Source organism: Brevundimonas nasdae (assembly GCF_016654005.1).
Classification (GTDB): Bacteria; Pseudomonadota; Alphaproteobacteria; order Caulobacterales; family Caulobacteraceae; genus Brevundimonas; species Brevundimonas nasdae.
The window spans coordinates 56,791-111,936 of record NZ_JAEPWN010000002.1 but is presented as its reverse complement, the minus strand read 5'-3'; the positions used below and the strand labels follow the sequence as shown (position 1 = coordinate 111,936).

The 55,146-nt window shown below is 65.0% G+C and carries 59 protein-coding genes and 4 tRNA genes (2 of these 63 cut by a window edge); 51 read left to right on the top strand and 12 right to left on the bottom strand.

The window, feature by feature from the left end:
- From JKF87_RS03835 to JKF87_RS03795, 9 genes are all read left to right on the top strand, one after another.
- A protein-coding gene (locus JKF87_RS03835; protein WP_201097465.1) for a hypothetical protein crosses the window boundary here: on the top strand, nt 1–70 show its end. The gene continues 521 nt to the left of window position 1, outside the view; 70 of the gene's 591 nt are visible here — the last part of the coding sequence; its start codon lies beyond the left edge, outside the window; the stop codon is at nt 68–70.
- Nucleotides 71–175: 105 nt separating this feature from the next.
- Nucleotides 176–1,453: a phosphopyruvate hydratase gene (gene eno, locus JKF87_RS03830; protein ID WP_201097463.1), complete on the top strand. Its 1,278-nt coding sequence runs from the start codon at nt 176–178 to the stop codon at nt 1,451–1,453.
- A gap of 138 nt (nt 1,454–1,591) precedes the next feature.
- Complete coding sequence (locus JKF87_RS03825; RefSeq protein WP_201098172.1) at nt 1,592–1,891, top strand: FtsB family cell division protein; 300 nt, start codon at nt 1,592–1,594, stop codon at nt 1,889–1,891.
- Nucleotides 1,892–2,025: 134 nt separating this feature from the next.
- A complete protein-coding gene (gene pdhA, locus JKF87_RS03820; RefSeq protein WP_201097461.1) occupies nt 2,026–3,054 on the top strand; it encodes a pyruvate dehydrogenase (acetyl-transferring) E1 component subunit alpha in 1,029 nt (342 codons plus the stop codon).
- Nucleotides 3,055–3,057: 3 nt separating this feature from the next.
- Nucleotides 3,058–4,416: a pyruvate dehydrogenase complex E1 component subunit beta gene (locus tag JKF87_RS03815; RefSeq protein WP_201097459.1), complete on the top strand. Its 1,359-nt coding sequence runs from the start codon at nt 3,058–3,060 to the stop codon at nt 4,414–4,416.
- Nucleotides 4,413–5,705 (top strand): pyruvate dehydrogenase complex dihydrolipoamide acetyltransferase, encoded by a 1,293-nt coding sequence (locus JKF87_RS03810; protein WP_201097457.1) that lies wholly within the window; start codon nt 4,413–4,415, stop codon nt 5,703–5,705. Before JKF87_RS03815 ends, JKF87_RS03810 begins: the two co-directional genes overlap by 4 nt.
- A gap of 15 nt (nt 5,706–5,720) precedes the next feature.
- The gene (locus JKF87_RS03805) at nt 5,721–6,200 is read left to right on the top strand and encodes a glutathione peroxidase (RefSeq protein ID WP_201097455.1); all 480 of its coding nucleotides are present in this window, start codon (nt 5,721–5,723) and stop codon (nt 6,198–6,200) included.
- 2 nt (nt 6,201–6,202) lie between these two features.
- Nucleotides 6,203–7,621, top strand: coding sequence for a dihydrolipoyl dehydrogenase (gene lpdA, locus JKF87_RS03800; RefSeq protein ID WP_201097453.1), 1,419 nt, complete (start codon nt 6,203–6,205; stop codon nt 7,619–7,621).
- 83 nt (nt 7,622–7,704) lie between these two features.
- The gene (locus JKF87_RS03795; protein ID WP_201097451.1) at nt 7,705–8,859 is read left to right on the top strand and encodes a low temperature requirement protein A; all 1,155 of its coding nucleotides are present in this window, start codon (nt 7,705–7,707) and stop codon (nt 8,857–8,859) included.
- A 21-nt stretch (nt 8,860–8,880) separates the two neighbouring features.
- On the opposite strand, the gene JKF87_RS03790 is transcribed toward JKF87_RS03795, so the two are convergent.
- Nucleotides 8,881–9,492, bottom strand: a complete 612-nt coding sequence (locus tag JKF87_RS03790; RefSeq protein ID WP_201097449.1) for a peptidylprolyl isomerase — start codon at nt 9,490–9,492, stop codon at nt 8,881–8,883.
- A gap of 36 nt (nt 9,493–9,528) precedes the next feature.
- Entirely contained in the window at nt 9,529–10,530 is a 1,002-nt protein-coding gene (hemB, locus tag JKF87_RS03785; RefSeq protein ID WP_201097447.1) for a porphobilinogen synthase, read from the bottom strand.
- Nucleotides 10,531–10,678: 148 nt separating this feature from the next.
- Here hemB and JKF87_RS03780 point away from each other — a divergent pair, with 148 nt between their 5' ends.
- The 3 genes from JKF87_RS03780 (at nt 10,679) to JKF87_RS03770 (ending at nt 13,044) form a co-directional block, all read left to right on the top strand.
- Nucleotides 10,679–11,479 carry a class I SAM-dependent methyltransferase gene (locus JKF87_RS03780; protein ID WP_201097445.1) on the top strand — a complete coding sequence of 267 codons (801 nt, stop codon included), beginning with the start codon at nt 10,679–10,681 and terminating at the stop codon, nt 11,477–11,479.
- A 131-nt stretch (nt 11,480–11,610) separates the two neighbouring features.
- Entirely contained in the window at nt 11,611–12,837 is a 1,227-nt protein-coding gene (gene hemA / locus JKF87_RS03775; protein ID WP_201097443.1) for a 5-aminolevulinate synthase, read from the top strand.
- A gap of 9 nt (nt 12,838–12,846) precedes the next feature.
- The gene (locus tag JKF87_RS03770) at nt 12,847–13,044 is read left to right on the top strand and encodes a DUF6898 family protein (protein ID WP_201098221.1); all 198 of its coding nucleotides are present in this window, start codon (nt 12,847–12,849) and stop codon (nt 13,042–13,044) included.
- 54 nt (nt 13,045–13,098) lie between these two features.
- On the opposite strand, the gene JKF87_RS03765 is transcribed toward JKF87_RS03770, so the two are convergent.
- Both JKF87_RS03765 and JKF87_RS03760 read right to left on the bottom strand, forming a co-directional pair.
- Nucleotides 13,099–14,154, bottom strand: coding sequence for a linear amide C-N hydrolase (locus JKF87_RS03765; RefSeq protein WP_236261106.1), 1,056 nt, complete (start codon nt 14,152–14,154; stop codon nt 13,099–13,101).
- Nucleotides 14,155–14,175: 21 nt separating this feature from the next.
- Complete coding sequence (locus tag JKF87_RS03760; protein ID WP_201097440.1) at nt 14,176–14,964, bottom strand: hypothetical protein; 789 nt, start codon at nt 14,962–14,964, stop codon at nt 14,176–14,178.
- 146 nt (nt 14,965–15,110) lie between these two features.
- Here JKF87_RS03760 and JKF87_RS03755 point away from each other — a divergent pair, with 146 nt between their 5' ends.
- From JKF87_RS03755 to JKF87_RS03705, 11 genes are all read left to right on the top strand, one after another.
- Nucleotides 15,111–15,518 carry a hypothetical protein gene (locus tag JKF87_RS03755; protein ID WP_201097438.1) on the top strand — a complete coding sequence of 136 codons (408 nt, stop codon included), beginning with the start codon at nt 15,111–15,113 and terminating at the stop codon, nt 15,516–15,518.
- A gap of 77 nt (nt 15,519–15,595) precedes the next feature.
- Complete coding sequence (gene glyA / locus JKF87_RS03750) at nt 15,596–16,879, top strand: serine hydroxymethyltransferase (RefSeq protein ID WP_201097436.1); 1,284 nt, start codon at nt 15,596–15,598, stop codon at nt 16,877–16,879.
- Nucleotides 16,880–16,887: 8 nt separating this feature from the next.
- A complete protein-coding gene (gene nrdR / locus JKF87_RS03745) occupies nt 16,888–17,358 on the top strand; it encodes a transcriptional regulator NrdR (RefSeq protein ID WP_201097434.1) in 471 nt (156 codons plus the stop codon).
- Complete coding sequence (gene ribD, locus JKF87_RS03740) at nt 17,358–17,984, top strand: bifunctional diaminohydroxyphosphoribosylaminopyrimidine deaminase/5-amino-6-(5-phosphoribosylamino)uracil reductase RibD (RefSeq protein ID WP_201097432.1); 627 nt, start codon at nt 17,358–17,360, stop codon at nt 17,982–17,984. Before nrdR ends, ribD begins: the two co-directional genes overlap by 1 nt.
- A gap of 76 nt (nt 17,985–18,060) precedes the next feature.
- On the top strand, nt 18,061–18,651 hold the full coding sequence (locus tag JKF87_RS03735) for a riboflavin synthase (protein ID WP_201097431.1): 591 nt from the start codon (nt 18,061–18,063) through the stop codon (nt 18,649–18,651).
- Nucleotides 18,651–19,784 (top strand): 3,4-dihydroxy-2-butanone-4-phosphate synthase, encoded by a 1,134-nt coding sequence (gene ribB, locus JKF87_RS03730; protein WP_201097428.1) that lies wholly within the window; start codon nt 18,651–18,653, stop codon nt 19,782–19,784. The genes JKF87_RS03735 and ribB overlap by 1 nt, the downstream gene beginning before the upstream one ends.
- On the top strand, nt 19,781–20,242 hold the full coding sequence (gene ribH / locus JKF87_RS03725; protein WP_201097425.1) for a 6,7-dimethyl-8-ribityllumazine synthase: 462 nt from the start codon (nt 19,781–19,783) through the stop codon (nt 20,240–20,242). The genes ribB and ribH overlap by 4 nt, the downstream gene beginning before the upstream one ends.
- Nucleotides 20,239–20,763 (top strand): transcription antitermination factor NusB, encoded by a 525-nt coding sequence (nusB, locus tag JKF87_RS03720; protein ID WP_201097423.1) that lies wholly within the window; start codon nt 20,239–20,241, stop codon nt 20,761–20,763. The genes ribH and nusB overlap by 4 nt, the downstream gene beginning before the upstream one ends.
- Nucleotides 20,763–21,752, top strand: coding sequence for a thiamine-phosphate kinase (gene thiL, locus JKF87_RS03715; RefSeq protein WP_201097419.1), 990 nt, complete (start codon nt 20,763–20,765; stop codon nt 21,750–21,752). Before nusB ends, thiL begins: the two co-directional genes overlap by 1 nt.
- Before the next feature lie 42 nt (nt 21,753–21,794).
- Nucleotides 21,795–22,226, top strand: coding sequence for a hypothetical protein (locus JKF87_RS03710; RefSeq protein WP_201097417.1), 432 nt, complete (start codon nt 21,795–21,797; stop codon nt 22,224–22,226).
- A 185-nt stretch (nt 22,227–22,411) separates the two neighbouring features.
- On the top strand, nt 22,412–24,559 hold the full coding sequence (locus tag JKF87_RS03705; protein WP_201097414.1) for a sodium-translocating pyrophosphatase: 2,148 nt from the start codon (nt 22,412–22,414) through the stop codon (nt 24,557–24,559).
- Between the two features lie 73 nt (nt 24,560–24,632).
- On the opposite strand, the gene JKF87_RS03700 is transcribed toward JKF87_RS03705, so the two are convergent.
- Nucleotides 24,633–25,112 carry an outer membrane protein assembly factor BamE gene (locus JKF87_RS03700; protein WP_201097412.1) on the bottom strand — a complete coding sequence of 160 codons (480 nt, stop codon included), beginning with the start codon at nt 25,110–25,112 and terminating at the stop codon, nt 24,633–24,635.
- Between the two features lie 91 nt (nt 25,113–25,203).
- Between JKF87_RS03700 and JKF87_RS03695 the strand changes: the two genes are divergently transcribed.
- The 7 genes from JKF87_RS03695 to JKF87_RS03665 all read left to right on the top strand — a co-directional run bounded on the left by JKF87_RS03695 (nt 25,204) and on the right by JKF87_RS03665 (nt 29,315).
- Nucleotides 25,204–25,728, top strand: coding sequence for a ubiquinol-cytochrome C chaperone family protein (locus tag JKF87_RS03695; RefSeq protein WP_201097410.1), 525 nt, complete (start codon nt 25,204–25,206; stop codon nt 25,726–25,728).
- A 3-nt stretch (nt 25,729–25,731) separates the two neighbouring features.
- On the top strand, nt 25,732–26,250 hold the full coding sequence (locus JKF87_RS03690; protein WP_201097408.1) for a YceD family protein: 519 nt from the start codon (nt 25,732–25,734) through the stop codon (nt 26,248–26,250).
- A 106-nt stretch (nt 26,251–26,356) separates the two neighbouring features.
- A complete protein-coding gene (plsX, locus tag JKF87_RS03685; RefSeq protein WP_201097406.1) occupies nt 26,357–27,433 on the top strand; it encodes a phosphate acyltransferase PlsX in 1,077 nt (358 codons plus the stop codon).
- Complete coding sequence (locus tag JKF87_RS03680) at nt 27,430–28,407, top strand: beta-ketoacyl-ACP synthase III (RefSeq protein ID WP_201097404.1); 978 nt, start codon at nt 27,430–27,432, stop codon at nt 28,405–28,407. Before plsX ends, JKF87_RS03680 begins: the two co-directional genes overlap by 4 nt.
- A 73-nt stretch (nt 28,408–28,480) precedes the next feature.
- Complete coding sequence (locus tag JKF87_RS03675) at nt 28,481–28,789, top strand: integration host factor subunit alpha (protein WP_201097402.1); 309 nt, start codon at nt 28,481–28,483, stop codon at nt 28,787–28,789.
- 2 nt (nt 28,790–28,791) lie between these two features.
- Entirely contained in the window at nt 28,792–29,178 is a 387-nt protein-coding gene (locus tag JKF87_RS03670) for a MerR family transcriptional regulator (RefSeq protein ID WP_201097399.1), read from the top strand.
- 60 nt (nt 29,179–29,238) lie between these two features.
- Nucleotides 29,239–29,315: transfer RNA gene (locus JKF87_RS03665), tRNA-Pro, on the top strand.
- A 71-nt stretch (nt 29,316–29,386) separates the two neighbouring features.
- Here the strand turns inward: JKF87_RS03665 and JKF87_RS03660 are convergent.
- The gene (locus tag JKF87_RS03660) at nt 29,387–29,581 is read right to left on the bottom strand and encodes a DUF2842 domain-containing protein (protein ID WP_201097396.1); all 195 of its coding nucleotides are present in this window, start codon (nt 29,579–29,581) and stop codon (nt 29,387–29,389) included.
- The gene (locus JKF87_RS03655) at nt 29,581–29,832 is read right to left on the bottom strand and encodes a transglycosylase (protein WP_201097394.1); all 252 of its coding nucleotides are present in this window, start codon (nt 29,830–29,832) and stop codon (nt 29,581–29,583) included. The genes JKF87_RS03660 and JKF87_RS03655 overlap by 1 nt, the downstream gene beginning before the upstream one ends.
- 146 nt (nt 29,833–29,978) lie before the next feature.
- Here JKF87_RS03655 and JKF87_RS03650 point away from each other — a divergent pair, with 146 nt between their 5' ends.
- The 6 genes from JKF87_RS03650 (at nt 29,979) to msrB (ending at nt 34,248) form a co-directional block, all read left to right on the top strand.
- Nucleotides 29,979–31,070, top strand: a complete 1,092-nt coding sequence (locus JKF87_RS03650; protein WP_201097393.1) for a COX15/CtaA family protein — start codon at nt 29,979–29,981, stop codon at nt 31,068–31,070.
- Nucleotides 31,071–31,269: 199 nt separating this feature from the next.
- Nucleotides 31,270–31,743 carry a 50S ribosomal protein L13 gene (gene rplM, locus JKF87_RS03645; protein ID WP_201098169.1) on the top strand — a complete coding sequence of 158 codons (474 nt, stop codon included), beginning with the start codon at nt 31,270–31,272 and terminating at the stop codon, nt 31,741–31,743.
- 2 nt (nt 31,744–31,745) lie between these two features.
- The gene (gene rpsI, locus JKF87_RS03640; protein WP_201097390.1) at nt 31,746–32,237 is read left to right on the top strand and encodes a 30S ribosomal protein S9; all 492 of its coding nucleotides are present in this window, start codon (nt 31,746–31,748) and stop codon (nt 32,235–32,237) included.
- A 319-nt stretch (nt 32,238–32,556) separates the two neighbouring features.
- Nucleotides 32,557–32,751: a hypothetical protein gene (locus tag JKF87_RS03635; protein ID WP_201097389.1), complete on the top strand. Its 195-nt coding sequence runs from the start codon at nt 32,557–32,559 to the stop codon at nt 32,749–32,751.
- Between the two features lie 4 nt (nt 32,752–32,755).
- The gene (gene argC / locus JKF87_RS03630; RefSeq protein WP_201097388.1) at nt 32,756–33,691 is read left to right on the top strand and encodes an N-acetyl-gamma-glutamyl-phosphate reductase; all 936 of its coding nucleotides are present in this window, start codon (nt 32,756–32,758) and stop codon (nt 33,689–33,691) included.
- Between the two features lie 53 nt (nt 33,692–33,744).
- Nucleotides 33,745–34,248 (top strand): peptide-methionine (R)-S-oxide reductase MsrB, encoded by a 504-nt coding sequence (gene msrB / locus JKF87_RS03625; protein ID WP_201097387.1) that lies wholly within the window; start codon nt 33,745–33,747, stop codon nt 34,246–34,248.
- Here the strand turns inward: msrB and JKF87_RS03620 are convergent.
- Together JKF87_RS03620 and phaC are read right to left on the bottom strand one after the other, a co-directional pair.
- Nucleotides 34,245–34,625, bottom strand: coding sequence for a hypothetical protein (locus JKF87_RS03620; protein ID WP_201097385.1), 381 nt, complete (start codon nt 34,623–34,625; stop codon nt 34,245–34,247). The two genes, msrB and JKF87_RS03620, sit on opposite strands and share 4 nt — an antisense overlap.
- A complete protein-coding gene (phaC, locus tag JKF87_RS03615) occupies nt 34,622–36,562 on the bottom strand; it encodes a class I poly(R)-hydroxyalkanoic acid synthase (RefSeq protein ID WP_201097383.1) in 1,941 nt (646 codons plus the stop codon). The genes JKF87_RS03620 and phaC overlap by 4 nt, the downstream gene beginning before the upstream one ends.
- Nucleotides 36,563–36,645: 83 nt before the next feature.
- On the opposite strand from phaC, the gene JKF87_RS03610 reads away from it, so the two are divergent.
- The 10 genes from JKF87_RS03610 (at nt 36,646) to JKF87_RS03565 (ending at nt 46,551) form a co-directional block, all read left to right on the top strand.
- Entirely contained in the window at nt 36,646–37,107 is a 462-nt protein-coding gene (locus JKF87_RS03610; RefSeq protein ID WP_236261105.1) for a hypothetical protein, read from the top strand.
- 38 nt (nt 37,108–37,145) lie between these two features.
- A complete protein-coding gene (gene recJ, locus JKF87_RS03605; RefSeq protein WP_201097381.1) occupies nt 37,146–38,963 on the top strand; it encodes a single-stranded-DNA-specific exonuclease RecJ in 1,818 nt (605 codons plus the stop codon).
- 89 nt (nt 38,964–39,052) lie between these two features.
- Nucleotides 39,053–39,127, top strand: a tRNA-Glu gene (locus JKF87_RS03600).
- Nucleotides 39,128–39,330: 203 nt separating this feature from the next.
- Nucleotides 39,331–39,852, top strand: a complete 522-nt coding sequence (locus tag JKF87_RS03595) for a cold-shock protein (RefSeq protein WP_201098165.1) — start codon at nt 39,331–39,333, stop codon at nt 39,850–39,852.
- Nucleotides 39,853–39,875: 23 nt separating this feature from the next.
- Complete coding sequence (locus JKF87_RS03590) at nt 39,876–40,355, top strand: DUF192 domain-containing protein (protein WP_201097379.1); 480 nt, start codon at nt 39,876–39,878, stop codon at nt 40,353–40,355.
- A 45-nt stretch (nt 40,356–40,400) separates the two neighbouring features.
- Nucleotides 40,401–40,477: transfer RNA gene (locus JKF87_RS03585), tRNA-Pro, on the top strand.
- Between the two features lie 75 nt (nt 40,478–40,552).
- The gene (locus tag JKF87_RS03580; protein WP_201097377.1) at nt 40,553–40,858 is read left to right on the top strand and encodes an ETC complex I subunit; all 306 of its coding nucleotides are present in this window, start codon (nt 40,553–40,555) and stop codon (nt 40,856–40,858) included.
- 21 nt (nt 40,859–40,879) lie between these two features.
- Nucleotides 40,880–40,956 (top strand) — tRNA-Arg (locus JKF87_RS03575).
- A 572-nt stretch (nt 40,957–41,528) separates the two neighbouring features.
- Nucleotides 41,529–44,834: an autotransporter domain-containing protein gene (locus tag JKF87_RS03570; RefSeq protein WP_236261104.1), complete on the top strand. Its 3,306-nt coding sequence runs from the start codon at nt 41,529–41,531 to the stop codon at nt 44,832–44,834.
- A gap of 97 nt (nt 44,835–44,931) precedes the next feature.
- On the top strand, nt 44,932–46,551 hold the full coding sequence (locus JKF87_RS03565) for an acyl-CoA dehydrogenase family protein (RefSeq protein WP_201097375.1): 1,620 nt from the start codon (nt 44,932–44,934) through the stop codon (nt 46,549–46,551).
- Here the strand turns inward: JKF87_RS03565 and metC are convergent, their stop codons facing one another.
- Nucleotides 46,552–47,715, bottom strand: a complete 1,164-nt coding sequence (metC, locus tag JKF87_RS03560) for a cystathionine beta-lyase (RefSeq protein ID WP_201097372.1) — start codon at nt 47,713–47,715, stop codon at nt 46,552–46,554. It lies immediately after the preceding gene.
- A gap of 82 nt (nt 47,716–47,797) precedes the next feature.
- On the opposite strand from metC, the gene JKF87_RS03555 reads away from it, so the two are divergent.
- Both JKF87_RS03555 and JKF87_RS03550 read left to right on the top strand, forming a co-directional pair.
- Complete coding sequence (locus JKF87_RS03555) at nt 47,798–48,889, top strand: amino acid ABC transporter substrate-binding protein (RefSeq protein WP_236261103.1); 1,092 nt, start codon at nt 47,798–47,800, stop codon at nt 48,887–48,889.
- Between the two features lie 35 nt (nt 48,890–48,924).
- On the top strand, nt 48,925–50,253 hold the full coding sequence (locus tag JKF87_RS03550) for a dicarboxylate/amino acid:cation symporter (protein WP_236261102.1): 1,329 nt from the start codon (nt 48,925–48,927) through the stop codon (nt 50,251–50,253).
- Nucleotides 50,254–50,255: 2 nt separating this feature from the next.
- Here the strand turns inward: JKF87_RS03550 and sseA are convergent, their stop codons facing one another.
- Together sseA and JKF87_RS03540 are read right to left on the bottom strand one after the other, a co-directional pair.
- Complete coding sequence (sseA, locus tag JKF87_RS03545) at nt 50,256–51,080, bottom strand: 3-mercaptopyruvate sulfurtransferase (RefSeq protein ID WP_201097371.1); 825 nt, start codon at nt 51,078–51,080, stop codon at nt 50,256–50,258.
- Between the two features lie 90 nt (nt 51,081–51,170).
- Nucleotides 51,171–52,637: a cryptochrome/photolyase family protein gene (locus JKF87_RS03540; RefSeq protein ID WP_201097368.1), complete on the bottom strand. Its 1,467-nt coding sequence runs from the start codon at nt 52,635–52,637 to the stop codon at nt 51,171–51,173.
- A 95-nt stretch (nt 52,638–52,732) separates the two neighbouring features.
- Between JKF87_RS03540 and kdsA the strand changes: the two genes are divergently transcribed.
- The 3 genes in view from kdsA to rfaD are tightly spaced (at most 18 nt apart) and all read left to right on the top strand, a layout consistent with a single transcriptional unit that may run on beyond the window.
- On the top strand, nt 52,733–53,611 hold the full coding sequence (kdsA, locus tag JKF87_RS03535; RefSeq protein WP_307417355.1) for a 3-deoxy-8-phosphooctulonate synthase: 879 nt from the start codon (nt 52,733–52,735) through the stop codon (nt 53,609–53,611).
- An 18-nt stretch (nt 53,612–53,629) separates the two neighbouring features.
- On the top strand, nt 53,630–55,084 hold the full coding sequence (rfaE2, locus tag JKF87_RS03530; RefSeq protein WP_201097366.1) for a D-glycero-beta-D-manno-heptose 1-phosphate adenylyltransferase: 1,455 nt from the start codon (nt 53,630–53,632) through the stop codon (nt 55,082–55,084).
- Nucleotides 55,081–55,146, top strand: the 5' end (the start) of a protein-coding gene (rfaD, locus tag JKF87_RS03525; protein ID WP_236261101.1) for an ADP-glyceromanno-heptose 6-epimerase. 936 nt of this gene lie beyond the right edge of the window; only the first 66 of its 1,002 coding nucleotides appear in the window; it begins with the start codon at nt 55,081–55,083; its stop codon lies off the right edge, out of view. The genes rfaE2 and rfaD overlap by 4 nt, the downstream gene beginning before the upstream one ends.

Sequence of the window (55,146 nt, the reverse complement as noted above, 5' to 3'; positions counted from 1 at the left end):
CAAGGACGGCCTCGTCTCGCGGGTTCACGCGGGCGATCCGTCGATCCAACTGGTCGAAAACTGCGGTTAGGTAGCAACCTGTTACCGGCCCAGGCGGGTGCAGCCATTGGCGTTTCGCAGGTAGGCGGCTAAACCCCTCGCAACTTCCATCCGCCCTGAGCCAAAGAACCGAGCCATGACTGATATCGCCGACATCGTCGCCCGCCAGATCCTCGACAGCCGGGGCAATCCGACGGTCGAGGTCGATGTGATCCTGGATGACGGCTCCTTTGGCCGCGCCGCCGTGCCGTCGGGCGCCTCGACCGGCGCGCACGAGGCGGTTGAACTGCGCGACGGCGACAAGGACGTCTGGGGCGGCAAGGGCGTCCAGAAGGCGGTCGATGCCGTCAACGGCGAAATCTTCGACGCCCTGTCGGGCATGGACGCCGAGGACCAGCGCCGCCTGGACGAGGCGATGATCAATCTGGACGGCACGGCCAACAAGGGTCGTCTGGGCGCCAACGCCATCCTGGGCGTGTCGCTGGCCGCCGCCAAGGCCAGCGCCATCTCGGCCGGCCTGCCGCTGCACCGCTATATCGGCGGCGTCTCGGCCCGCGTCCTGCCGACCCCGATGATGAACATCATCAACGGCGGCGCCCACGCCGACAATCCGATCGACATTCAGGAGTTCATGATCCTGCCGACCGGCGCGGAAACCTTCTCGGAAGCCCTGCGCATGGGCACGGAGATCTTCCACGCGCTGAAGAAGCAGCTGAAGGACGCGGGCCACAACACCAACGTCGGCGACGAAGGCGGCTTCGCTCCCAATCTGGCTTCGGCTGATGAGGCGCTGAGCTTCATCACCAAGGCAGGTCAGGCTGCTGGCTATCTGGCCGGTGAAGACTTCCACCTGGGCCTGGATGTCGCCTCGACCGAGTTCTTCAAGGACGGCAAATACATCATGGCGGGCGAGGGCAAGACCGTCGACGCCGAGGGCATGGCCGCCTATCTGGTCGACCTGTGCGAGCGTTTCCCGATCGTCTCGATCGAGGACGGCATGGCCGAAGACGACTTCGACGGCTGGCGTCTGCTGACGGAACGTCTGGGCGACCGGGTTCAACTGGTCGGCGACGACCTGTTCGTGACCAACCCGGCGCGTCTGGCTGCGGGCATCGGCGAAGGCCTGGCCAACTCGATCCTGATCAAGGTCAACCAGATCGGCACCCTGTCCGAGACGCTGGACGCCGTCGATATGGCGCAGCGCGCGGGCTACACCGCCGTGATGAGCCACCGTTCGGGCGAGACTGAAGACTCCACCATCGCCGACCTGGCCGTCGCCACCAACTGCGGGCAGATCAAGACCGGTTCGCTGGCCCGTTCGGACCGGGTGGCCAAATACAATCAGCTGCTGCGCCTGGAGGAAATGCTGGGCGACCAGGCCGTCTATTTCGGCGACGGCATGCTGCTGAAATAGGTCTTTGAATTGTCGGTGGAGAATCAGCGTTCTCCACCGGCCTTCTTACCGTCAAGCTACAATTTGTTAGGCATTGTCAGCCACAGTTCGTGAACTGTGTTTTCGCGCTCAGAAGGAGCGTCTGCTGTGCCTGAACGGATGAAACCGTACCGTACCTCCATCGTCCTGCTGCTTCTGTTCGCGTATCTCGGCGTGCAGGCCCTCACGGGGGAGCGCGGCCTGTTGAGCGGCGCCTCGCGGGATGCGCTGCTGACCCAGCGCGCTGAACAGCTCGCGCACCTGACCGAGCAGCGTCGCGACCTGGAGACGCGCGTCCGCTACCTGCGGACCGACAGTCTTTCAAAAGATCTTCTTGAAGAGCGCGCGCGCGCCGTGATCGGTTTTTCCGATCCGCGCGACTATGTGATCCGCATTCCGGCGCAAACCGTCCAAGGCTGATCGTCAGTCAATACTTGAACTATTGTTACAGGCGGCATCGCACCCCTTTGCGTTCCGGGAAGGAAGGCTGCTAAAGCCCCCTTCCGTAACGATAAGTAAGGCGTCGCCACTGGCGCCTAGCCGGGAGATGCCGGATGGCGAAAGCCCCTGCCAAGAACGCTCAGACCAACGCGCCTGACAAAATACCAAATACGCCGACGGCGTCGAAGGAAGACCTCCTTCGTTTCTACCGCGAAATGGTGCTGATCCGCCGTTTCGAGGAACGTGCAGGCCAACTGTACGGCATGGGTCTGATCGGCGGCTTCTGCCACCTGTACATCGGCCAGGAAGCGGTCGCTGTGGGCGTTCAGGAGAGCGTCAAACAGGGCCACGACAAGATCATCACGGGCTACCGCGACCACGGCCATATGCTGGCCGCGGGCATGGACCCGAAGGAAGTCATGGCCGAACTGACCGGCCGCATCGGCGGCTCGTCCAAGGGCAAGGGCGGTTCGATGCACATGTTCGACGTGCCGACCGGCTTCTACGGCGGTCACGGCATCGTCGGCGCCCAGGTCGCGCTGGGCACCGGCCTGGCGTTCGCGGGCAAGTACCGCGGCGATGACTCGGTCGCCTTCGTCTATTTCGGCGACGGCGCTTCGAACCAGGGCCAGGTGTACGAAAGCTTCAACATGGCGCAGCTGTGGAAGCTGCCGGCCATCTACATCATCGAGAACAACCAGTACGCCATGGGCACGAGCATCGACCGCTCGTCGTCCACGACCGAGCTCTATATGCGCGGCGCCAGCTTCGGCATTCCGGGCGAGCAGGTCGACGGCATGGACGTGCTGGCCGTGCGTGACGCCACCGCCCGCGCTGTGAAGCGCGCCCGCGAAGGCGGCGGACCCTATATTCTGGAAGTGAAGACCTACCGCTATCGCGGCCACTCGATGTCCGACCCGGCGAAATATCGCACCAAGGAAGAGGTGGACGAGGTCAAAAAGACCCGCGACCCCATCGACCACATCAAGCTGCTGCTCGCCGCCGCCAATGCGACCGAGGAAGAGCTGAAGGTCATCGACAACGAGATCAAGGCGATTGTCGCCGAGTCTGTGCAGTTCGCACAGGAAAGCCCTGAGCCGGATCCGTCCGAGCTCTATACTGACGTCTACGTGGAGGCCTGATCCGTGACCGACATTCTGATGCCGGCGCTGTCCCCCACGATGGAAGAGGGCACGCTGACCAAATGGCACATCAAGGCAGGCGACAGCGTATCGGCTGGCCAGGTGATCGCCGAGATTGAAACCGACAAGGCGACGATGGAAGTCGAAGCCGTCGATGAAGGCGAAGTTCTGGAAATCCTCGTCCCCGAGGGTTCTGAGAACGTGAAGGTCAACACGCCGATCGCGCGTCTGGCCGGTGAGGACGGCGCTGCGGCGCCTGCACCCAAGGCTGACGTCCCGGCGGCGACGGCTGAAGGAAAGACGGGCGATCCCGAAAAGGCGCCTCAGCAGACCTCGACCCCCAAGGTCGAACTGCGCGATCCGGAAATCCCGGCCGACGCCAAGCTGGTCAAGACGACCGTGCGCGACGCTCTGCGCGACGCCATGGCCGAGGAAATGCGTCGTGATGACCGCGTCTTCCTGATCGGCGAGGAAGTCGCCCAGTATCAGGGCGCCTACAAGGTCAGCCGCGAACTGCTGCAGGAATTCGGCGAACGCCGCGTCGTGGACACGCCGATCACCGAGCACGGCTTTGCCGGTCTGGGCGTCGGCGCCGCCATGTCGGGCCTGAAGCCCATCGTCGAGTTCATGACGTTCAACTTCGCCATGCAGGCGATTGACCACATCATCAACTCGGCGGCCAAGACCCTGTATATGTCGGGCGGCCAGATCCGTGCGGACATCGTCTTCCGCGGCCCGAACGGCGCCGCCAGCCGCGTCGGCGCCCAGCACAGCCAGGATTATTCCGCCTGGTACGCCCAGGTTCCGGGTCTGAAAGTCATCGCGCCCTATGACGCCGCTGACGCCAAGGGTCTGCTGAAAGCCGCCATCCGTGATCCGAACCCGATCGTCTTCCTAGAACACGAGATGCTGTACGGCACCGAGTTCGACGTGCCGGAAGTCGACGACTACGTCCTGCCCATCGGCAAGGCCAAGGTCCGTCGCGAAGGCAAGGACGTCACCATCACGGCGCACGCCCGCATGGTCGGCTTTGCCCTGCAGGCCGCTGAGAAGCTGGCCGAAGAGGGCATCGAGGCCGAGGTCATCGACCTGCGCACCCTGCGTCCGCTGGACCATGAAACCATCGTCGAAAGCGTCAAGAAGACCAACCGTCTGGTCTCGGCCGAAGAGGGCTGGGGTCCGATGGGCGTCGGCGCCGAGGTCGTGGCCCGCGTGATCGAACACGCCTTCGACTATCTGGACGCCCCGCCGCTGCGCGTGCACCAGGAAGACGTGCCGCTGCCCTACGCCGCCAACCTGGAAGCCCTGTCGCTGCCGGGCGTGGACAAGATCATCGCGGCCGTTAAGCAGGTGGTGGCATGACCGACATCCTGATGCCTGCCCTGTCTCCGACGATGGAGGAGGGCGTTCTGGCCAAGTGGCACGTGAAGGTGGGCGACGTCGTCTCCGCCGGCGACGTGATCGCTGAAATCGAGACCGACAAGGCCACGATGGAAGTCGAGGCCGTGGACGAGGGCGAAGTCACGGACATTCTGGTGCCGGAAGGCACGGAGAATGTGAAGGTCAACACGCCGATTGCGCGCCTCAAGGATGAGGGCGGGGCCGCCGCGCCCAAGCCAGCCGCCAAGACGGAGGGCGCCCCCAAGGCTGAGGCCGCTCCGGCAAAGGCTGAGGTGCCAAAAGCCGCCGCGCCTGCTGCGCCAAAGTCCGAGAACGGCGAACGCATCTTCGCCTCGCCCTTGGCCCGTCGCATCGCCGCTCAGAACGGCGTCGAATTGAAGTCGATCAAGGGCACCGGCCCGCATGGCCGAATCGTCAAGCGTGACGTTGAGGGCGCCCCCCAAACCGCTGGCAAGGGCGCTGCTCAGCCTGCTGCGGCGTCGACGGGCTCGGCTGCTGCTGCGACTTCGGGCATCGAGCCGCGCAAGGCGCAGTCGCTGGCGCAGATGGGCATCCCGGACGGCAGCTACGACCTGATCCCGCTGGACGGCATGCGCAAGGCTGTGGCCCGCCGCATGGTCGACAGCATCCAGAACGTGCCGCACTTCCCGCTGTTCATCGATGTCGAAATCGATCAGCTGATGGCCGTGCGCGCCAAGGTCAACAAGATGCTGGAGCCGCAGGGGATCAAGGTCTCCGTCAACGACTTCGTCATCAAGGCGGCTGCTCTGGCCCTGAAGGCCGTGCCGGAGGCGAACGCTTCCTACACGCCCGAAGGCATCGCCATGCACCACAACGCCGACGTCTCCATGGCCGTGGCCATCGACGGCGGCCTGATCACCCCGATCATCAGGAAGGCCGAGACCAAGGGCTTGGCGCAGATCGCGACCGAGTCCAAGGACCTGGCCAAGCGCGCCCGCGAGCGCAAGCTGAAGCCTGAAGAGTTCCAGGGCGGCACCTTCTCGGTGTCCAATCTGGGCATGTTCGGCATCAAGCAGTTCACCTCGATCATCAATGAGCCGCAGGGCTGCATCATGAGCGTGGGCGCAGGCGAACAGCGCGCGGTCGTCAAGGACGGCCAGGTGGTTGCGGCCACCGTCATGACCGTGACCCTGACCTGCGATCACCGCGTGGTGGACGGCGCGACCGGCGCCCGATTCCTGCAGGCGTTCAAGCCGCTGATCGAAGATCCCGTCGCGATGCTGGCCTAAGGGGAGGGTGAGGTCATGACCTCGGTCTATGACTTCTCCGCCCGCGCCATCGGCGGCACGGACGTATCGCTGGACCGCTTTCGCGGTCAGGCGCTGCTGATCGTCAATACGGCGTCCAAGTGCGGTTTCACCGGCCAGTATGATGGTCTGGAGAAACTGCACCGGGACTTTGCGGATGCGCCGTTCGAGGTGCTGGGCTTCCCCTGCAACCAGTTCGGCAACCAGGAGCCGGGCAGGGCGGCGGAGATCGCCGCCTTCTGCGCGACCAGCTTCGATGTGACCTTCCCCCTGTTCGACAAGGTGGAGGTCAACGGACCGCACCGTCACCCCCTCTATGCCTGGCTGACCCGACAGAAGCGTGGCTTCCTGGGCTCTCAGGCCATCAAGTGGAACTTCACCAAGTTCCTGACCGACCGCGAAGGCCGCGTCGTCGCGCGCTATTCGCCTCAGACTGAACCCTCGGCCATCAAGGCCGACATCGAGAAGTTGATCTGATCATGGCTGCTGAATTCGATCTCGTCGTCATCGGCTCGGGCCCCGGCGGTTACGTCGCCGCCATCCGCGCCAGCCAGCTTGGCCAGAAGGTCGCCATCGTCGAGCGCGAGAATCTGGGCGGCATCTGCCTGAACTGGGGCTGCATCCCGACGAAGGCCCTGCTGAAGTCCGGCGAGAAGTTCGAAAGCCTGTCGCACCTGAAGGAATACGGCCTGTCGGCATCGGGCGCGTCGTTCGACTTCGACGCCATCATCCAACGCTCGCGCGGTGTCGCGGCGACGATGAACAAGGGCATCGGCTTCCTGATGAAGAAGAACAAGATCGAGGTGATCGAGGGATCGGCCACGCTCGAAAAAGGCCCAAATGGAGCTTCTGGTGCGCCCAAGGTCGTCGTCGCGCTCAAGGCAGGCGGAACGCGCGCCATTGAAGCCAAGACGGTCATGCTGGCGGTCGGCGCCCGCGCCCGCGCCCTGCCTCAGATCGGCCTGGAGGCCGATGGCGACAAGATTTGGGCCTATCGCGACGCTCTGGCGCCCAAGAAACTGCCCAAGACCTTCGTCGTCATCGGCTCGGGCGCCATCGGCATCGAGTTCGCCAGCTTCTATCGCGCCTTGGGCGCCGAGGTGACGGTCGTCGAGGCGGTGGACCGCATCATGCCTGTGGAGGACGAAGAGGTCTCCAAGGCCGCCCAGAAGTCGTTCGAGAAGCGTGGCATCAAGTTCAAGGTCGGCGCCAAGGTCACCAAGGTGACCAAGTCGGCCAAAGGCGTGTCCGTGGCTGTCGAGATCGGCGGCAAGGCCGAAACCCTGGAGGCCGAAGTCTGCATCTCGGCCGTGGGCATCACCGCCAACACCGACGGCATCGGCCTGGAGGCGCTGGGCGTCGAACTGGACCGCGGCCACATCAAGACCGACAGCCACTGCCAGACCAATGTGAAGGGCCTGTACGCCATCGGCGACTGCGCCGGCGCGCCCTGGCTGGCGCACAAGGCGTCCCACGAAGGCATTCACGCCGCCGAACACATCGCCGGCTACAAGACGCCGAACGTCCATTCGCCCATCGCGGGCTGCACCTACGCCCAGCCGCAGGTCGCCTCGGTCGGCGTGACCGAACAGGCCGCCCGCGCCGAGAACCGCGAGGTCAAGATCGGCCGCTTCCCGTTCCGCGTGAACGGCAAGGCCGTGGCGGCGGGCGAAGTCGACGGCTTCGTCAAGGTCCTCTTCGACGCCAAGACCGGCGCCCTGATCGGCGCCCACATGATCGGCCACGAAGTCACCGAGATGATCCAGGGCTACGTCACCGCCATCACCATGGAAGCGACGGAAGAAGACATCCACGGCATCGTCTATCCGCACCCGACCATGTCGGAAGCCATGCACGAAGCCGCGCTGGACGCCTACGGACGCATGCTGCACCTCTGATCCTGCTGCTGTCCCGACGTTGATCCGGCGGGACAGCGACAGAATGTCGCGCTAACCTTGCTCTCCAAAGCGGGAGAGCGAGCATGGCGTCGTTGTTGCGAAAACGGGTGAAGGGCGAACATGCCCGTGTGGGCTTTGTCGAGCTGTTCTTCGACCTGGTCTTCGTCTTCGCCATCACCCAGGTCAGCCACGGACTGCTGGCGCATCTGACGCCGCTCGGCGCCGTTCAGGCGGCGATGCTGCTGGCCGCCGTGTGGTGGGCCTGGATCTTCACCTCATGGATGACCAACTGGCTCGATCCCGAGACTGTGCCGGTGCAGGCCGCGCTGTTCGTCCTGATGGGGATCGGGCTGGTGATGTCGGCCTCGCTGCCGCACGCCTTCCAGGAGACGGGGCTTTCGTTCGCACTCGCCTTCGTCGGCATACAGGTGGGCCGCACCGCCTTCATGGTCTGGGCGATGCGTGCGGACGAGGGCCTGAGGCGTAACGCCGTCCGTATTCTGATCTGGCTGACGGCATCGGCCGTTCTGTGGATCGCGGGCGGTCTGGCCGCGCCCGAACAGCGCCTCTGGTTCTGGCTGGCGGCGCTGGCGGTCGAATATGCGTCTCCGGCCCTGTATTTCTTCGTGCCCGTTCTGGGGCGTTCCCGCACCGAGGACTGGACCATCGAAGGCGGGCATATGGCCGAACGCGTCGGCCTGTTCGTCATCATCTGTCTGGGCGAGACCCTGCTGGTGTCCGGCGCGACTTTCGGGGAACTGGACTGGTCGTCGGCCAAGGTCTGGGCCGCCTTCATCTCGGCCATTCTGTCGACCGTCGCCATGTGGCGGCTGTTCTTCAGCCAGGCGCACGAATCTGCGTCCGAAGCCATCATGCACGCCTCTGATCCCGGACGTGTGGCGCGACGGGCCTATACCTATTCGCCCATTCTGGTCATCGCCGGGATCATCGTCGTGGCGGTCAGCGATGAACTGGTGCTGGCGCATCCCAGCGGTCATGTCTCAATGGCCACAGCCCTGACGCTGCTGGGCGGGCCGATCCTGTTCCTTCTGGGAACGGCGGTTGCGGGCTGGGCGATCTGGCGCCACGTCAACTGGACGCGGCTGGTCGGCTGCGCGGTGCTGGCGACTGGCTGGCTGGTGGTCCCGTGGACGACGCCCCTGACCCTCAGCATCGCAACAACCATCGTCCTGATGGCCATAGGTGTCTGGGAAAGCCTTCGGCCCCCACAGGTCTGATGGTTTGAACAGAATGTTCGTTTAGGGCGCGGTTTCGCGTTTGGCTGAGACGATGGTGATGCGCGGCTCCAGCATCTGGCCGCGCATGAAGCCTTCCCCCTCGGTCGGAGAGGTGGGGGCGTTCAGCATGGCGCGGGCCACGTCCATGCCCTCGACCACCTTGCCGAAGACGGCGAAGCCATAGGCGTCGATCGAAAAGGGCCGCCCGGCGTCGTAGGAGGGCGTGGCGCCGACCGAGATGAAGAAGTCGCCGGTCGCCGTGCCGGGGTCGTAACGCGCCATCGAAACGGCGCCGTCCACATGGCTGAGGCCCGTCTCGGTCGTCGGCTCGTGGGCGATGGGCGCCAGCAGGCGGGCCGGGTCATTGTTCGCACCACCCTGCACCAGCCCGTTTTCGGGCCCGGACTTCATGGCGCGATAGAAGCTGGCTCCATCGAAGCGGTGCTGATCCACATAGGCCAGGAAGTTGGCCCCGGTGATCGGCGCGGCGCGGTCGTTGACCTCGATCACGATGCGGCCTGCGGTCGTCTCCAGCACGACACGGGGCAGGGGCGCAGGGGCGGTCTCCTGCGCCAGGGCCAGCGCGGGCCACAGCAGGGCGGCGGTCAGACCGATCAGGGTGCGTCTCAGCATGAGGTCACCCTATGACCCGCCGCCGTCTCCAGCAAGCTATGCGCCCAGCAGCCGCGCCGCCTTGGGCGCGAAATAGGTCAGGACCCCCGCGCTGCCCGCGCGCTTGAACCCGTGCAGGGTCTCCAGAATGGCGCGATCCTCGTCCAGCCAGCCGTTGGCGATGGAGGCCTGCATCATCGCGTACTCGCCGGACACCTGATAGGCGAAGGTCGGCACGCGGAAGGTCTCGGAGACGCGGCGCACGATGTCCAGATAGGGCATTCCCGGCTTGACCATGACGGCGTCGGCGCCTTCCGAAAGGTCCATCGCCACCTCCTTCAGCGCCTCGTCCGAGTTGGCGTAATCCATCTGATAGGTCTTCTTGTCGCCCGTCAGCATCTTGGACGAGCCGACGGCGTCGCGGTACGGGCCGTAGAAGGCCGAGGCGAACTTGGCGGCGTAGGACAGGATCATGGTGTCCTGGAACCCGTTGGCCTCCAGCGCCTCACGCACCGCCTGAATACGGCCGTCCATCATGTCCGAAGGCGCGACGACATCGGCGCCGGCGTGGGCGTGGATGAAGGCCTGCTCGGCCAGACGATCCAGCGAGGCGTCGTTGGCGATGCGGTCGCCCTCCATCACCCCGTCGTGGCCGTGGTCGGTGTAGCAGTCCAGCGCCACGTCGGTCATGACGCCGATCTCGGGGGCGGCGTCCTTGATGGCCTTGATGCAGTCAGGGATCAGGCCGTCCGGGTCGGTCGCGCCCGTGCCGACCGCATCCTTGATCGCGCCATCGACATTGGGGAACAGGGCGATCAGCGGAATGCCCAGATCGCGCGCCTCGACGGCGGCCTTGGCGGCCTCCCTGGGCGACAGGCGGAAGACGCCGGGCATGGAGGCGACCGGCTGACGGTCCTCGGCGCCGTCATGGACGATCAGCGGCCAGATCAGATCCGCAGGCGTCAGGGTCGTCTCGGCGACCAGACGGCGCACCCACGGACTGGCGCGCAGGCGGCGCGGGCGGGCGAGCGGGAAGGGGGCGGGCTGATAGGGAAGCATGGACCGGAACCTTGGAAACCTGACGCGGGACTAGCGCCGTGGGCGTCGCGGCGCAAATCCCGTCATGTGTCGGATCGTGTTCGACGCAGACGCCGCTTGCACGGAGAACGGAAATGCGGGCCTATCGCTGCAACTCATGGAGATGGCGATGATCAAGCGGTTGGCGGCGGGCGCGGCGGTTCTGGCTCTGGCGGCGGGCTTGTCCGGCTGCATCATCGTGTCGTCCAGCGGCGGCCAGAAGACGGTCGTGACCAATACGGCGTCCGCCCAGCCTTCGTCCTACGCCGACCTGTACGCCGAGGCGGTCGCCGATCCGAAGCGGCCGACGGAAGAGGTCGCCCGCGACCCGCTGCGCCATCCGGCGGATATTCTGGCCTTCGCCCAGGTCGCGCCGGGGGACAAGATCGCCGACATCCGCCCGGGCGCAGGCTATTTCAGCCGCCTGTTCTCGGACGTGGTGGGGCCGACGGGGCGGATCTACGCCTTCGTCCCGAACCGGACGGCGGAGCGTGAGAACCCCACGGCGGACGCGCTGGCCGCAGCCTATCCGAACATTACGCGGGTCAACGGTCTGCTGGACTCGATGACCTATGCCGAGCCGCTGGACCTGATCTTCATGAGCCAGGAATACCACGACTTCCATATCCCCAGCTTCAACACCGATGTGGCCCGCATGAATGGGGCGGTGTTTGCAGCGCTGAAGCCGGGCGGGCGATATGTCGTCATCGACCATCAGGCGGGGCCGGGGACGGGGATTTCGGTCGTCGGCACCTTGCACCGGATCGAAGGCGACTATCTGAGGCGTGAAGTCGAGGCGGCGGGCTTTGTTTTCGAGGGCGAGAGCAAGGTCGTGGCCAATCCCGCCGACGACCACAGCCTGAACGTCTTCGACGCCGCCATCCGGGGCAAGACCGACCAGTTCGTCTATCGCTTCCGCAAGCCAGGCTGATCACGACCCTGTTGTGAGAACCGTTATCAATTAAGGGTTTGGGCGTTTTGTCCATGTCGGGGACATGGACAAGCCGTCAGGGGTGGAGCAAATAACGCCAATACGTCGCCATAAGCGAAAGAACGCGTAGTTTGTTCGACTATAAGGCCGCCTTTAAGAGCTCCGTAGAGCAGGTCCGCAGCGAGGGGCGCTACCGCGTCTTCGCCGACCTGAAACGTGTCCGTGGACAGTTCCCACAGGCCGTGCGCCGCCGCGTGGACGGGTCCGAACAGGATGTCGTGATCTGGTGCTCGAACGACTACCTCGGCATGGGCCAGCACCCCGTCGTTCTGGACGCGATGCACGAAGAGATCGATGCGGTCGGTGCGGGCGCTGGCGGCACGCGCAACATCTCGGGCACCACGCGCTCGGCCGTTGATCTGGAATCCGAGCTGGCCAGCTGGCACCAGAAGGAAGCGGCGCTGCTGTTCACCTCGGGCTATGTCGGCAACGAGGCGACGCTGTCGACCCTGCAGAAGATCTTGCCCGGCCTGATCATCTTCTCCGATGCGCTGAACCATGCCTCGATGATCGAGGGCATCCGCCACGGCGGCGGACCGCGTCATGTGTTCAGGCACAATGATCTGGAGCATCTGGAAAGCCTGCTGGCCGCAGCCCCTGCGGATGCGCCCAAGCTGATCGCCTTCGAGAGCGTCTATTCGATGGACGGCGACATCGCCGATCTGGCGGGCACGATCGCCCTGGCCGAAAAATACGGCGCCATGACCTATCTGGACGAGGTCCATGCGGTCGGCCTGTACGGCGAAACCGGCGCAGGCGTGGCGGAACGCGACGGCGTGCTGGACCGGATCGACATCATCGAATGCACCCTGGGCAAGGCCGTCGGCGTCATGGGCGGCTATATCGCCGGTGATGCAGTCATCATCGACGCGGTGCGCAGCTGGGCCTCGGGCTTCATCTTCACGACCTCGCTTCCGCCTGCTTTGACGGCGGGTGCGCTGGCCTCGGTGCGCCACCTGAAGGTCCACCCTGAACTGCGCACGCAGCATCAGGAGCGGGCCGCCACCCTGAAGGCGCGTTTCGCCGCCGCCGGCATCCCGGTGATGGAGAGCGAGAGCCACATCGTGCCGGTGCACGTCGGCGATCCGGTCCACTGCAAGATGATCTCGGACATGCTGCTGGACGAATACGGCGTCTATGTTCAGCCGATCAACTATCCGACCGTGCCCAAGGGGACCGAGCGCCTGCGCTTCACCCCTTCGCCGAACCACACCGACGCCATGATGGATCATCTGGTCCAGGCGATGGACAAGCTGTTCGCCCACTGCAACGTGGCGCGCCGCCCCGTCGCGGCCTGAGGTTCAAGCGTGGCCACCGATGACCCCCGCTCAGGACTGGGCGAGGTGATCGTCGAGTTCACCCGCAACGGCCCCTACGTCAAATGCTCCGCCATCCACGTCGCCACTGGCCGCGAGGTCAGCGCCGTGGGGCCTGTGCGTGAGCCGAAAGCTGTCGAACGCGTGGCGATCGCCAAGCTGAGGCGGGCGTTGGACCTGCCTGCCTGACACCGCAGTGTCGGCCGCCGAACGGGCGTTCAGCGGCCGACAGGCGAGCAGTCCTTATTGCGGTCCCAGGAAGGGGAAGGGCGCGGCGTCGCTGAAGCTGGCGGTGGCGTCGCCCGCATGGGTGTTGATCTGGTTCTCGCCCAGCACCAGCCGCTTGACCCGCGCGCGCGGTGAGAAGTCGATCTTTTTCAGATCCACCCAGAATGTGTTGGGCGTCAGGGCGGATTCGAAGAAGTAGAGCTTGCGCTTGTGGTCCACGACGGTGCGCCAGCGGGTCGAAGAGATGTTGGGTTGATCCGGCGTCGAGATGCCGAAGGGCACGGACGCATTGCGGATCACGCTGAACACGCTGGCCAGCGCCAGGTTCGGGTCTTCGAACTTGGGCACGGCGTTGACGTAGAAGGAGGCGCGGGCGAAGCGGTCCGCCGCGCGATTGGTCCCGGGCAGGAAGACCGTGCCGCCGATCTCCTGCCAATAGCTGTTCAGGGCCAGCTGCTGATCGAAGGTGGGCGAGTTGGTCATCACCTGATAGTCGCGGCTGTGATGCACGACCAGCTTGCCGTCGATGTATTCGAAGATGGCGCTGTCGCCGCTGGCGTCCGACAGGGACAGGTGCAGGGTGGTCAGCCGCTGCTGGCCGGGCACATTGTCGGTGATCAGGACGAAGGGCTCATCCTTCAGGGCGTCCACCGCCTCGGCGACGGTGGCGTAGTTGTCCAGCACATACTGGGCCCAGGCGGCGATGCTCAGGGCGGGCTTGTTCGGGTCATAGGTCGGATATTCGGACTCCACCAGCCACAGGACATTGGCGGCCAGACCGACTTCGTTCACCCCGTCCACGGTCGAGACATCATAGCCGCTGGCGATGACGCTGCCGTATTTCGACGTCCATTTCAGCGAGTTCGGACCGCCTGCGCCATCCCGCGCCAGGCCGCGCGGGAAGATCCAGAGGTTGGTCAGGATTTCGTCCTTCCAGTCCATGGACCGCGCCGTGATCACCGTGCCTTCATGGCCATGATAGACAAGGCGAGTGCAGGCTTCCGCCGCTGGAACCGCGAGCATGAAGGCGGCGGTCAGGGCGGCGACGCCCTTCTTCATTCCAATACGCATGTCGTCTCCTTGGGTGGGAAGTCAGTAGGTCAGCGACAGGCCCATGACCGGGCCGTGGCGCGACACGTTCCAGTTGAAGTTCCGGCCTGTGAAATCATCCTGCTGATAGTTCTGCTCAAGCAGGCGGTAGCCCAGATTGAACGAAACGGCGCCGCCTGCCGCCGGGGTGCGGTATGATGCCAGAACCTGCCATGACCGGCTGCGACGGTCGCTGTCGCCCAGCCCGCCGGCGTCAACCTGGCCGCGCAGGGTCCAGTGTTCGGTCGCGTCGGCCTCGACACGCAGGCCCAGCAACAGATCGGTCCAGTCCGCGCCCTTGCTCGTGGCGCCCAGCGGCGTGTCCAGTTCGGCCCTTAGCTTGCTCCAGCGCGCGCCCGCAATCGGCTCGACACGGAAGCTGCGTTGATCGCCGAAGGTCGTACGTCCGCTCAGGGGAACATCGACAAGTCGGTACAGCAGCCCGCCTGACACCGTCGTCGCGCGCGTGCCCAGTTCGGCGGGCAAGCCCGCAAGCGAAACGCCCTCATGGGTTCGGGCGTATTGATAGTCGACAAATCCGCCCCAGCGGCCTTTGCGGACCTCGACATCGCCCATGACTGCCGCTTCCAGATGCTCGAAGGCGTCGGAGAAGGGCACATCAACCGGCGCATAGCGCCCCGCCAGCGTGACATTTCCATCCAGCGAGGTCGCCCAGACGTAGGGGCTGACGGTGACGCGCCATCTGTCGGCGCCGCTCTGGGCCTGGACGCTGCCGGTCGAGGCCATCGTCGCCATACCAAGGATCAGGGCTGAGGGGCGGAGGAACTTCATCAGAAATCTACTCGCGACAACCAGAGAGGATCTCGGGGTAGAATAGTCAAGCCTAAGCAATCATGGATTGACAGGATTAATGAGTGAGGTTGTTCTCATCCCGGCGATCCCAAGCGTCGAGGATCCCTGAGGGGCGGCGAGAAGTCATGTTGCAACCGGATGCTCCGGCGGTCCTTGGTTTTGGAGCATTTTCTCTGTTCGCTGTTATCGGCGGTCTTGTGCTGCTGGTGGGCGCAGACCACGCCGCCCCGGGCTGCACAGGGCCAGAAGTCAAGCGATGCGACTATGTCGAGGCCGCCAAATCGGCCTTGGAGAGCCATCCCGACCGCCATTTCCGATCTGATCTAGGCTTTGAGGTCATTGAAATGGGGTCATCTGTCCGTGTTCAGCAGTATCTTCCCGATGGGGATCGGTCGTTGTTCGAGGGGCCGGCTGTGTTGATCGACAGGAAAAGCTGCCGACCTTGCAAGGTGGAGGTTCGCACATCGATTGGCGACGACACGGCGAAGCGCTTCACGCGATTTCCGCCATCAGCCGTCGGAGGGCTTTCCTGAGGCGACCGACACAAGATGTTGTGGTCAGACGCGCTGGGGACTAGATAGGCCACCTTCTGATTTGCGGGGACTTCAGCGTGACTGCCTTCACCCACGACGCCTATTTCACCAAGACGCTCGCCGATGCCGATCCAGACATCTTCAAGGGCATTCAGGGCGAACTGGGTCGCCAGCGCGAGCAGATCGAGCTGATCGCATCCGAGAACATCGTCTCGCAGGCGGTGCTGGATGCGCAAGGGTCCGTGCTGACGAACAAATACGCCGAGGGCTATCCCGGTCGTCGCTACTACGGCGGCTGCGAGTTCGTGGACATCACCGAGGATCTGGCGCGTGAGCGGGCCAAGAAACTGTTCGGCGCCGCCTTCGCCAACGTCCAGCCGCATTCGGGCGCGCAAGCCAATCAGGCGGTGTTCTTCACCCTGCTGCAGCCCGGCGACACCTTCCTGGGCATGGATCTGGCCTGCGGCGGGCACCTGACGCACGGTTCGCCCGCCAACCAGTCGGGCAAGTGGTTCCGCCCGGTGACCTACAAGGTGCGCGAAGACACCCATCTGATCGACTATGACCACGTCGCCGAAATGGCAGAGCGTGAGAAGCCCAAGCTGATCCTGGCGGGCGCATCGGCCTATAGCCGTCACATCGACTTCAAGCGCTTCCGCGAGATCGCAGACAGCGTCGGCGCCTATCTGATGGTCGATATGGCCCACTACGCCGGCCTGATCGCGGGCGGCGCCTATCCCGATCCGCTGCCCCACGCCCACGTCGTCACCACGACGACGCACAAGACCCTGCGCGGCCCGCGCGGCGGCATGATCCTGTCGAACGACGTGGACCTGGGCAAGAAGATCAACTCGGCGGTCTTCCCCGGCCTGCAGGGCGGTCCGTTGGAACACGTCATCGCCGGCAAGGCCGTGGCCTTCGGCGAGGCGCTGAAGCCCGAGTTCAAGCTGTACGCCCAACAGGTCGTCAAGAACGCCCAGGCCCTGTCCGGCGTGCTGATCGAGCGCGGCCTGGCCATTGTCTCGGGCGGCACCGACAGCCACCTGGCCTTGGTCGATCTGCGTCCCAAGGGCGTGACCGGCAAGGCGACCGAGCACGAACTGGAAAAGGCGCTGATGACCTGCAACAAGAACGGCGTGCCGTTCGACACCGCGCCCTTCACCGTCACCTCGGGCGTTCGCCTGGGCACGCCCGCAGGCACGACCCGCGGCTTCGGCGAGGAAGAGTTCAAGCAGATCGGTCACTGGATCGCCGATGTCGTCTCGTCGATGAACGGCGGCGACGAAGCCGATCCGGCTGTGGTCGCGGGCGTCGCGGCCCAGGTGCGCGAACTGACCAACCGCTTCCCCATCTACGGATGAGATGACGCATGAAGTGCCCCTTTTGCGGTCATCAGGACACCCAGGTTAAGGACAGCCGGCCGTCGGACGACGGCTCGGCCATCCGACGCCGTCGGTCCTGCCCGGCCTGCAACGGGCGCTTCACCACCTTCGAGCGGGTGCAGCTGCGTGAGCTGGTGATCCTGAAGCGCAACGGACGGCGCACGCCGTTCGAGCGTGACAAGCTGGAACGGTCGCTGGGCGTGGCCTTGCGCAAACGCCCGGTCCAGCCGGATCAGGTCGAGCAGCTGGTCAACCGGATCGTGCGTCAGCTGGAAAGCCTGGGCGAGACGGAAATCCCGTCCAGCACGGTCGGCGACTTCATCATGAAGGCGCTGAAGGGCGTCGATGAGGTCGCCTATGTCCGCTACGCCTCGGTTTACAAGGACTTCCGCCACACCGGCGACTTCGCCAAATTCCTGGGCGACGAGGGGTTTGACGAACCGACCGGCAAGGCCTGATGCGGCCCCGGATCACTCTGAAACTGGCGACGTCTCTGGACGGGCGCATCGCAACGGCGTCCGGCGAAAGCCAGTGGATCACGGGCGAGGACGCACGTCTGGAGGGCCACCGCCTGCGCGCCGCCCATGACGCCATACTGGTGGGCGTCGAGACGGTTCTGAAGGATGATCCCGAACTGACCGCGCGCCTGCCGGGTCGCACTGTCGATCAGCCGTTGCGCGTGGTTCTGGACAGCCGCCTGCGCACGCCGCCGACCGCTCGGCTCGCGGGCGAGAACACCCTCATCCTGACGGCGGCGGAACCCCGCGCCGTCGGCCGGGCCAGAGTGCGCCTGATCGCGATGGAGGAGGGCCGCCTGGCCATTTCCGCCGTGCTTACGGCCCTGTCCGATGCGGGCGTCGCCTCGCTTCTGATCGAGGGAGGGGGGCAGGTGGCGGCGTCGTTTCTGCGCGCCGACGCGGTCGATCGCCTGGAATGGTTCCGCGCGCCGATCCTGCTGGGCGGCGAGGGCAGGCCCTGTATCGCCACGCTTGCGCTTGCAAACCTGGCGGACGCCCCCAAGTTCCGGCGTCTGGGCGTCGAGCCCGTCGGCGACGATCTGTGGGAACGCTACGTGCGGGCGTGAGGCCCGCCGCCCTCGATTTCAGACGATTCAGACTATTCAGACTATGTTTTTTGGCCCCGAAGGGGATCGTGCGTAAATGTTCACCGGCATCGTCACCGACATCGGGCGGGTTCGCGACGTTCGCGAGACCAATCGCGACCGCCGCTATGAGATCGAAACGGTCTGGGACACGGACGGCATCGACCTGGGCGCCTCGATCAGCCATGCGGGCTGCTGCCTGACGGTCGTCGAGAAGGGCCCCGGCTGGTTCGCGGTCGAGGTGTCGGGCGAAACCCTGTCCAAGACGACGCTGGGCGCCTGGAAGGCCGGCGACGGCGTCAATCTGGAACGCGCGGCCCGTCTGGGCGACGAAATGGGCGGCCACGTCGTCTCAGGCCATGTCGACGGCCTGGGCCGGATCGTCTCGATCACGCCGGAGGGCGGCTCGCACCGGATCGAGGTCAAGGCGCCCGCGCCGCTGCACCGCTATATCGCCGCCAAGGGCTCGATCACGGTTGATGGCGTGTCCCTGACGGTCAACAGCGTCGCGGATCTGATTTTCTCGCTGAACATCATTCCGCATACGTGGGATGCGACGACGCTGGGGCGGCTGCAGGCCGGTGATCCGGTCAATCTCGAAATCGACATGCTGGCGCGATACCTCGCGCGGTGGCAGGAGACGGCTTAATGCAATTGGCCGCGAACATGAACGACAGCCCGATCAGCCCCATCGAGGACATTCTGGAGGACGCCCGCAACGGCCGTCCCTACATCCTGGTGGACGCCGAGGATCGCGAGAACGAGGGGGACATCATCATCCCCGCCCAGTTCGCGACGCCGGATCAGATCAACTTCATGATCCGCCAGGCGCGCGGCCTGGTCTGTCTGGCCATAACCGCCGACCGGGCGCGCCAACTGCGCCTGCCGCCGATGGCCGCCGACAACCGTGAAAGCATGAAGACCGCCTTCACCGTCTCGATCGAGGCCAAGGAAGGCGTCACGACCGGCATTTCCGCCGCGGACCGCGCCCGCACCATTCATGTGGCCAGCGACCCGACCAGCAGCGTCGACGACATCGTGTCGCCGGGCCACATCTTCCCGCTGGTGGCGCGGGACGGCGGCGTGCTGGTCCGAGCAGGCCACACCGAGGCCGCCGTCGACATCAGCCGCATGGCGGGACTGATCCCTGCTGGCGTGATCTGCGAGATCATAAAGGACGACGGCGAGATGGCCCGGATGCCGGACCTGATCTCCTTCGCCCAGTTGCACGGCCTGAAGATCGGCACCATCGCCGACCTGATCGCCTATCGCCGCCGCACCGAGCGGTTCGTCGAACGCGTCATGGATACGCCGTTCGAAAGCGTCCATGGCGGCCCGTTCCGCCTGATGCTGTACAAGAACACCATCGAGGGCGCCGAGCACGTCGCCCTGGTCCACGGGCGGATTGATCCCAACAAGCCCACGCTGGTGCGGATGCATCAGGTGGACTTCGCCTGCGACCTGCTGGGCCATGTCGAGGCGCGTCAGGACTATGTGCCCAACGCCCTGAAACAGATCACCGAACATGACGGCCCCGGCGTGGTCGTCTTCCTGCGCGACCCCTCGCTGAACTCACTGGCCGAGCGGCTGGCCGGAGCGGACAAGCCGACGGCGGTGGACCGCTCGCTGCGCGCCTATGGCGTCGGGGCGCAGATCCTGCTGGATCTGGGCGTGCGCGATATGATCGTTATGAGTTCGACGCGACCTGAACCGACGGCGCTGGAGGGCTACGGCCTGCGCATCGTCGGCTGGCGCGACATGAATGGAGAAGACAAGTCGTGACCGACGCACCCCGTATTCTGATTGTTGAGGCGCGTTTCTACGACGACCTGGCCGACGCCCTGCTGGAAGGCGCCAAGGAAACCCTGAAGGCGCGCGGCGTCGATTTCGACGTCATCACCGTGCCGGGCGCGCTGGAAGTGCCGCCCGCCATCGCCATGGCCGAAGAAGCCGGTCGTTTCCCGACCGCGCCCCGCTATGACGGCTATGTCGCCCTGGGCACGGTGATCCGCGGCGAAACCTATCATTTCGAGATCGTCTCGGATCAGTCGGCGGCGGGCATCATGGCGCTGGGCGTCAAGGGCGTGGCCATCGGCAACGGCATCCTGACGACCGAGGACGAGGACCAGGCCTGGTCTCGCGCCCGGCTTTCAGAAGGGGATAAGGGCGGCGGCGCGGCAAAAGCTTGCCTCGACCTCATTGCATTGAAGAAGCGGTTGCGCGTAGGCGTCGGCGCATGACTGAACCGAACAGCGTAAAAGCCGTCCTTGAGCAACTCGCCGAGGCCGAAAAGCAGCGTGCCGAGCCGAACCTGAGCTCCAAGCAGCGCCGCGCCCGCACCGTGTCGCGTCTCGCCGCCGTCCAGGCCCTCTATCAGATGGAGCTGGCGGGCGAGGGCGTGGAGACGGTGATCACCGAATTCTCCAACTTCCGTTTCGACGCCGATATCGAGGGCGAGGCCCTGGCTGAGGCTGACGAAGCCTATTTCGGCGACATCGTGCGCGGCGTGATCGAAAGCCAGCGCGACATCGACACGGCCATCAAGGCCCGACTGGCGTCCAACTGGCGTCTGGAGCGGATCGACGCGACCCTGCGCGCCCTGTTGCGCTCCGGTGCCTGGGAGCTGATCAAACATCCCGAGACGCCGCGTGAAGTGGTGATCGACGAATATGTCGAACTGGCCAAGGCCTTCTTCGACGACTCCGAGGCCCGCTTCGTCAATGCGGCGCTGGACGGCGTGGCGAAAGACACGCGCAAATAATGCCCGCCCTCGACGTCGCGGGGGAATTCGAGACGATCGACAGGCTGCTCAAGCCCCTGGCCCATCCTGAGTGGGGCAGGGGTCTGGCCGATGATGTGGCGGTGCTGCCGTCACGCCCCGGTTACGATCTGGTCCTGACCAAGGACATGCTGGTCGAGGGCGTGCATTTCCTGCCCGAAGATCCGATGGACACCGTGGCCAGGAAGCTACTGCGGGTGAACCTGTCCGATCTGGCGGCCAAGGGGGCGGAGCCGTTCGGCTATCTGCTGGCCTGCGCCTGGTCGGAACGGTGCGGCTGGCCAGAACGCAAGGCGTTCGCAGCGGGCCTGGCCCAGGACCAGGTGCAGTTCAGCGTCCTTCTGTTGGGCGGCGACACGGTCAGGACGTCGGGGCCGGCTTCCTTCTCCCTGACGGGTCTGGGCTGGGTTCCCAAGGACCGGGCTGTGTCGCGCGCGGGGGCGCAGGTCGGGGATCTGGTTTTCGTCACCGGCCAGATCGGCGACGGACGGCTGGGCCTGCGCGCGGCGCGGGGCGAACTGTCGCTGGAGCCTGAGCGGATCGAGGCCCTGGCCGCCCATTACAGAATGCCGATGCCGCGCGTGGATTTCGCCGACGTGGTGCGCGACTTCGCCAGCGCATCTGTCGATGTGTCGGATGGCCTGGCGGCCGACCTGACCCACATAGCCACGGCCAGCGGCGTGGGCTTGACGATGAACCTGAACGTCCTGCCCCTGTCGACGGCGGCCCAGGCCTGGTTCGCGGACCGGGTCGATCCGCAGTTGTCGCTGGAGGAACTGGCGACCGGCGGCGACGACTACGAAATCGCCTTCACCGCCCATCCACGGCATGAAGAAGCCCTGCGCCATCTGGCCGAAAGCCGCTTCCTGCGCCTGACGCGGATCGGCGAGGTCACAGCGGGCGCCGGCCTGACCGTCCTCTATGACGACCAGCCGATCCAGCTGGCGCGCACCGGCTGGACGCACGGCTAGGTTGGCAAGGGAATCCTAACGTCGATCTGTCAGGGTCGCGGCATGGATCGCAGATCGCTCATCGCCGCAGGGACCTTCGCACTGACCTCGGTCGTCGCACAGCCCGCCGCCGCATCAAATCCGAAGCCGTCTCGATCCAGCGGCCCGGCCCTCAGCATCGCGGGCCTGGGCTTGCCCGTCATCGCTGACGGACGGCTGCGCAACTATGTCTTCGTGTCGCTGCGCCTTGAGATGGGTCGCGGCAAGACAATCGAGCAGATGCGGCCCAAGGAAGCCTATTTTCGCGACGCCCTGGTCAAGGCCGCGCACCGCACGCCCTTCAGCGTGGCGGGCGACTGGGCACGACTGGACGAGGCGCGTCTGTCGTCCGCTCTGGTGTCCGCCGCCAACAGCATAAGCGGCCCCGGCTCGATCACGCGGGTCGAGATCGTGGCCCAGACGCCGCGTCGTCATTCAGGGATGCAGGCGTCCTGAGCCAAGGCAAAGCTTCACCGACCCCCGTTGCGTGATTTGAATCCTCATGACAGGCTGCCCCTGCAGATCCCAAGGGGCGCACTGACGCGCCTGCCGCGTGCGGGGGGACCGGAAGGCGGATAGAGGCGATAACGCCCGCCGCGCCAAGGGGCCGCGCGCTTCTTTGCAAGGGCATGGAAACGCTCATGACAATCTATCTTTCGCTAGCCTTCGCGGCGGGCGTTCTGGGGGTGCTGTATGGCGCCGTCCAGACCGGCGTGCTGATGAAGGCCAGCGCCGGTACCGACAAGATGCGTGAAATTGCGGCCGCCATCCAAGAAGGGGCGTCCGCCTATTTGAAGCGGCAGTATCTGACCATCGGCATGGTGGGGGTGGTCATCCTGATCGCGGCTTATTTCCTGATCGGTGTCTATGCGGCGGTCGGTTTCCTGATCGGCGCCGTCCTGTCGGGTGCAGCAGGCTATGCCGGGATGCTGATCTCGGTGCGGGCCAATGTGCGTACGGCGCAGGCCGCCTCTGAAAGCCTGGCCAAGGGGCTGAACCTGGCGTTCCGCTCGGGCGCCATCACCGGCATGTTCGTGGCAGGCGGCGCCCTGATCGGGGTGTCGGGCTATTACATCGTCCTGACCCAGCATCTGGGGCTGGCCTCGACCAGCCGCGAGGTGATCGACGGTCTGGTGGCGCTGGGCTTCGGCGCCTCGCTGATCTCGATCTTCGCGCGTCTGGGCGGCGGCATTTTCACCAAGGGCGCCGACGTGGGCGGCGACATGGTGGGCAAGGTCGAGGCGGGCATCCCCGAGGACGACCCCCGCAACGCCGCGACCATTGCGGACAATGTGGGCGACAACGTCGGCGACTGCGCAGGCATGGCGGCCGACCTGTTCGAGACCTATGCGGTGACCACGGTCGCCACCATGGTGCTGGCGGCCATCTTCTTCCGCGACCAGCCCTATGTCGATGTCATCATGGCCTTGCCGCTGGCGATCTGCGGCGTCTGCGTCGTGACCTCGATCATCGGCAGTTTCTTTGTTCGTCTGGGCAAGTCCCGGAACATCATGGGTGCCCTGTATCAGGGGCTGATCGTCACGGGCCTGCTGTCCATCGTCGCCGTCTGGTGGATCATCAATCAGATGGTGACAGGGCCGATTACGACGGTCGGCGGGCTGGAGATCCAGCCGATGGCCCTGTTCTGGTCCGGCATGGTCGGGCTGGGCGTCACGGCGGCCATCGTGGTCATCACTGAATATTATACAGGCTCGAACTTCCGTCCGGTGCGTTCTGTGGCCAATGCCTCCGTGTCGGGTCACGGCACAAACGTGATCCAGGGTCTGGCGGTGTCGCTGGAGTCCACGGCGCTTCCGGCCCTGACCATCATCGTCGGCATCGTCGCCAGCTTCCAGTTGGCGGGCCTGTTCGGCATCGCCATCGCCACCACCACCATGCTGGGTGTGGCGGGCATGATCGTGGCGCTGGACGCCTTTGGACCGGTGACGGACAACGCAGGCGGAATCGCGGAAATGGCGGGCCTGCCCAGCGAAGTGCGTCATTCGACCGATGCTCTGGATGCGGTGGGCAACACCACCAAGGCCGTGACCAAGGGATACGCCATTGGTTCGGCGGGCCTGGGGGCGTTGGTGCTGTTTGCAGCCTATACGTCGGATCTGCAGTATTTCTCGGCCAATCCGGCGGACTACCCGTTCTTCGCCGACATGGGCGGGATCACCTTTGACCTGACCAATCCCTATGTGGTCGTCGGCCTGTTGTTCGGCGGTCTGCTGCCCTTCCTGTTCGGCGGCATGTCGATGATGGCGGTCGGACGCGCGGCCGAGGCGGTCGTCGCCGAGGTGCGTCGTCAGTTCCGCGAGAACCCCGGCATCATGACCTATCAGGTCAAACCGGAGTATGGCCGGGCCGTCGACATCCTGACCAAGGCGGCGATCCGCGAGATGATCGTGCCGTCCCTGCTGCCGGTGCTGTCGCCGATCGTGCTGTTCGTCGTGGTGCTGAACATCTCGGACAAGGCCAACGCCTTCGCCGCCCTGGGCGCCATGCTGATGGGGGTGATCGTGACGGGCCTGTTCGTGGCCATCTCGATGACGTCCGGCGGCGGCGCCTGGGACAACGCCAAGAAGGTGATCGAGGAAGGCTTCACCGACAAGAACGGCGTCGTCCACGGCAAGGGCTCTGAGGCCCACAAGGCGGCGGTGACCGGCGACACGGTCGGCGACCCTTACAAGGACACCTCTGGCCCCGCGGTGAACCCGATGATCAAGATCACCAACATCGTGGCGCTTCTGCTGCTGGCGGTGCTGGCGAGCGGCAACATCGGCTAGGACGAGCTAGCCTGAATTGGAAACGCCCCGGAGAGCGATCTCCGGGGCGTTTTTTCTTGGTCGGCCATGCCGATCAGTCGGGGCGGCGCTGGCCCGGCGTATTGTCTTCGGTGCGCGGCAACTGGCCACGGCCGACGTTGCCCAGCAACTGCTCCAGAACCGTCAGGGCGCGGCCGCGGGTCGGGGTCTCGTTGCGGTTCATGGCGATCTGTTCGCCGTCGTTCAGACCCAGGGTGCGCACAGCCGCCACCTTGTCCGTGCCCTTTTCGAAGGTCACCTCGGTCACGGTGCGGTTCGAGATCACCGGGCGGTTGTAGGTGTATTTCTCGGTCGTCTGGCTGATGTAGTACCAGACCTGATCCGGCTCGAAGGTCGATGTGGTCGAGGGCGAACCCAGGCGCGCCAGGATGGTTTCCTTGGTGTCGGTGCCGGCGACGATGTCCTGGGGCTTGGCGTCGATGGCCTGGAAGCCGTTGGAACCGATCACAGGGGCGCAGGCGGCGGACAGACCGGCCAGCGAAACAGCGACGAAAAGCGGGGCTAAACGGGACATGGTCGGGCGCCTGCGAGAGAACAAGGTCTTTGACCTAGACGGACCTGCGTCCTAGTTCAACGGCGCGGCGGAAAAGGGGCCATAGGAATCCATGCTGAAAAACCTATTCAAACCCCGTCCCGGCGCCCGGATCGGCGACGAACTCTACGCCCTGGCGGTCAATCAGGCCCGGAATGTGGGGTTTTACACGCGGTTGGGCGTAGCTGACCGGATCGACGCGCGATTCGAACTTTACACGCTTCACGTTCTTTTGCTGGTTCTGCGCCTGCGCGATGAAAACACGCCGCAGGGCCAGGATACGGCGCAGGCCCTGTTCGACGTCTATGTCTCGGCGCTGGATCACGCCCTGCGCGAAGAGGGCGTGGGCGACGTCGCAGTGGGCAAGAAGATGCGCAAACTGGGCGAGGCCCTGTATGGCCGCATGGCCGCCTATGAAAAGCCATTGCGCGATGCGGATGAGGGCGGACTGGTCGAGGCCCTGGCGCGCAATGTCTATGCCGAGGCTGAGGCTGAACACGCGCCCGATCTGGCGCGTTACGCCCTGACGACGCGCGCCGCTCTGGCGACGCAGAAATTCAATGATGTGCTGGCGCGGCCAGCCTGGTCGGAAGTTTAAGAGATGAGCGCAGCTCTGCCTTATAGCGAAACGGTGCGGGTCAATCAGATCGGCGCGGGTCTCAGCCGCACGCTGGAGCCGGATGCGGACGCGCGCAAGCGAATCGCCCGCGCCCTGGACCTGCAGGGGCTTGAGGATTTCGTGACGGACATCAGCGTCACCCCCACACCCTCGACCAGCGAATGGACCCTGAAGGGCCGGGTCACCGCCCACGCCGTCCAGACCTGCGGCCTGACGCTGGAGCCGCTGCCGGTGGACGTGGATCGGCGATTCTCGATCCAGTTGGTCGAGGCCGCGCCGCTGGAAACCGACGAAATCGAAGTCACCCTGGACGAGGAAGACGCCGACCTGATCGAGGACGGCAAGATCGACCTGGGCCAGTACGCCGTTGAACAGCTGGTCCTGTCGCTGGACCCGTTCCCGCGCAAGCCGGGGGCCGAATTCGTGCAGCCGGAAGAGCCCAAGGAGATCTCGCCTTTCGCCGCGCTGAAGGCGCTTAAATCACAAGACGATCAAGGCTGAGGTTGACGTAGGGGCTGGCTGGTTGCATCCCCCGACTTCACGCTATCGTTCTTGCGCAACCCTATAAGTGTCGCGCGACAAGACGACGCGACAATAAGAGGTCCATTTGCCAGCCCCAGTTACGATCTCGCTTGACGCCATGGGCGGCGATCACGGCCCCTCCGTCATCGTGCCCGGCATCCGCAGCTACCTTCGCGCCCATCGCGGGGAGGGGGTTCGCTTCCTGCTGCATGGCGACGAGGCGAAGATCACGGCTGAGCTGACCAAATACGCCCTGTCAGGCGACATCTGCGAAATCCGGCACACCGAAAAGGTCGTGGCCATGGACGAGAAGCCTGCCCAGGCCATGCGCCGCGGCAAGGGGTCCAGTCTGTGGAACGCCATCGAATCCGTGAAGTCGGGCGAGGCGGGCGGCGTTGTCTCAGCCGGCAACACCGGCGCCCTGATGGCGATTTCCAAGCTGATCCTGCGCATGCAGGCGCCGGGCCTGGAACGCCCGGCCATCGTCGCCAGCTGGCCGACCTTCAAGGGTCATACGGCGGTTCTGGACGTGGGCGCCAATATCGGCAGCGACGCCGAACAACTGGTCGAGTTCGCCATCATGGGCGAGGCCTTCCAGGCCGCGGTCCGCGGCATCGCCCGCCCAACCATTGGCCTTCTGAACGTGGGTTCAGAGGAAATGAAGGGCAATGAACAGGTCCGCGAGGCGCACGCCATCCTGCGCGACGGCCCGTTCGACCTGAATTATTTCGGCTTTGTCGAGGGCGACGACATCGCCAAGGGCACGGTGGACGTGGTCGTCACCGACGGCTTCACCGGCAATATCGCCCTGAAGACCGCCGAAGGAACAGCGCGTTACATATCGGCCCTGCTGCGTGAGGCCCTGACCTCCAACCTGCAATCCAAACTGGGCGCAGTGATCGCCATGCCCGCCCTGAAGCAGATGCGCCAGAAGATCGATCCCAGCGCTATCAACGGCGGGCCTCTGCTGGGCCTGAACGGCATTGTCGTGAAGAGCCACGGCGGCGCAGACGCCAAGGGCTTCGGCAACGCCATCCGCATTGCTGTCGATCTGGCCCGTAGCGACTATATGACCAAGGTGGGCGCCAATCTGGGCAAGCTGGACACGGTGTTCGACCACTCCAGCCCCACGTCCGCCCCTGCCGGAGAACCCCTTCAGTGAGCGTCACCCGCAGCGCCGTCACCGGCGTCGGCTCCTATCTGCCGGAACAGATCGTCACCAACGCCGACCTGGCAAAGTTCGTCGACACGTCCGACGAATGGATCCAGGAACGCACCGGCATCAAGCAGCGCCACAAGGCCCGCGACGATCAACCGACCAGCGATCTGGCGGTCGAGGCGGCCCGAAAGGCTCTGACGGACGCAGGCAAGCAGGCGGCCGACGTCGATCTGATCATCGTCGCCACGACGACGCCGGACATGACCTTCCCCGCCGTCGCCGCCATCGTTCAGCGCAAGCTGGGCGCGGGCGTTGGCATCGCCTTCGACGTTCAGGCGGTCTGCTCAGGCTTTGTTTATGCGCTCAGCGTCGCGGACGGCTTCGTCGCGCGCGGCCTGTCGAAATGCGCCCTGGTCATCGGGGCCGAAGAAATGACCCGCCTGATGGATTGGGAGGACCGCACCACCTGCGTGCTGTTCGGCGACGGCGCAGGCGCCGTGGTGCTGGAGCCGCGCGAAGGGCAGGGAACGTCCCAGGATCAGGGCATGCTCGGGTTCGCCCTGCGCGCTGACGGGACCAAGACCGATCTGCTCTATGTGGACGGCGGCCCCGGTTCGACCGGCACGGTCGGCCATCTGCGTATGGCGGGCAATCAGGTCTTCCGTCACGCCGTGGTCAATATCTCGGAAGCCATCACAGCCGCCTGCGCCGCGTCCGACATCCAGGTCTCTGACGTGGATTGGTTCGTGCCCCACCAGGCCAACCAGCGCATCATCAAGGGCGTCGGCGACCGACTGGGCCTGGACGAGGAAAAGGTGATCTCAACCGTCGCCATGCACGCCAACACCTCGGCGGCTTCGATCCCTCTGGCCCTCGACGCGGCCATCCAGGACGGACGAATCAAGAAGGGCGATCTCGTGCTTCTGGAAGCCATGGGCGGCGGCCTGACCTGGGGCGCCTGCGCTCTGCGGCTGTAAGTCGCCTGAGGCCCATTGATTTCCAGAGATTTTGCCTAACATATGTGGCCCTTAGAACGACTGGGAGCCGAGTATGACAGGCCAGGAAACGCTCACCCGCGCGGATTTGTGCGAAGCGGTTCATGATGAGGTGGGACTTTCGCGCCAGGAATGCTCGTCACTTGTCGAGCGAACTCTGGAGCTGATCGTCGAATCTTTGGAACACGGCGATACGGTGAAGCTTTCGGGCTTTGGCGTCTTCCAGGTTCGTGAAAAGCGCGCTCGGATGGGGCGCAACCCCAAGACCGGCGAACCAGCGGCCATCAGCCCCCGCCGCGTCATCAGCTTCCGCGCCTCCCAGATCATGAAGAGCCGGGTCCACGACGCCGTCGTCGAGGACTAAGGGTGGCCAAAAGCGCCGACGCCTTTCGGACGATTTCCGAGGCGGCCGAAGAGGTCGGGACGCCGCAGCATGTGCTGCGCTTTTGGGAGACCAAGTTCACATTCGTCGCGCCGTTGAAACGTGCGGGCGGGCGGCGTTTCTATCGCGCCCAGGACATTGCGGTCCTGAAGGCGGTCAAACGTCTGCTGCATGACGAAGGTCTGACGATTCGCGGCGTGCAGCGTTTGCATAAAGATCAGGGGCTTCAGAAGCTTCTGGGCGCCGACGCCGCCTCCGTCGTGCACGACGAACGCAACTATTTCAACCCGCATGAAACACCCCGTCTTCAAGCTGTGCTTGAAGATCTGGAGCAGGCGAAGCGTCGATTGGACGCCGTTCTTTCAACCTAGGTGGAAAACCTGCTTTTAGGGTTTGCGGCTGACGAAACCCTTGTCTATAGGGAGCGCCTTCGGAGCGTGGCGCAGCCTGGTAGCGCACTTGACTGGGGGTCAAGGGGTCGCAGGTTCGAATCCTGTCGCTCCGACCATTCTTGAAAAATAGAATGATGATGGTGGGGTCGTCCTTACGGACGGCCCCATCGCCGTATCTGGGCTGAGGTCAGCCCCGCTCTGCCCATTTCAGCAGCGGAATCAGCGGCAGGCCCCAGACGGTGCCCCCGACGCCGAAGAACAGGAAGTCGATCCACTGCGACGCAGGCAGCATGCCGCGCAGAGCGATCAGGCCCCAGACCCAGAAAGCCAGAAAAGCCAGCACTGCGATGGCGGCGACGAATCGACGCGCGCGCGGCGGCATCAGCGCTTGCTCCGGAACAGGAAGAAGGCGACCAGGCAGAAGGCCGAGCCGATCAGGGCCCACAGGGTCCACAGCCACTCCGTCATCGTGCTGACGCCGAAGACCCGCACGGCCAGGAACCAGCCGCAGGCCAGGCCCACGCCAGACACCAGCACGGTGGCGCCAAGGCCGCGGCGCCCCGTCGCCAGGTCGGCGATCCAGGCCAGTGCTAGTCCGCCCAGAACGGCGGCGACGATTTCGGCGTATTGCACCCTGATCTCCTTATCGCCGCCGTGTCCGAACGACGCCGTATGTCTATTCCGACTCGCGCTCTGCGGCCGGGGCGGGCATACCGCCACGGTCGCGATTTGGTCACGGTCAAGCGCGACAGCATATCCGGGTCAGTGTCGGGCGTCGAATGAACCGTTTCGGAAATACAGATCGTAATCAGGCCGTCGCCATCTGGCTGTTTGCGAGCGCGGCCATCGTCTTTCTGATGGTGGTCATCGGCGGGATCACCCGGCTGACCGGCTCTGGCCTGTCGATCACGGAGTGGAAGCCCATCATGGGCGCCATCCCGCCGATCACCGACGCCCAATGGGCCGACGCCTTCGAGAAGTACAAGCAGATCCCCCAGTACGCCCAGATCAATGCGGGCATGAGCTTGGGTGAGTTTCAGGGCATCTTCTGGTGGGAATGGCTGCATCGGTTGATCGGGCGCCTGATCGGTGTCGTCTTCGCCCTGCCGCTGGTCTTTTTCCTGGTGTGCCGCCTGTTCCCGTCGCGTTCGGTGTTCCGCCGTTGGGCCATGCCGGATCGTCTGATCTGGCGCTGCGTGGTCCTTTTGGGACTGGGCGGACTGCAGGGCCTGATCGGCTGGTGGATGGTGTCCAGCGGCCTGTCGGAACGGGTCAGTGTCGCGCCAGAGCGTCTGGCGACCCACCTGGGTCTGGCCTTCGTTCTGTTCGCCGCCCTGATCTGGACCGGGCTTGAGGCCTGGAACGGCGAGGATCACGGGCGTCCGCCTGCGGGATGGGCGAGGGGGGCTGTGGTCCTGCTCGGCCTGGTCTTCGTGCAGTGCCTGCTGGGCGCCCTGGTGGCCGGCGGTCACGCCGGGCTGGTCTACACCGACTGGCCGCTGATGAACGGCGCGATCCTGCCGCCTGCCGACTGGAGCCAGGGCGCGGGCGCCTTCCTGCATGATCAGGCCCTGACCCAGTTCAATCACCGCGTCGTGGCCTATGCGCTGCTGATCGTGGCGACCATCTACGCCTTCCAGGCATGGCGCTGGCGCGTCGCCGAGGGCATGGGGCTGGCGGCGTTCACCCTGGCGGGCGTGATCTGGCTGCAGGCCCTGCTGGGCATCGCCACATTGATGAACGCCGTGCCCGTCTGGCTGGGCGTGCTGCACCAGGGCGGCGCCGCTGTGGTGCTGGGTGTGGCGACAGCGAACCTGTGGCTGGTGCTGCGGGCACAGGCCCGCATCTTCATTTCGGGCCCGCGTCTCTAAGCGCTTGAGGGTTCATTTAGACGCTGAAATGTCGGGTATTTTAATACCACATCAGAAATGTTTCGTATTTTCAATATGATGGCATTAAATAGACAGACAAACCGACGTTGACGCTGCTGAACACCTCCTGTATCAGCGCGCCTTCATTCGGTTCCTTCGGGGGCCGGACCCGATTTTCGTCTCCAGGAACCCCCTCATGCTGAAGAGCACTACGGCTTCGTTGAAGCCGGCCGAGGTCGAGAAGAAATGGATCCACATCGATGCCGAAGGCGTCGTCGTGGGCCGTCTCGCGACCTTCATCGCCAACCGTCTGCGCGGCAAGCACCGCGGCGACTACACCCCGCACGTTGACTGCGGCGACTACGTCGTCGTCACCAACGTCGACAAGGTGGTGTTCACCGGCAAGAAGAACACCGACAAGGTTTACTATCGCCACACCGGTCACCCGGGCGGCGTCAAGTCGACGACCCCCGAGAAGGTCCTGAACGGCCGCTTCCCCGAGCGCGTGCTCGAAAAGGCTGTTGAGCGCATGCTGCCCAAGGAAAGCCCGCTGGCCCGCAAGCAACTGACGCACCTGCGTCTGTTCGCAGGCAGCCAACACGAGCATGAAGCCCAGCAACCGGAAACGATCGACTTCAAGTCGGCGTCCGCCAAGAACACCCGGAGCGCCTGAGCATGACTGACGCGACGCAAGACACCGCCACCGGCTTCGACGCCCTGAAGGGCCTGAGCTCTTCGGTCGAGAACGACGCCCCCGTTTACGTTCAGAAGCTGGACGCACAGGGTCGCGCCTATTCGACCGGCAAGCGTAAGAACGCCATCGCCCGCGTCTGGGTTAAGCCCGGCACCGGCAAGATCACCATCAACGGCAAGGACCAGGAGCAATATTTCGCTCGTCCCGTGCTGCGCATGATGATCGCTCAACCGCTGACCGTCTCGGACCGCGCCACGCAATACGACGTGGTCTGCACCGTCGAAGGTTCGGGCCTGTCGGGCCAGGCTGGCGCTATCCGCCACGGCCTTTCGCACGCCCTGACGCATTTCGAACCGGAACTGCGCAAGGTTCTGAAGCCGCACGGCTTCCTGACCCGCGACAGCCGCGTCGTCGAGCGTAAGAAGTACGGCCGCGCCAAGGCACGCCGCAGCTTCCAGTTCTCGAAGCGCTAATCGCGTTCACGCGGTTTGGATTTGGGGCGCTTCGGGGAGACCCGGAGCGCCCTTTTTCTTTGGTTCAATCTGGGTAGTCACGGAGACGTGACGAGCAAACTGGGATTCGAACCCTCCCGTGAAACTGGGCTCAAAAGCTCAACTCAGCTGCGCGCCCTAAGATCGATTTTCGAGAGAGCACCTCGTGCGAAATTTTCTCGTTGACCAAGGGCCGCAATCGTCCCCCCATACCCCCATCGGAGCGCTTGCTGATTTCGCTAATGCGGAGATGTGCCCGATGTTCAAGAACACGAAGCGAGTTCCCATTCAGAGACACTCAGTGTCGATCAAGCTCCTCGGCATGAGCATTGATGGCAATGGGATCGGCGGCGTCGTCGTTGTGCCTCTGGTATTGCTGATCATATGTTTTGCAGGCGTGACACTGGGAAACGGCGCAGCGTGGCTTGCCCGATTGTTCACACAGTCCAACGTCATTAGTGAAAGCGCGCCGGCGACGACCGGGCCGAAGGATTGAGTAGTTGACCCACACCATCTTCATCGACGGCGAAGCCGGAACGACAGGCCTGGAAATCCGTGAGCGGCTGGAAGCCCGCCCGGATCTGGAGCTGCTGTTGCTGGGCGACCGACGCCGCGATGTCGATGCACGCCGCGAAGCCCTGAACAGCGCTGACGCGGTGATCCTGTGCCTGCCCGACGATGCGGCGCGCGAGGCCGTGGCCATGGTCGAGAACCCGTCGGTCAAGGTGATCGACGCCTCGACCGCCTATCGGGTCGCGCCGGGCTGGGCGTATGGTTTCCCCGAAATGGATACAGGCCAGCGCGACCTGATCGCGCGTTCGCAGTTCGTGTCGAACCCCGGCTGCTATCCGACCGGCTTCATCGGTTTGGTGCGCCCGCTGGTGAAGGCGGGGCTGCTGCCTGCCAACTATCCGGTCACGGTCAATGCGGTGTCGGGCTATTCCGGCGGCGGCAAGGCCATGATCGCCGAGTTCGAAGCCCCCGGCGCCGCCACCTCCTATCGCGCCTATGGCCTGTCGCTGAAACACAAGCATGTGCCGGAGATGACCAGGCATACGGGTCTGAGCAACGACGTGTTGTTCACCCCTGCGGTCGGCAACTATCGCCAGGGCATGTTGGTCGAGGTTCCGCTGCATCTGGGCGCCTTACCGGAAACCCCGTCGGTCGAACGCATTCACGGCGCCCTGGTCGAAGCCTATGAGGGCCAGCAGTTCGTCGAAGTCGCCGATCTGGACGAGACCGAAGCCATGACAGGCATTGAGCCAGAGGCCCTGAACGGCACCAATCGCCTGCGTCTGCACGTCTTCGGCGCCCGCGACGGCGAACAGGCGCGGCTGGTCGCCCTGCTGGACAATCTGGGCAAGGGCGCGTCGGGCGCTGCGGTGCAGAACCTGAACATCATGCTGGGTCTGGACGAGGCGACCGGCCTGATCTGATCATGTGATCGGGCGGCCTGAAACCATTTCATGGCGCCCGTCGTATGGGTGTCATGACCCAGTCCCTGATCCTGCATCGCCGGGGCCTTCTGATGGGCGCCGGCGCGCTCGCCCTGTCCTCCTGCGCTCCCGAAACCTCGGAGGCCGGGCAGGGGGAATACGCCGCCTCTCCCTATCGCCGCGTGTCGGACGCGGACTGGCGACGACGGCTGGGCGACGCCTCGTGGCGGGTGATGCGGCGTCAAGGAACCGAAACGCCCTTCACCAGCCCGCTGAACGACGAGCATCGGCCCGGAACCTTCGTCTGCAAGGGCTGCGACCTGCCGCTGTTCCGTTCGACGTGGAAGTTCGATTCCCACACCGGCTGGCCCAGTTTCTATGACGTCATCGCCGCCAATATCGGGCGACAGGGCGATCTGGCCATCGGCATTCCACGCACCGAATACCACTGCGGCCGCTGTCTGGGCCATCAGGGGCACGTCTTCGACGACGGCCCCCGGCCGACCGGCCTGCGCTACTGCAACAACGGCGTGGCGTTGAAATTCATGGCCGCCTAGCCACGACGATTGGCGCGGATGGCGGAATCGACCGTCACCGCAAACCAGATCGAGGCGAAAAGGATCAGCAGACCGTAATCGTGGCCGGAGAAGAAGACCGGAATCGCGGCGGCGATGATGACCAGAAGCGGAAACAGGCTGGCCCAGGCCGCCGTCGACGGCGCGTCGGCGAGGATCAGCGGCAAGGGAGCCGGGCGCTTCATCAGCCGGGCCATCCAGCCGTTCAGGGACACGAACAGAACCGAACAGATCACCGCGATGATGACGTATTTCAGCGCGGCGCCCGGCACGCCGAAGACGCTGGCGGTCATGATCAGAAGGGCGAGGGCGACGGCGGTGCTGATCGCCAGCAGGGTGTTCGGTTCGAGACGATTCAAGACTTCACTTTCACATAGCTGCCCGGCGCCGGTTCGATGGGCTTCAGCGGTCCCTTGGCGGGATCGCGCGCCGGAATCTGCGGACCAGAGCGTTCATGCAGCCAACCGGCCCAGTGTTCCCACCAGCTGCCCGGATGCTCTACGGCGCCCGCCTGCCATTCCGCCAGGGTTTCCGGCAGTTGGTCGTTGATCCAGTGTTGGTATTTCCTGGCGACAGGTGCGTTGATGACCCCGGCGATATGGCCTGACCCGGCCAATGTGAAGGTCACGTCCTTGCCGCCGAACAGCCGGGCCGAACGATAGACCGAGTTCATCGGCGCGATATGGTCCTCGCGGCTGGCCTGGAAATAGAGCGGGATCGACACCTGCGACAGGTCCGCCGTCAGCCCGCCGATCTGGAAGGCGCCCTGGGCCAGGGCGTTGGCCCCATACATCTGGCGCAGATAGGCCATGTGCAGCGCCTTGGGCATACGGGTCTGGTCCGCGTTCCAGAACAGCAGGTCAAAGGCGGGCGGGTCCTTGCCCAGCAGATAATTGCTGATGAAGAAGGACCAGATCAGGTCGTTGGACCGCAGGGCGTTGAAGGTCTCGGCCATGACGGCGCCGGGCAGGACCCCGCCCGCCGCATCCATTTGGCGTTCGATCTCGTTCAGCCAGTGCTCGTCGGTGAACAGCAGCAGGTCGCCCGCCTCCTTGAAGTCATGCTGGGCGGCGAAGAAGGTGGCGGCGGCGACGCGCTTGTCGCCATTTGCCGCCATATGCGCCAGCGCCGCGCCCAACAGGGTGCCGCCGATGCAGTATCCGACGGCGTTCAGCTGTTCCGCGCCTGCCTGCTCCAGCGTCTTTTCGACGGCGCGGTAGATGCCCTTCTGCAGATAGTCGTCAAAGCCGAACCCAGCCTTGTCCAGATCAGGATTGACCCACGAGCAGACGAAGACCGTGAACCCCTGCGCCGACAGCCAGCGGATCAGCGAATTCCCGGGCTGCAGGTCCATGATGTAGAACTTGTTGATCCACGGCGGGAAGATCAGCAACGGGATCGCGTGCTGCGTCTCGCCTTCCGCCGCGTACTGAATCAGTTCGAACAGTTCATCGCGCCAGACCACCTGACCGGGGGCCGTGGCGACATTCTCGCCCACGACGAACTTGCCATAATCGGCCTGACTGATCCGCAGCGAGCCGCCGCCGCGCTCCAGGTCGGCGGCGAAGTTCTGCATTCCCTTCACCAGGGATTCGCCGCTGGTCTCCGCCAGCGCCTTAAGCGCGACCGGGTTGGAGGCCAGGAAGTTCGATGGAGAGAAGGCGTCGGTCAGCAGGCGGGTGAAGAACTGGGCGCGGCGTTTCAGCGTGGGATCAATGTCCTCCACGCCCGCGATCAGGCTGTTCATCCAGTCCGAGGTCAGCAGGTAGGACCGACGCATCATGTCGAACATGGGGTTCTCGGACCAGGCGGGGTCTTTGAACCGTTTGTCGGCGGGGGCGGGCGTCGGCGCCTCACCGCCCGCCTGACGCGCGGTTGAGGCCCACAACTCCATATAGCGGCCGAACAGATCGGCCTGGGCGTGGAACAGTTTTTCGGGGCGGGCCGCCAGACTGGTCATGACCGAACTCATGGCCGGGGCGACATTGAACGGGTCGGCGGACAGGGCGGCGGGGCGGTCGGCCTGGCTCAGCGCGGCCTCGGCGATGGCGCTCTGGGCCATCATCGCCGCCTTGGCCAGGTTCATCGACAGGGTTTCAATCAGCTGCGCCTGCTCGGCGCCGGGGAAGGCGGCGATGGCCGGTTCAGGTGCAGGCTCAGGTGCTGCGGGGACGGGTTCTTCTATCGGCGCAGGCTTTGACGCCTTGGGCGGGCGAGGCTTGGCGGATGTAGGCCGTCCCGCCTTTCTGGGGGCGCGTGCCGCGGGTTCAGTCGGCGTCTGCGGGGACTTGGCCATGGATGCCCTTCGCGTTTCCTGTCAGCGGTTCACGGTCGTCGCCCTTCCGCCCAAGGCGATGATGGCATAAGACCTGTCCTGACATGAACGCGCTGTTTTGCAAAAAGACCAAGCTTCACCTTGTCGCCCTGACGGTTCTGGGCGGCGGGCTGGCCTTGAGCGGCTGTGGGGCGGCCTTCAGCGCGAAAACGGATCCGAACGGCCCCCTGGCTCCGCGCATCGCCGCCCTGGTTGACGCCAACCGTCACTATCCGCGCTGGACTGACTTCCCGACCACGCCGCAGGACCTGCCGCCGCCGACCCAGATCGCAGCGAACGTGCGTTCTCTGGAAGGCAAGGGCGCGGCTCTTGGCGGCGAAGTGTCGCGGATCGAATGGACGCTGGACGACGCCGAGGCCCTGGCCGCCCGCACGCGCGCCCAGGTCGGAGCCGTTCCGACCTCGCCTGATTCGCTTCAGACCGCTGATGACATCGAGGCCCTGGCCCAATCCCTGCGCGACCGGGCCAAGGCGCCGCCGCCCATCGACCGTCGCCCGAACCCATAAATCTCGCCGGGAACGCAGAATCCCGCGATGATGCGCTGATGGCGGACGATAGCGGCTCTCAAACCCTGAACGCATTTCTGGGCGTCTCGCGCTCCCTTTCGGGTCGTGCCTGGCGACAGCGACCGGCTGACGCCACGACCACCCGCGCCCATATGCAGGGCCTGGGACTGGAAGAGCCGCTGGCCCGCGCCCTGGCCTCGCGCGGCGTTGGCGCCGATCAGGGCGCCGACTTTCTGACCCCGACCCTGCGCGCCCTGTTTCCCGATCCATCCAGCTTCATGGACATGGACGCCGCCGCCGACGCCATTCTGGATGCGCTGCAGGCCAAGGCCAGCATCCATGTCTTCGCCGACTATGATGTGGACGGCGCCTCCAGCGCAGCTCTGCTGGTGCGCTGGTTCCGTTCGGTCGGCGCTGAACTGCCCATCTATGTCCCGGACCGGATCAAGGAAGGGTACGGCCCCAGTGCTGCGGCCTTCGATACCCTGAAGGCGTCGGGCGCTGATCTGGTCGTTACGGTCGACTGCGGCGCGGCGGCGAACGAGGCCTTGGCCCACGCCGACAGCATCGGCCTGAATGTCGTGGTCATCGACCACCACCTGATGCGCCACGAACCGCCCAAGGCGCTGGCGGTCGTCAACCCGAACCGCCCCGGCTGCAACTCAGGCCAGGGCAATCTGGCTGCGGCGGGCGTGGTCTTCGTCCTGCTGGCCGCCCTGAACCGCGAGGGTCGCAAGCGCGGCCTGTTCGCCGATCGGCCTGAGCCCGACATACGCCAGTGGCTGGATCTGGCTGCGCTGGGCGCCATCTGCGACGTGACCGGCCTGACCGGTTTCAACCGCGCCCTGACGGGTCTGGGCCTGAAGGTCATGAGCGACTGGAAGAACCCTGGCCTGCGCGCTCTGCTGGCGGCAGCCGGCGCGGAGCAGGGGCCGGCCAAGAGCAATCACGCAGGCTTCATCCTGGGGCCGCGCATCAATGCGGGCGGACGCATCGGCCGCTCTGATCTGGGCGCGCGGCTGCTGTCCACTGATGATCCGGCTGAGGCCGAACGTCTGGCCATCGAGTTGGACGCGCTGAACCTGTCGCGCCGGGATGTGGAAAAGGCCGTCACCGACGCCGCCGTGCGCAAGGTCGAGGCGACCGGCGCCCATGCCGACGAATCGGCTGTGGTCATTGTGGCGGGCGACGACTGGCATCCCGGCGTGGTCGGCATCGTCGCCGGACGCCTGCGCGAACGCTGGCGCAAGCCCGTCATCGTCGTCGGCGTCGATCCTGTAACGGGCCTGGGCAAGGGGTCGGGCCGTTCGCAGCCGGGCATGAACCTGGGCCGGGCCATTCAGGCGGCCTGGGAGGAAGGCGTTCTTCTGGCGGGCGGCGGTCACGCCATGGCGGCGGGGCTGACGGTCGACAGCGCGCGTCTGGGGGAACTGACCGCCTTCCTCCACGATCGGCTGGCCCATGAGCGGATCGAGGCGGTGGCGCAGGACTGGCTGGAGATCGACGCCCTGATCGAACCGGCGGGCGCAAACCGCGCCCTGTTCGAATCCTTCGAGCAGCTCGCGCCCTTCGGTCCCGCCAACCCCGAGCCCGTCTTCGCCCTGACCGGGGTGCAGGCGCGCGAACCCGTGCAGATGAACGGCGGCCATATCCGGTGCCGTCTGGTCGGCCCCGACGGCAGTTCTGTACGCGCCATCGCCTGGCGCTGCGCCGATCTGCCGGGCGGACAGGCGCTGCTGTCAGGGCAGGGGGGCTTGAGCATTGTCGGGCGGCTAAAAGCCGACGACTGGAATGGTCGGCGCGGTGTTCAGTTCGAGATTGAGGACGTGTCCGATCCGCGCATGATCCAGGGCTAAGCCTCGGAAACCGCTGGCTTCGAAAAAACTGGAAAACATGCTTGCGCCATCCGGAAGGCGCGGCTATATCGCCCGCTCTCCCGCGCAGCGGTCCCTTCGTCTATCGGTTAGGACGTCAGGTTTTCAACCTGAAAAGAGGGGTTCGACTCCCCTAGGGACTGCCACGCGGGCGGTTTCAGTTGCGCCTCCAGGCCACTGTATTTCCACGCGAAACCTCACTCTTTCACAACGGTTGCGCGTATTCCGTGTGCGGACACACGGATTAGACGCATTTTCGGCTTTTCAAAGATTCGCGGAACGGTGTTAAATGGCCGCGAACCCGTAAGAGGAACGGGCGGGGGCTAATATCTTGTCTGAATACCCAGTGATGGAAACGGCGGAGACCGTTCGTGTCGTCGGGCGCGTAAAATGGTTTGATCCCACGAAGGGCTACGGCTTCATCGTGCCGGACGATCCGACGCTGACCGAACTGCGCGATGTGCTCCTTCATGTCAGCAGCCTGCGGGACAGCGGTCGCGAAAACGCCGATGAGGGCGCGCCGATCACCTGCGACTGCGTCAAACGGCTTAAAGGCTGGCAGGCGGTGGAGATCCACCACCTGGGGGAGGGCGCGCCGCTCGTCGCTGCCCGAAAACCTGCACCCGCGGCCGTCGCCGATTCCGCTCCGCCGGTCGGCGGCTCGCTGGAGCCTGCGGTCGTCAAATGGTTCAATCGCACCAAGGGGTACGGATTCGTCGTGCGCAACGGCGAGGCGGGCGATATCTTCGTCCACATCGAAACCCTGCGTCGCTGCGGTCTGGACGAACTGGTTCCCGGCGACACGGTTCAGGTGCGATTCGCCGATGGCCCCAAGGGGCTGGTGGTCGCGGACATCAGAACGGGCGGCTGATTTTACCGCCCTTGGGAGGGCGCATGATCGGCGCAACAAGACGTTTCCTGCTCACCGGCGTTCTGGCGCTGGGCCTGATGGGCTGTGCGGCCAAGGGGCCCGTGGGGCCGAATGGCGATCCCACTGAACGCCTGTCGATCGTCACGGCCAGCGGCGAACACCAGTTCTGGGTCGAGATCGCCGACACCGAACCCAAGCGTCAGCGGGGCCTGATGTTCCGCCCTCCGCTTGAGGACGACCGGGGCATGTTGTTCGAATGGCCGGGCGAACCGGCGCGCGAGCAAAGCTTCTGGATGCGCAATACGCCCAGTTCGCTGGACATCATCTATATTGATCCACAGGGGAAAATCGTCTCGATCGCGGCCCACGCCACGCCGTTCTCAGAGGCGCCCATCCCGTCAAACGGGCCTGCCAACGGGGTATTGGAGCTGCGGGCCGGGCGCGCCGCCGAGATCGGCGCCAAGCCGGGCGACAAGGTCGTGCATTCTTATTTCAAACCCTGATTGCGGATCACGTCGCGAAGTGCCAATAGAGCGCTCCGTTCGGTCCGGGGTGTAGCGCAGCCTGGTAGCGCATCTGGTTTGGGACCAGAGGGTCGGAGGTTCGAATCCTCTCGCCCCGACCAACGGAAGGCCGCTGGATTATCCATCCAGCGCGCGTTATGGCAGGTCGCAAGACCGCCTTTGCTGAGGATTTCGCCATGCTCGCTCGCATCTATCGTCCTGCCAAGACCGCAATGCAGTCCGGCAAGGCCAAGAGCCGCGACTGGCGTCTGGACTTCGAGCCCGCCTCGGCCCGCACGATCGACCCCCTGATGGGCTGGACCAGCTCCAGCGACATGAAGAGCCAGGTTCGCCTCAGCTTCGATTCGAAAGAAGAGGCCGTCGCCTACGCCGAGCGCCACGGCATCCCGTTCCGCCTGCACGAGCCGAACGAGCCGCCGCTGATCATCAAGGCTTACGCCGACAACTTCGCCACCAACCGCAAGCAGTCCTGGACGCACTAAACGCCCGGCACTCCGCGTCAGGCGCCCTTAGCTCAACCGGATAGAGCACCCGCCTTCTAAGCGGGATGTTGCAGGTTCGAGTCCTGCAGGGCGCGCCACGGCTTTAGCCGGATAAGATTGCAACAATCTAGATGCACGTCGCGCCTAGTGACCGGCCGACAAGCCCTGCAAAGCTTCATAGGCCCCCTTCTGAAACTGAGCCAGAGGAGGGCGCCTGCGCGTTGGTTTTGGGTTTGCTTGGGCAATATGTCACAGGCGATACAGTCTGAGTTTGCGACCAGACGCCCCCAACATTTCTAGGCCAAGCACGTAACAGGTGACAACTGGATGCGTGCGGCGAAATTTCGCGCCTCCCGCCCGAACACTTAGTGAACCGTTCCTGTGCCAAATATATTTGCTCAGAAGCGAGCTTCACAAGGCGTCATTGGGGCAATTTTTGCCCCGAAATGGCATAGCTGCGGCATGGCTACCCAGTAAAAATACGCAAATCGGCGCAGCGTAGCTATTGCAAGCGGTCCTGCGTTAACGAAACAAGTCTATCGCATAATGCCATCATACTTAGGTTAGGGTTGACAGGCGCCTTTACGTAATTTCACTTTGATCAGACACATTTGCGTCGCACTTGTTCCCAAGGCTGACGCATTTGGCATTACATTGTTTGCGAGGGGCTATGACGTACACCACCAGAACTCTGCTACTAGCGGCAGCAGCGACTACAGTGCTGCTTGGCGCAGGGGCGGGTAACGCTCACGCCCAGTCAACACCGGCGCCGACGCCGACTGGCGAGCTTTACTATATGGCGGATGGCAGCCGCACCGCTGACTATACGGCTGCTATTGAGTCCTGGCGCGCAGACGCCCAGTTCTCCGTTGACTATTCCAAACGCTTCCTGGGTTTGGAGCATGCCTATGCACGCGGCCTGAGCGGCAAGGGCCAGACCATCGGCATTAACGACGCCGGGATCTACATGAATCACCCGCTGTTCCAGACGGCGGGGAAGATTACCGGGCTGCATACTGAAGTTCCATCCGATTACGGCAACGACGGCGCCATCAACCCGCGCCGCCCGTGGGAAGGGCATGGAACTCACGTCGCCGGCACCGCCGCAGGGAACCGGACAACCGATGGCCTGATGTTCGGCAACGCGTATGGCGCCAATATTTATGCCGCCACCGCCAACTTCGCGGCAGGTGACTTCCTCTGGTGGCGTGACGCCATCATCGACGGAAAATACATTCAGACGTCGTATGACAATATCATCGACCTGGCGGAAACCGGCAAGGTACGGATCATCAACAATAGCTGGGGGTCGCAGACCAGCGTTCGATTCGATGCGTCGCTTCAGACGGTCCTAGCTAATCTCGGCGACGACTACGAAGACTTTTTCGATCCGATTCTGAAGAATGATGTCCTGGTCGTATTCTCGGCGGGCAATGGCGGCGGCGTGCACGCGGGGGCTACAGCAGTGATTCCCCTGGCCGCGCCGGAACTAAGGTCGAACTGGCTCTCGGTCGTCAACTATAACGAAAGCCTGCTGCCGGACCCATCATCCAGCCTGTGCGGCCGCACCGCGACGTACTGTGTCGCCGGGCCTGGCGCGGACATCATTTCCTCCGTGCCAGGATATGAATACAATATTCCCGCTCTACTGGCGGCCTTCCCGGTAGCCTCTTTCTCCACACTCTATAACGCACGCACTGTCGCTCAATTGAATGCGGCGGCGCAGACTCGCGTGTTGAACGCCCTGAACACCTACCTCAACCAAAAGGCGCTCGCGGCGCGGTTGGGGCAGCCGTTCGATGAGCAGGCTGCGCGTAAACGGGTGGTGGACGAACTGGTGGCGGTGACTTTCGTCGCCGGCGCACTGATCAATACGCCGGATGGCGTGACCTCGCTGATGGGGAATATTCTTTCGAACGCCAACAACGTCGCCTTGCTGAGCGAAGATTTCTCGCGTGATATTCTGACCAAGGCTAACGACGAATTCCTTCGCCGACTGGACACTTTCGTCAACTTCACGGGCCCAGGCTACGAAGCCTATACGGGCACCTCAATGGCTGCGCCGAACATCTCAGGTTTCGCCGCAGTGCTCATGGAAGCCTTCCCCGAGTACAATACGGCCCTGATCACCGACATCCTTCTGTCCAGTTCGAAAGATCTGGATACGCCCGGCGTGGATCTGAAGTCCGGTTGGGGCGCGCCGCAGATGGATGTGGCGTTGGGCGGGCCGACCGCGTTGCGCGCCGTGCGTGACGTAACCGTCAACGTCGGCACGGTGGACGTCTGGACGAATGACATCGGCGATGCGCGCGATCGTTATTCGGCTGAAGTTCTGGCGGACTTCCCCGACGACATCGGCGGCCTGGTCAAGAAGGGCGGGGGCGAACTCGTCCTGACCGGCAATATCGACTACACGGGCGTGACCCGGGTCGAGGGCGGATTGCTCACGGTCAACGGCGCGATCCTTCGCTCGGACACGACGGTGGCGGATGTCGGCATCATCGGCGGCACGGGCACCCTGGCGAATCTGACCGCAGATGCAGGCGGCGTCGTGGCGCCGGGCAATGCCGCCAACCCGTTCGGCACCCTGACGGTCACCGGCGACGCCACCTTCAACCCGGACTCGTTCCTGTGGGTGCGTTCGGCCGTCAACGGCACGGCCTATTCCAAGCTGAAGGTCGGCGGCGAGGCCATCCTGAATGGCGGCAACGTCATTCTGAAGGCTGACCAGGGCACCTGGAATCTGCGCACGCGCCTGAACATCGTTACCGCCGACAGCGGCGTGACGGGCGCCTTCGCAGGCTCCACCAGCGACCTGGCCTTCCTTACGCCAAAGCTGACGTACACCGACAATACGGTCGTCCTGACCCTGTTGCGCAACGATGTGCTGATTTCGTCGGTCGGCAAGACGCCGAATGAGCGGGCTGTCGGGGGCGCTCTGGACGTGATGACGGCCCAGAACACCACGGGCGATCTGACGCTTGAGAATGCGATCCTGGACGGCAGCGTGGCCAATGTGGCGGCAGCGCTGAGCAGCTTTACGGGCGAGGTTCACGCCTCTCTGGGTGGTGTCGCCGTGTCGGACAGCCGGTACATCCGCGACGCCATGCTGCAGCGCGGACGTGGTGCGCCTGCCAATGAAACCGAGGGCCGCGGCGTCAACGCCTGGGCTTCAGGCGTCTTCGGCAATGGCGAGTTCGACGGCGACAACGAACTGGCGGGCTATCGCTCTGACTCCACCGGCTATCTGGCCGGTCTGGAGAAGGCATGGTCCGGCCGCGCCCACCTGGGTCTGGCGGTCGGTGAAACCCGCACGGAGATCACGGCCAACAGCCTGCGTTCCAGCGGCACCGCACGTAACCAGCACATCGGCCTTTATGGCGGCATGAACGCCGGGGCCTTCGCCTTGCGCGTCGGCGGATCGTGGATCGACGCCAATCTGCGCACCAACCGCACGGCCGCGTTGAACCAGTTCAGCAACCAGCTGACCGGTCACTACGACGGCAAGGGCTGGCAGGCTTATGGCGAGATCGCCTGGCGCGCGTCATTCGGCGCCAGCACCATCGAGCCCTACGCCAACTACACCCGCGTCGACTATCATGCGGATGTGGCTGAGGTGGGCGGCGATGCGGCCCTGTCGGGTCGCGTCGAGCAGGTCGCGGATCTGGTCACCGCTGGTTTCCGCACCGAGACCATCCTGTCGCAAGGCGCGGGTCGTCCGACGCTGACGGCGGTCACCCACCTGGCCTGGAGCCATGACTTCAACGACGACGGCCCGGAATTCCGCGCCAAATTCGCTGATGGTCCGATCTTCCAGGTCGCAGGCGCCAACATCGGTCAGGACGCACTGCTGACTGGTCTGGGCGTCAACATCCAGGCCAACGACCGCACCAACGTCGAGGTCGGATATGCGGGGGTCTATCAGGACGACTACAACGACAACAAGCTGTTCGCGCGCCTGAACGTGAAGTTCTGAACCGCGTCACATCCTCTCAACCTGAACCTTGGGCCGCGCCGATTGGCGCGGCCCTTTTTCATGGCCTATCGTTGGCGCTTCGCAGACGGAGACGCCCATGTCCGCCCTTCGCCCCATCGACCATCTGGATACGCATGAGGTCCTGAACCAGCCGCCGCCGCTGGAGGACGTCAACCTGTTCTCAGGCGATCGGGCGCTGAAGGATGCAGTCGGCAAGGCAGGCGGCGGTCAGCACGCCGCGCGCCTGGACCAACTGGGCGCACGTTGCGGGTCGGCCGAGGTGATCGGCTGGGGCGTTCAGGCCAACCGCAATCCGCCGGTTCTGGACAGTTTCGACCACTATGGCCGCCGCATCGACGAGGTGACGTTTCACCCGGCCTATCATCAGTTGATGCGCCTGGGCCTGGATTCCGGCTTCGCTTCTGTCGCCTGGGATGGAACGCCAAAGGGGCACGTGGCGCACGCCGCGACCCTGTTCATGACGGGGCAGGCGGATTCAGGCACGACCTGCCCGATGACCATGACCTATGCCTCGGTCGCTGCGCTGGCGGTCGAGCCGTCGGTCGCCGCCGAATGGACGCCGCGCGTTCAATCCGGCCGTTACGATCCCGCCGTGCGTCCGGCTGCTGAAAAGGCAGGCGTCACCATCGGCATGGCCATGACCGAAAAACAGGGCGGCTCGGACGTGCGCGCCAACACCACGCGCGCCGAACCGACGGGGGAGGCGGGCTGGTATGCACTGACCGGCCACAAATGGTTCTGCTCGGCACCCATGTCGGACGCCTTCCTGACGCTGGCCTATGCCGAGGGCGGGTTGACCTGTTTCCTGGTCCCGCGCTGGACGCCGGACGGTCAACGCAACGCCGGGTTCCGCGTCATGCGGCTGAAGGACAAGATGGGCGACAAGTCCAACGCCTCGTCCGAGATCGAATACCACGGCGCCCTGGCCCAGCGGATCGGGCCGGAGGGACGCGGCGTGGCCACCATCATCCGCATGGTCCAGCATACGCGGCTGGACTGCGTGCTGGGATCGGCCCAGCAGATGCGCGGCGCCATGGCGCAGGCGGTCTGGCACGCGGCGCATCGCTCGGTCTTCCAAAAGCGGCTGATTGATCAGCCGATGATGGCGGCGGTTCTGGCCGATCTGGCGGTTGACAGCGAGGCGGCCACGGCCATGGGGCTGCGGCTGGCCCAGACCTTCGACGAGGACGACGCCCTGGGCCGCCTGCTGACGCCCATCGCCAAATACTGGGTGTGCAAGCGGGCGCCCGGCTTCGTCTATGAGGCGATGGAGAGCCTGGGCGGTGCGGGCTATGTCGAGACAGGCCCCATGCCGCGCCTGTTCCGCCAGTCCCCGCTGAACGCCATCTGGGAAGGGTCGGGCAATGTCATCGCCCTGGACGTCCTGCGCGCCATGGGGCGTGAGCCGCAATCAGTCGAAGCTCTGCGCAGTTTCCTTGAGCAGCAGCGTGGACGCGACGGCGCCTATGACGCCTGGCTGGACGGCCTGTCATTCGAGACGGCGCATGAGGCGGGCGCGCGTCTGGTGGTCGAGCGGTTGGCGCTGGCTGCTCAGGCCGCGATCCTGCTGGCGTGGGACAATCCGTCGGCCGGAGCCTTCTGCCGCCTGCGGCTGACGGACCGGGGATCAGCCTACGGCGCCTATGATGCAGTGATTGACGCCGCCGCCATTCTGGACCGCGCCATGCCCGCCTGATCAGCCCGCAAAGGCCGCCAGACCCCGCTCCAGATCGGCGATCAGATCGGCGGGGTCTTCCAGCCCTATGTGGAAACGGATCAACTCCCCCTCCAGCACCGTGGGATGGTCGCGATAGGCCATCTGGTGCGTTTCATGCGTGGCCAGGCTTTCGAACCCGCCCCATGAATAGCCCAGTCCGAACAGGCTTAGGGCGTCCAGGAAACGCTGGCCCGCCGCCGCATCGCCGCCGTTCATCACCACGCCCATCAGCGAGGCGCCGCCTGTGAAGTCGCGCGCCCATAGATCATGGCCGACCGAGCCGGGCAGGGGCGGATACAACACCCGCGCCACCTCAGGCCGCGCCTGCAGCCACTGGGCCACCCGCAACCCCGACCGCCCCTGTTCGGCGTAGCGCAGCGACAGGGTCCGCAGGCCTCGCAGGGTCAGCCAGGCGTCGTCCGGCGACACATGCCAGCCCATGTCCTCAATGGCGTCGCCGATGGCCCGGATCAGTCGCGCCTCATTGGCGACGATGCCGCCGATCAGCACGTCGGAATGACCGGCGACGTATTTGGTCAGGGCCTGGACGCTGACATCCACGCCATGCGCCAGCGGCTTGAACGCCAGTCCCGCCGCCCAGGTGTTGTCCAGCACCGTCAGGACGTCGCGCAACCGGCAGGCAGCCGCGACCTTGGCCACATCAACCATTTCGAAGGTCAGGGATGCGGGCGATTCCATCAGCATCAACCGCGTCTTCTCCCCAACGGCGGCGATGATCGCATCGGCGTCCGCGCCCGCAGGCAGGAACCGGGTCGTCACGCCGCGGCCCGCCAGATATCGGCTCAGGAACCGTCGCGTGGGGCCATAGACGGCGTCGGTCGTGATGATCTCGTCGCCCGGACGCGTCAGGGCCAGAACTGGAACCGTCACGGACGCCAGACCCGAAGGAACCAGGAACGCCTGAACGCCGCCCTCCAGATCGGCCAGGGCCGCACGCAGTTCTCGCGCCGCCGTCGTGCCTTCCAGCCCATAAACCGGGCCGTCGGCCCCATCGCGCATGGCGCCCGCCGTGTCGCTGAGCATGGTCGAGGCGCGCTCGATCGGCGGGTTCACCGGGCGACGCCCTTGCCCCCGTCGCGTGGCGGAGGCGATCAGGCGGGTGCGATCTGAGTGCGGCGACATGACCTCTCCGATGGGTTGCGGATCAGGGCCTAAAGGCCTCTAAACTCTGCCGGGCGCAAGCGGCGGAGGGAGAGTTTACGCGATGCGGTGCTGGACAATCGGAGCCATGGCGGCGCTGCTGCTGGCAGGGGCATGCAGCCGACAGGCGGCTGCCCCTGCGCCGGAAACCCCAGCGCCCGAAGCCGCAACGACCGAGGCGGGCCATCTGCCGCAAAGCCCGATTCTCCGGGCGGTGAAACAGCGTGGTCGCCTGAACTGCGGCGTGCATCAGGGGCTGGTTGGCTTCGCCTATACGGACAATCGCGGACAGTGGCGCGGGTTCGACGCTGACTTCTGCCGCGCACTGGCCGCCGCCATTCTGGGCGACGGGGATGCGGTGCGTTTCGTACCCGTGTCGGCCGGGGATCGTTTCAAGGCGCTGAATGATGGGCGGATCGACGTCCTGTGGCGCAACTCGTCCTGGACCATGACGCGCGACGCGGGCGAGGGCTTCATCTTCGCGGGCATCAACTATTACGACGGTCAGGGATTCCTGGTGAGGCGGTCGCTGAACCTGTCCAGCGCGACCGAACTGAACGGCGCCCGCGTCTGCGTGCAGTCCAACTCGACCGCAGAGGCGAACGCCGACGACTTCTTCCGCTCGCGCGGGGTGGATTATCGCCCGGTCGTCCTGGCCACCGAGGAAGCCGCCCGCGACGCCTATGCCCGTGAAGACTGCGACGCCTTCAGCGCCGACATCTCGGCCCTGGCCGCGGCTCGCACCACCCTGACCAATCCGCAGGAGCACGCCATCCTGTCCGACGTGGCGTCCAAAGAGCCGCTGGGACCGGTGGTCAAGGCGGGCGACGAACGCTGGGCCTCGGTCGTGCGCTGGACCCTGAACGCTGTGATCCTGGCTGAAGAACTGGGCGTAACCCGCGAGAATGCCGAGGCTCAGGCCAAGGATTCACGCGATCCTCGCGTCCGTCGTCTGCTGGGTGTCGAGGGCGACTATGGCGCCATGCTGGGCCTGCCCAAGACCTGGGGCTCGAATGCAGTGCGCGCCACCGGCAACTACGGTCAGATCTTCGACCGCAATCTGGGTCCGCAGTCCCCGCTGAAGCTGGAGCGCGGCCTGAACGCCCAATGGAACGCCCAGCCGCCGGGCCTGATTTACGGGTTGCCGATCCGGTAGCCGCTGACACGCGCACCTTTTCCTCAGGAGGAAAGATGACGGAGACGAAACGCGGAAAGCTTCCGCTTCACTGGCAGATGCTGATCGGCTTCAGCCTGGGTCTCAGCACCGGCCTTCTGGTTCATCTCGCCGTCGGCGGGGATGTGGGCTGGGTGCAGTGGCTGACCGCGAACGTCACCGGGCCCATCGGCCAGGTCTTCCTGCGCCTGCTGTTCATGATGGTGATCCCGCTGCTGTTCTCGGCCCTGGTCATGGGGGTCGCCGAGATGGGCGATCTGGCCTCGCTGGGTCGAACGGGCCTGAAGACCCTGCTTCTGACCATCGTGATTTCAGGCATTGCGGTCGTCATCGGCATGGGCATGGTCAATCTGTTCCAGCCCGGACGCGGCGTCGATCCGGTTCTGGCCCAGTCCCTGCTGGATCAGGGCAAGGCGGGCGCCGCCAGCATCGTGAACAGCGCCCCGACCAGCATTTCCCTGGGCGATTTCTTCCTTGAGCTGGTGCCGTCCAACGTATTCACCGCCGCCGCCGAAAACGCGATCCTGCCGGTGATGGTCTTCGCCCTGTTCTTCGGCGTCGGCCTAGTCATGGCTAAGAGCCCGGCGACGGACCGACTGCAGGAGGTGGTTCAGGGCCTGTTCGAGATCACGATGAAGCTGATCAACCTCTTCATCAAACTGGCCCCTCTGGCCATCGCCTGCCTGATGTTCAACCTGGCGGCCCTGTTCGGTTTCGAGTTGCTGATCCGCCTGGCGGCCTATGTGGCGGTCGCCGTGGGTGCGATGGCGATCCACATGTTCGTCGTCTATCCGCTGGCCGTCTGGTTCCTGGTCGGCATGTCGCCCGTCGCCTTCTTCCGGGGCGTTCGCGAGCCGATGATCGTGGCCTTCTCGACAGCCTCCTCCAACGCCTCCCTGACCTTCGCCCTGCGCGCGGCGGAGCAGCAGCTTCACCTGCCGCGCAAGATCGCCCGCTTTGTCCTGACGGTCGGCGCCACCGCCAATCAGAACGGCACAGCCCTGTTCGAGGGTGTGACCGTGTTGTTCCTGGCCCAGTTCTTCGGCATCGAACTGACCCTAATGCAGCAGTTCATCGTCATGCTGGTCTGCATACTGGGCGGCGTTGGCACGGCGGGGGTGCCGGCCGGCTCTCTGCCGGTCGTGGCGATGATCCTGGTCATGGTCGGGGTGCCGCCAGAGGGGATCGGCCTGATCCTGGGCGTCGATCGCTTCCTGGACATGTGTCGCACGACGCTGAACGTGACCGGCGACCTGGCGTTGGCCACCATCGTCTCACGTGGCGAAGACAATGATCCCGAGGACGAGGGCGCCGACAGCACGGCGGCGGCGCCCGTTCCGGCCTGATCTCAGCCCGTCGTCACCGGCGTGTCGGCGCGGCCGCCCCATTCGGCCCAGGAGCCGTCATAAAGTTGCGACGGCTTGCCCAGTTCAGCCAGCCCAAGGCTGAGGATGGCGGCGGTGACGCCTGACCCGCAGGTTGTGGTCACCGGCCTGGCTATATCGACGCCCGCATCGGCGAACACCTGCGCCAGGGCCTGGCCGCGCTTCATTGTGCCGTCGTCGTTCAGCAGACGATTATAGGGCAGGTTGAGCGCCCCGGACATGTGACCGGCCCTTACCCCGGGACGCGGCTCAGCGGCGTCACCCCGGAACCGCGCCGCGCCGCGCGCATCGACGACCTGAGCCTGGGCGGCCAAAGCGGCACGCACCTGTTCGGCGTCCACGACCGCATCAGGTTTGAAATCGGGTTGGAAGACCGCGGCGTCAGATTGCTCTGCATCCGACGTCACACGACGCCCTTCGGACAGCCATTTGGGCAGGCCGCCGTCCAGCACCTGAACCCGGCTGGCACCCATGGTTCTGAACATCCACCAGACGCGCGCCGCCGAAAACAGACCCGCCGTGTCATAGACGACGATATGATCGTCCGCCCCGACGCCCAGCGCCCCGACCGAGGCTGCAAAGGCTTCCGCCGTCGGCAGCATGTGGGGCAGGGGGCTGTCCGCGTCCGACACCGCCTCCAGATCAAAGAAGACCGCACCCGGAATATGCGCCTCGGCGAACTGGGCGGCGGCGTCGCGGCCATCCAGATGCCAACTGCCGTCGATAAGGCGCAGGTCCGGCGCGCCCAGCACAGCCGCTAATTCATCGGTCGAAATCAAAGGGTTCATGGTCTGCTCAACGCCAGTTGCACATCATCTGTATCGCCAGTCGGCTGAGGCGACCTGTGGCGTCAGGTGTCCCTTTAAAACGCCATAGGGTCAATCGCGGTCGCTGTGGTCGTCGCCCCGTCCCGAAACGGCCTTCAGCGCATTCAGCGCCCGCGCGCGCCCTACGTCATGATCCACGACAGGCCTGGGATAGGTGTCGCCCAAGCGCACCCCGGCGTCTCGCAGGCTCTCGGTCGGCGCGGTCCACGGGGCCTGGATCCACTTGTCGGGCAGGTGACGCAGTTCGGGAACCCAACGCCGCACATAGGCGCCGTCGCCATCGAACTTCTGTCCCTGCGCCGTCGGATTGAAGATGCGGAAATAGGGAGCGGCGTCAGCGCCGGAACCCGCCACCCACTGCCAGTTCTGCACATTGCTAGCCAGGTCGGCGTCGACCAGCGTGTCCCAGAACCAGGCCTCGCCCTCACGCCAGTCGATCATCAGATGTTTGACCAGGAAGGAGGCGACGACCATCCGCACCCGATTGTGCATCCAGCCCGTCGCCCACAACTGCCGCATACCGGCGTCGACCAGAGGATAGCCGGTCTGCCCCCGTCGCCAGGCCTCCAGCGCCGCCGGATCATCCCGCCATGGCATGGCGTCATATTCCGCTCGGAAGGCCCGGCTTTCGATGAAGGGGAAATGGTGCAGCAGGTGCGTCGAGAAATCGCGCCACACGATCTCGGCGACGAACTTCTCGGCTTCTGCGGCCGGAACGCGCCCCTGAACGGCGGCTTCGCGCGCCTCACGCACCGCCCGCCAGGGACTGATCTCGCCCCAGTGCAGGTGGGGCGACAGACAGCTTGTGTTCGCACGGCCCGGAATATCCCGACCGTGGCCATAGGTCTTCAGCCCGCCGTTGATGAAGGCCGACAGATTGTCCAGCGCCCCTGCTTCACCCGGCGCCCAGTCGAACCCGCCGGACCAGTCGGGGCGCCGGGGATGCAGGCCCCACTCGTCCAACCTATCGCTGGCGATTTTGGGAGTGACGATCCGTGCAGGCGGCTCCAATCCTGCGGGCGGTTCGAACTTGCCGAGCAGCGCCTTCATGAAGGGCGTGAACACCTTGTACGGCTGGCCAGACCCGTTCAGCACCGATCCCGGCGGGCACAACAGCGAGCCGTTGAAGCCGTGACAGGACACGCCCTCCGCCTGCAGCGCATAGGCGATGTCAGCGTCGCGCTCGAAGCCTGCGGGTTCGAAACTGCGGTTCAGAAACAGGGCCTCGGCGCCGGTTTCCGCGATCAGCCCCTGCAACACCGACAGCGAATCGCCGCGCCGCAGGATCAGTCGCGAACCCCGCGCCTCCAGATCGCTCGCCAGCGCTCTCAACGACTTGTCCAGCCACCAGCGCGCGGCCCCGCCCAGAGGCCGTTCCGCCCCCTCATCCAAAATAAAGACCGGCAGAACGGGGCGTCCTGCCTCAATCGCACGGTTCAAGGCGGGATTGTCCTGCAGCCGCAGATCGCGACGGAACCAGAGGATGACTGGCCTGGTGGTCACGTGGGGCGACTGCATGATAGCTTGAACTCTTCCTTCAAGAGCGCCACCTGATGGCCTCATCCTTGCGGCACAGACCGCATTCATAACGTCATTCGCAAGAGAGCCGCCTCGTGAGCCGACCCAACGCCGTCATTACGTTGTCCGAAGGTCTTCGGACGCCTGTCGTCATCGGCGGCGGTGCAAGAATCGTCTTTATCGCCGGTCCCTGTCAGATGGAAAGCCGCCAGCACGCGCTGGAGACGGCCCACAGGCTGAAGGAGATCGGCGAACGACTGAACGCCGGCATCATCTACAAGACCAGCTTCGACAAGGCCAACCGCACCAGCGCCAGCGCGGCGCGCGGCATCGGCCTGAAAGACGCCCTGCCGATCTTCGCTGAAATCCGTCAGGTCACCGGCCTGCCGACTCTGACCGACGTCCACTCCGAGGCCCAGTGCGGTCCGGTGGGCGAAGTCGTCGACGTGCTGCAGATTCCCGCCTTCCTCAGCCGCCAGACAGATCTGCTGCTGGCCGCCGCCGCGACCGGCAAGGCCATCAATATCAAGAAGGGTCAGTTCCTGGCCCCCTGGGACATGAAGAACGTCATCGCCAAGGTGGTCGGCGCGGGCAATCCGAACGTCATGGCCTGCGAGCGCGGCGCCAGCTTCGGCTACAACACCCTGATCAGCGACATGCGCGCCCTGCCGGTGCTGCGCGACATCGGCTGCCCGGTCGTGTTCGACGCGACCCACAGCGTGCAGCAGCCGGGCGGGCAGGGCACGTCGTCGGGTGGCCAGCGTGAGTTCGTGCCGGTTCTGGCCCGCGCCGCCGTCTCTGTCGGCGTCGACGCCGTCTTCTTGGAGACACACGAAGACCCCGACAACGCCCCGTCGGACGGCCCCAACATGGTGCCGCTGGACAAGTTCGAGGAACTGGCCGCGCAACTGATCGCCTTCGACGACCTGGCCATCAAGATCGGCGTCAAGGCGCCGGTGGCGCTGTCGGCCTGAATCCTCTAGGTCGGGCGCATGTCTGACACCCTCGATCTGGGCGCCCTGCAAAAGCTGCTGGAGCGCGTGCGTGACCTGAAGATCGCCTGCGTCGGCGATCTGATGCTGGATCGGTATGTCTATGGCGAGGTCAGCCGCATCTCGCCCGAGGCGCCGATCCCGGTCCTGCGCGCGCGTCGCACGACCGCCATGCCGGGCGGCGTGGGCAATGTCGCCCGCAACGTGGCCGCTCTGGGCGGTCTGGCTCAGCTGGGCGCGGTCGCAGGCGATGACGCCGCGGGCGCCGAATTGCGGGACCTGATCGCGTCAGAGGATCGGATCGCCGACTTCATCAACCGCCCGTCTGGCGCCGCCACCATCGTCAAGACGCGCTTTGTCGCGGCAGGCCAGCAGCTTCTGCGTCTGGATGACGACGCGGCGCCCGTGTCGGTTTCTGATTCAGGCGCATTTTCAGAAGCTTCGGCTATTCTTTTATCTGATTACGCCAAGGGTGTTGTCAGCGACGACCTGATCCGGGCCGCACTTGCCGCCGCCCAGTCCAACGGCGCGCCGGTCATTGTGGACCCCAAAGGCCGCGACTTCGCTCGTTACGGGGCAGTCGATGTCATCAAGCCCAACGCCTCAGAGCTGGCCGGGGCCACAGGACTACCGGTCGAAACTGATGCCGAGATCGAGGCGGCGCTGGCCGCCCTATTGGCCCAGACCACGGCGCGCGCCATCATCGTCACCCGCGCCGGCAAGGGCATGAGCCTAGCTCGTCGCGACCGGCCAGTTCAGCATTTCCCCGGTCGTGCCCGGGAAGTCTTCGATGTATCAGGGGCAGGCGACACTGTGCTGGCGGCTCTGGGGCTGGCGCTGGGCGCGGGCGTCTCGCTGGAGACGGCGGTTCAGTTCGCCATTCTGGCTTCCGGCGTGGTGGTGGGCAAATCCGGCACCGCTGTCGTCACCCCGACCGAACTGATCGACGCGGAGCTGAGCCAGCACGCCGTCGCGGCCCAGGCCAAGGTCATGCCGCTGGACGAACTGGCCGCCGAGGTCGAGGCCTGGCATCGCCAGGGCCTGAAGGTCGGCTTCACCAACGGCTGTTTCGACATCCTGCACCGCGGCCACGTCGCCTATCTGGCCCAGGCGCGCAGTTGGTGCGACAGGCTGGTCGTGGCGCTGAACACCGACGCCTCGGTCAAGGCGCTGAAGGGCGAGGGCAGGCCGGTCAATGATCTGGACAGTCGCGCCGTCGTCATAGGGGCCTTAAGCAGCGTGGATCGGGTGACCAGTTTCGGCGACCCGACCCCCATCGCCCTGATCGAACGACTGCGGCCTGATGTGCTGATCAAGGGATCGGACTATACGCGTGAAGGCGTGGTCGGCGGCGATCTGGTGGAAAGCTGGGGCGGCGTCGTCCGTCTGGCGGATTTCAAGGACGGGTTCTCCACCACCCGCACAATCGAAAAAATGACTGGCTCGGCACAATGACGCCCAGAATGATCGTGGTGACCGGCGGCGCCGGCTTCATCGGCTCCAACATCGTGGCGCGG

Coding starts and splice junctions, on each gene's coding strand:
- eno (WP_201097463.1), top strand. CDS start 176: ATGACTGATATCGCCGACATCGTCGCCCGCCAGATCCTCGACAGCCGG.
- JKF87_RS03825 (WP_201098172.1), top strand. CDS start 1,592: ATGAAACCGTACCGTACCTCCATCGTCCTGCTGCTTCTGTTCGCGTAT.
- pdhA (WP_201097461.1), top strand. CDS start 2,026: ATGGCGAAAGCCCCTGCCAAGAACGCTCAGACCAACGCGCCTGACAAA.
- JKF87_RS03810 (WP_201097457.1), top strand. CDS start 4,413: ATGACCGACATCCTGATGCCTGCCCTGTCTCCGACGATGGAGGAGGGC.
- JKF87_RS03805 (WP_201097455.1), top strand. CDS start 5,721: ATGACCTCGGTCTATGACTTCTCCGCCCGCGCCATCGGCGGCACGGAC.
- lpdA (WP_201097453.1), top strand. CDS start 6,203: ATGGCTGCTGAATTCGATCTCGTCGTCATCGGCTCGGGCCCCGGCGGT.
- JKF87_RS03795 (WP_201097451.1), top strand. CDS start 7,705: ATGGCGTCGTTGTTGCGAAAACGGGTGAAGGGCGAACATGCCCGTGTG.
- JKF87_RS03790 (WP_201097449.1), bottom strand. CDS start 9,492: ATGCTGAGACGCACCCTGATCGGTCTGACCGCCGCCCTGCTGTGGCCC.
- hemB (WP_201097447.1), bottom strand. CDS start 10,530: ATGCTTCCCTATCAGCCCGCCCCCTTCCCGCTCGCCCGCCCGCGCCGC.
- JKF87_RS03780 (WP_201097445.1), top strand. CDS start 10,679: ATGATCAAGCGGTTGGCGGCGGGCGCGGCGGTTCTGGCTCTGGCGGCG.
- JKF87_RS03765 (WP_236261106.1), bottom strand. CDS start 14,154: ATGCGTATTGGAATGAAGAAGGGCGTCGCCGCCCTGACCGCCGCCTTC.
- JKF87_RS03760 (WP_201097440.1), bottom strand. CDS start 14,964: ATGAAGTTCCTCCGCCCCTCAGCCCTGATCCTTGGTATGGCGACGATG.
- JKF87_RS03755 (WP_201097438.1), top strand. CDS start 15,111: ATGTTGCAACCGGATGCTCCGGCGGTCCTTGGTTTTGGAGCATTTTCT.
- nrdR (WP_201097434.1), top strand. CDS start 16,888: ATGAAGTGCCCCTTTTGCGGTCATCAGGACACCCAGGTTAAGGACAGC.
- ribD (WP_201097432.1), top strand. CDS start 17,358: ATGCGGCCCCGGATCACTCTGAAACTGGCGACGTCTCTGGACGGGCGC.
- JKF87_RS03735 (WP_201097431.1), top strand. CDS start 18,061: ATGTTCACCGGCATCGTCACCGACATCGGGCGGGTTCGCGACGTTCGC.
- ribB (WP_201097428.1), top strand. CDS start 18,651: ATGCAATTGGCCGCGAACATGAACGACAGCCCGATCAGCCCCATCGAG.
- nusB (WP_201097423.1), top strand. CDS start 20,239: ATGACTGAACCGAACAGCGTAAAAGCCGTCCTTGAGCAACTCGCCGAG.
- thiL (WP_201097419.1), top strand. CDS start 20,763: ATGCCCGCCCTCGACGTCGCGGGGGAATTCGAGACGATCGACAGGCTG.
- JKF87_RS03710 (WP_201097417.1), top strand. CDS start 21,795: ATGGATCGCAGATCGCTCATCGCCGCAGGGACCTTCGCACTGACCTCG.
- JKF87_RS03705 (WP_201097414.1), top strand. CDS start 22,412: ATGACAATCTATCTTTCGCTAGCCTTCGCGGCGGGCGTTCTGGGGGTG.
- JKF87_RS03700 (WP_201097412.1), bottom strand. CDS start 25,112: ATGTCCCGTTTAGCCCCGCTTTTCGTCGCTGTTTCGCTGGCCGGTCTG.
- JKF87_RS03695 (WP_201097410.1), top strand. CDS start 25,204: ATGCTGAAAAACCTATTCAAACCCCGTCCCGGCGCCCGGATCGGCGAC.
- JKF87_RS03690 (WP_201097408.1), top strand. CDS start 25,732: ATGAGCGCAGCTCTGCCTTATAGCGAAACGGTGCGGGTCAATCAGATC.
- JKF87_RS03675 (WP_201097402.1), top strand. CDS start 28,481: ATGACAGGCCAGGAAACGCTCACCCGCGCGGATTTGTGCGAAGCGGTT.
- JKF87_RS03660 (WP_201097396.1), bottom strand. CDS start 29,581: ATGCCGCCGCGCGCGCGTCGATTCGTCGCCGCCATCGCAGTGCTGGCT.
- JKF87_RS03650 (WP_201097393.1), top strand. CDS start 29,979: ATGAACCGTTTCGGAAATACAGATCGTAATCAGGCCGTCGCCATCTGG.
- rpsI (WP_201097390.1), top strand. CDS start 31,746: ATGACTGACGCGACGCAAGACACCGCCACCGGCTTCGACGCCCTGAAG.
- msrB (WP_201097387.1), top strand. CDS start 33,745: ATGACCCAGTCCCTGATCCTGCATCGCCGGGGCCTTCTGATGGGCGCC.
- phaC (WP_201097383.1), bottom strand. CDS start 36,562: ATGGCCAAGTCCCCGCAGACGCCGACTGAACCCGCGGCACGCGCCCCC.
- JKF87_RS03610 (WP_236261105.1), top strand. CDS start 36,646: ATGAACGCGCTGTTTTGCAAAAAGACCAAGCTTCACCTTGTCGCCCTG.
- recJ (WP_201097381.1), top strand. CDS start 37,146: ATGGCGGACGATAGCGGCTCTCAAACCCTGAACGCATTTCTGGGCGTC.
- JKF87_RS03595 (WP_201098165.1), top strand. CDS start 39,331: ATGGAAACGGCGGAGACCGTTCGTGTCGTCGGGCGCGTAAAATGGTTT.
- JKF87_RS03590 (WP_201097379.1), top strand. CDS start 39,876: ATGATCGGCGCAACAAGACGTTTCCTGCTCACCGGCGTTCTGGCGCTG.
- JKF87_RS03580 (WP_201097377.1), top strand. CDS start 40,553: ATGCTCGCTCGCATCTATCGTCCTGCCAAGACCGCAATGCAGTCCGGC.
- JKF87_RS03570 (WP_236261104.1), top strand. CDS start 41,529: ATGACGTACACCACCAGAACTCTGCTACTAGCGGCAGCAGCGACTACA.
- JKF87_RS03565 (WP_201097375.1), top strand. CDS start 44,932: ATGTCCGCCCTTCGCCCCATCGACCATCTGGATACGCATGAGGTCCTG.
- metC (WP_201097372.1), bottom strand. CDS start 47,715: ATGTCGCCGCACTCAGATCGCACCCGCCTGATCGCCTCCGCCACGCGA.
- JKF87_RS03555 (WP_236261103.1), top strand. CDS start 47,798: ATGCGGTGCTGGACAATCGGAGCCATGGCGGCGCTGCTGCTGGCAGGG.
- JKF87_RS03550 (WP_236261102.1), top strand. CDS start 48,925: ATGACGGAGACGAAACGCGGAAAGCTTCCGCTTCACTGGCAGATGCTG.
- sseA (WP_201097371.1), bottom strand. CDS start 51,080: ATGAACCCTTTGATTTCGACCGATGAATTAGCGGCTGTGCTGGGCGCG.
- JKF87_RS03540 (WP_201097368.1), bottom strand. CDS start 52,637: ATGCAGTCGCCCCACGTGACCACCAGGCCAGTCATCCTCTGGTTCCGT.
- rfaE2 (WP_201097366.1), top strand. CDS start 53,630: ATGTCTGACACCCTCGATCTGGGCGCCCTGCAAAAGCTGCTGGAGCGC.